The organism is Peribacillus sp. NPDC097264, from assembly GCF_050277925.1.
Lineage (GTDB): Bacteria > Bacillota > Bacilli > Bacillales > DSM-1321 > Peribacillus.
Map to the genome: position 1 here is coordinate 1 of NZ_JBNNSR010000014.1, position 57,671 is coordinate 57,671.

Below are 57,671 nucleotides of genomic sequence, written 5' to 3' on the forward strand. Positions count from 1 at the left end.
AAATGTTTGACTTGCTCATTTTGCTTTTTTATAGTGTGTGCTCACTCAAAATTTACGTTGGCGCTTTGTTTTGTTCAGTTTTCAAAGAGCAATTTGTTTGCCGCTATCTTAGCGACTTTATTATCTTAACACCTTTCAACCAACTTGTCAACAAGTTTCGAATGTTTCTTTTCTCGTTATGATGTCGTGTTTCGGTGTAGTTAATATAATATCACCAGTAGAAATACAAGTCAATTAAAATTGTGATATTTCTTTGTTTTTTTAAATCCTATCTATAGAGTACAACTTCCACTATTATACCCACTTTATCCTTTCTGCTTCAAAGACATGTCGTTAACATAAATCTATAAATAGAAGCAGGGGGCAACTTCAATAGTCACCCCCTGCTTCTATAACGCTTATTTATTAAAAGAAATAATGTTTGCTTCTTTAATATCGACTTTTCCACTCTTTTCTATCTTAACGCTTTCCCCTTCAGCGAGGTTCGTAAAGACAATCGGAGTAATAATAGAAGTCGCATTATTTTTAACATAGTCAATATCTACTTTAAGTAGTGGTTGGCCGATTTTCACCTTGTCATCTTGAGCGACGAGCGCTTCAAACCCTTTACCTTCTAATTTAACTGTATCGATTCCGACGTGAATCAGTACTTCTCGCCCTGTTTCCGAAACGATACCAATGGCGTGTTTAGTTGGAAAGAGATTGACAATCGTCCCGTCAACCGGAGAAACAACCAGACCATCCTCCGGCACAATAGCAAAGCCATCGCCCATCATTTTTTCAGCAAATACTGGATCAGGCACTTCAGTAATCGGCTTGATTTCTCCTTTAATAGGAGAAACGAATTTTTCAGAGTCAGAAGACCCTTCCGTCCGTAATGGTTTCGGAATCACATCTTCTATTTGATTTTCTACGCCTTTTTCTGGTGAGGCTTCAACCCTACTAGGTCTTTTCCCATCCATGATATCTTTCATTTGCCCTTTAATCGTTTCGGAACGTGGGCCAAAGATGGCTTGGATATTGTTACCGACTTCAAGCACTCCTGCCGCACCGAGTTTCTTCAATCTATTTTTATCAACTTCTTTAATATCATTGACCGACACACGAAGGCGCGTGATACAAGCATCTAAATGCGCGATGTTTTCTTTTCCACCCATCGCTTCCAAAATATCTCCAGGAAGATTACCTGATTTCTTGGAAGATACTCCAACTTGGTCATCATCATCTTCTTCTACCTCGCGACCAGGAGTTTTCAAGTTGAATTTCCTGATTGCAAATCGGAATCCGAAATAATAGATAAGCGCAAACACTAAACCAACCGGAATGACAATCCAAGCATTTGTTTGCGGATTGATTAACCCGAATAATGTATAGTCGATTAAACCTCCTGAGAAGGTCATCCCAATTTTCACATCAAGCAAATGCATCGTCATGAATGATAGACCTGCAAACACACAGTGAATAGCGAAAAGAATCGGCGCTACAAACAAGAATGAGAATTCAATCGGCTCTGTTATACCTGTCAAGAAAGCTGTAAGAGCAGCCGATGCCATTAAACCACCGACAATTTTCTTACGTTCTGGACGAGCTTCATGATAGATGGCCAACGCCGCTGCCGGTAACCCGAACATCATGAATGGATATTTTCCTGTCATGAACGTACCAGCCGTTAAATTCTCCACTCCATCTTTGATTTGTGCCATAAAGATTGCTTGGTCACCCCTGATAGGTTCACCCGACGAATCGATGTAGCTACCAAATTCAAACCAGAATGGTGAATAGAAGATATGATGCAAACCAAACGGAATTAACGCCCGTTCCACTACCCCAAAGACAAATGCACTAAGCGTCAAATTAGCTCCAAGCATGTTTTCTGAAAAGGCATTTAAACCAGATTGAATGGTCGGCCAAATTACAATCATGACCAGTCCCAAAACTACCGCGCTTACCGCTGTAATAATAGGTACGAAACGTTTACCCGCAAAGAACCCTAAATACGAAGGCATTTCAATTTCATAGAACTTATTATACAAAATGGCAGCCATGACCCCGACGATGATTCCGCCGAATACTCCCGTACCTAACGTAGGTATTCCAAGGACATTGCTGTAAACGGCACTATTATTCTTGATATCATTCAAATCAATTCCTAAGACCGTCCCCATCGTTACATTCATGATCAGGAATCCGATGATCGCTGCCAAACCAGCAACCCCATCTCCACCTGCCAGTCCAATCGCTACACCTACCGCAAATAATAGCGGAAGATTTCCAAAAATAATATTCCCAGCGTTTTCCATGACGGACGCTACCATTTCCACTCCGCCATTTTCTAAAAACGGAGCGATATCCAAGAGGGCAGGGTTTTGTAAAGCATTACCCAGTGCGAGTAAAATACCGGCAGCAGGCAAGATTGCTACAGGAAGCATTAAAGATTTCCCGATTTTTTGCAAGATACCAAACAACTTCTTAAACATTAGGTTTCCTCCTCATTTTGTTTTCACACTAATAAAACGGTTACATTTCATTAAACTGCTAATACACTTCTAAGCTGTTTTGTATGCAAAAAAGGCATAAGTAAAGGTAGGACCGAAAAAGAACATGTGGGTATAGATTACCCTGTTCCACTCTCAATCATTCTCCTTACTTATGCCTGATCGAATCAGTAACACGTAGGTTAATGTTTTATTTAATTTTATTTTGCAATCGTTGAATATGCATCGTTAAGTAGACAGCTTCCGCATCACAAACCGGTTTGCCTAATTTCTGTTGCATAATTTTTATTAGTTTCCAAGACAAATTGTAGCATACAGGATATTCTTCTTTCAATAGCAAAGTGATTTTTTCAGGTTCATCCACCGTTTCCCCTGCCAATACGCGATCGATCATAAACCTTAAATGACGAATCAGCCGCGAATAATCGATGCTTTCTTTATTTATCTCAACGTTCAACTGCTCTTCTATAATGGAAATCAGTTGAAAAATCAGCTGGGAATACTGATTGACGTCAGATAAATCCTTATTTGCTATGGCACTATGGATATGAAGCGTGATGAAGCCAATCTCTCCATGAGGCAGTCCTACCCCGGTCTTATCTTGAATGAGGTCAACAACCTCGACTGCGATATTATGCTCAAAAGGATAGAGGGTGATCGTCTCTTTTAAAAATGGGTTTTTTATGGTCATCCCTTGGGAAACCCGTTGAAGGGCGAATAGTAAATGATCCGTTAAACCCACATGTATATGCTCATTAAGTTTTCCAGGGACCCTTTTGTTTATCAAATGAATGGATTCAATTATGGCCGCTTGAAGATTTTGATCGATTTTCGGCAATAACTTCTTGTAGTTTTCCTGTTCCTTCTCACTTTTCAAAACAAACGTTTTCTCTGCGAGTTCCGGACTTAGTTCATCGCCTTTTTTTCGATTAAATCCCAGGCCCTTTCCAATAGAAACGACCTCACCATATGATGGGTGATTAGCAATTACAACATTATTGTTCAATACCTTTTCAACGATAAAACCGCTCATTTTTTTCCCTCTTTTTTGAAAGAATTATCCCATCCATTACAAAACATTTATATCTATACTATACACGTAAAGTCCTTCTTCTTACAACACGAGAAAAGAGGCCTATAATCGGCCTCTTTTCTCGTGTTGTTTCACTTTAAAAATATGAAGTATAGAAGGAAGACCACTCCAAGTCCCCACATGATTGGGTGAACTTCTTTCGCTCTCCCTTTCATTGTCATCGTAATGGGATAAAAGATAAATCCACAGGCAATCCCTGTTGCAATCGAATATGTCATGGGCATCATGATAACTGTGAAGAAGGCAGGCACTGCTACTTCAAATTTATGCCAGTCAATGTTTTTAAGCGATGAGGCCATTAGTACACCTACAATGACTAAAGCTGGTGCAGTTACCGCTGACGTCACGACGGAAAGTAGCGGGAAAAAGAAAAGAGATAGGACGAACAGTAAACCTGTAACCACTGCGGCAAAACCGCTACGAGCACCGGCAGCGACACCCGCTGTCGACTCCACATAAGATGTCGTCGTCGATGTACCAAGGATGGCACCTGAGACAATGGATAGAGAGTCAGCAAGCAACCCTTTTCCAACTCTCGGAAGAACATTATCCTTCATTAAACCTGCTTGTTGAGCGACAGCCACCAACGTACCGGCTGTATCGAAAAACGCTACGAACAAGAAGGTCAAAATCACGATCAGCATTTGACCAGTAAAGAGCTCACCAGGATTTCCGAAAGCATCGAACGCAACTCCGAATGTTGGTGCGATACTTGGAATCGCTCCAACGATTTTCTCCGGCACCGGCACTTGCCCAAAAATCATGCCAGCTATGGCAGTGATCACCATTCCGATGAATACACCGCTTTTCACGCCTTTGGTCATTAGAATGACGGTGACGATTATCCCGAATACCGCGAGCAATGTACTTCCGTTCGTTAAATCACCAAGTCCGACCAGTACACTATCATCATTCGTGATGATCCCTGCATTTTGAAACCCTACAAATGTTATAAATAGTCCAATACCAGCTCCGACCGCATATTTCAATTCGACTGGAATGGCATTAATGATTTTTTCCCGAATACCAGATAAGGATAGAAGGACAAATATGAGCCCTGAAATTAAAACACCGGTTAAAGCCGTTTGCCACGGGATTCCGAAACCGAGTACAACCGTAAAGGCAAAAAATGCATTCAATCCCATTCCTGGTGCAAGCGAGATTGGATACCTGGCTATGAGACCCATCAATATGGAACCAATTGCGGCAGCCAATGCCGTTGCGGCAAACACTGCTCCATAATCCATTCTCAATTCATCAGGGTAATCCTCTATGCCCTGTAACGTTAACATCACTGGATTCACAACCAGTATATAAGCCATTGAGAGGAATGTAGTTAAACCACCGAGTATTTCCCGACGATAGCTAGTACCCAGTTCATTAAAACGAAAGTAATTTTTCATAATGAGTCTCCCCTATCATAAGTTCGTATAACACAAAATGAAAATACCCCATTCGCTTCCGAACGGGGCTCAACTACTAATATGTAAAGAATGCGCGCGTGACCTACCCCACCCATTCATTCACATCGTAGTCAAGCTGTTAACGGCAGCTTGGTAGAAACTTTCGGGCCATATTCCCGATATTATACGACGATTATGTTCAATTTATTATTATAGGTATAGTGTACCAGCGCGTAAAACAGCCGTCAATATAAAAAGCGAATAATTTTAATTAAAAAATATGGAACGTTCGCCTTTTAGTTATCATTTCCATTTCACGAAGAATATCCACCCTCTATCATCCACAAATAAACCCAAAAAGATAAATACCATAAAAAAACCAGCGAAGGTAAAACCCTCACTGGTTCGATGTATATACTATTCCCACTCAATCGTTGCAGGTGGCTTGGACGTTATGTCATACACAACGCGGTTAACATGGTCCACTTCATTGACGATTCTTGTGGAGATGATTTCAAGTACTTCCCAAGGAATTCGAGCCCAGTCGGAAGTCATTCCATCAATTGATGTGACAGCACGGATACCGATTGTGTAATCATACGTACGGGCATCTCCCATTACCCCTACACTACGAATGTTAGGAAGGACTGTGAAGTATTGCCAAATTTCACGTTCTAAACCATTCTTCCTGATTTCCTCGCGTAAGATATAATCAGACTCACGGACGATTTCAAGCTTTTCATCTGAAATTTCACCTAATACACGAATTCCCAAACCAGGACCTGGGAACGGCTGACGCCAAACGATTTCATCAGGAATGCCCATTTCGCTTCCTAATGCCCGTACTTCGTCCTTGAACAAAGTATTCAATGGTTCAATCAATTTGAATTGCATATCTTCCGGTAGACCGCCGACATTATGATGTGATTTAATCGTTTGTGCCGTTGCTGTACCGCTTTCAATGATATCTGTGTAAAGCGTACCTTGTGCAAGGAAATCGATGCCTTCTAGTTTCGTTGCTTCGTCATCGAACACGTAGATGAACTCGTTACCGATGATTTTACGTTTCTGTTCCGGATCGGAAACGCCAGCAAGTTTCGATAAGAAACGTTCTTTTGCATCCACTTTAATGACGTTCATATTAAAGCCATCACTGAAAGTTTTCATAACACTTTCCGCTTCACCTTTACGAAGTAAGCCATGATCAACGAAGATACATGTTAGCTGATCGCCAATCGCTTTATGGATCAACACAGCCACTACGGATGAATCGACTCCACCGCTCAATGCGCAAAGTACTTTTTTATCGCCGACTGTTTGACGGATTTTTTCCATTTCAATTTCAACGAAATTTTCCATGGACCAGTCACCTTTACATCCACAAACTCCGAATACGAAGTTCTTCAGGATTTCATTGCCGTGTACGGAGTGACGTACTTCTGGATGGAATTGAACGGCATATAATTTACGTGACTCATCACTCATTGCCGAAATTGGACAAGACGGATTCGTTCCATCGACCGTGAAACCTTCAGGTGTTTCGACGACCAAGTCACCGTGGCTCATCCAGACGATTTGTTCTTTTGGAAGATCACTGAATAATTTAGATTCATTTTGAATCGTAAGAGTCGCTTTTCCATATTCACGGTTTTTGGCGCGTTCCACTTTTCCGCCAAAATGTTTTGTCATCAGCTGCATGCCATAACAAATTCCGAAAATTGGAAGACCTAAATCGAAAATACGCTCATCGCAGCCAAATGCACTTGCATCATATACACTGTTAGGGCCACCTGAAAAAATGATCCCTGTAGGATTCATTTCCTGTAGTTCCTCCACTGTAATGGTATGAGGATGAAGCTCACTGTACACACCGAATTCACGAATACGTCGCGTAATCAATTGATTATATTGGCTTCCGAAATCAAGTACAACAATCATTTCTTGGTTTTTCTGCAATTCTGTTTTCCCCGGCACAAACGTCACCTCTATCAATGTAATTCACCCAAAAACGGGTGATTTTTCATATAAAAAAATAGTATCATAAAAAAAGGAAAACTAAAAATCCACCCACAACGATATACGGAAAAAGTATATACGAAGGCAGATTTTCAGCTTTCCTGTAAATCTGCCTTCATAGTCAAATCATTTACGGTGATTCGGTAGAAACTTTCGATCCATATTATCGAGGATATATGAAGGACAGTATTAGTTTAAGTTATTGTATCAATATAATAAAAACATGGTCAAGAGCTAGTTTTTTTCATAAGCGTTTCCCAGTCACTGCGAAAGCGCTCCCACTCCTCTTCTTCTGGATCACCACGGTAGGTCATTACTTCGTATCGAGCTGTCATTTCCTGCATTAAATTCGTCTCATAAACCGCATCTACATAGGCTGCATATTCCCGCAAGGTTTGTCCATCAGGCCGCTCTAACCCTGCCCGGACCAACTGTTTCAATAATAATTGGTACGCCTGTATAAAGTATGGACCGGTTTTCTTTTTTAACCGAAGGATTTGTACAAAAGGAAGCCATTTCCTTCTATACAAATACCCTACGGCAAGAAGTAAAGCAATACATAAAATAATACCGGCACTCCACATTAATAAAGTATTTTGGCTTAAAAGGACACTTTTCTTAGTTGATCCAGGTTCATTTTCGGGTGTATCCGGGCGCTCTCTAGTCTGCGTCTCATCTTGCTCCACTAGTTTTTTGTCTTCCTGCTCGGTTTCCTCCGTATTTTCCGAATTCAAATCCGAATTGTAAAAATCCATTTGCCCATTGAATCCCTTCGTAGGCTCAAATGGTACCCATCCCAATCCTGAAAAATAAACCTCCACCCATGAATGGGCATTATTATTCGTCACTTTATAGGCGGATTCACCTTTATAAATTGATTTCTCCCCTTCCGTATATCCCTTTACCCATCTTGCCGGAATGTTGGCGGCACGTAATAAAATGACCATCGCCGTTGAATAATTATCGCAATACCCAATTTGGGTCTCGAACAAGAATTGATCCACATAATCCTGATTATCGCCTGGATACGGAATGTCTTCTTTAGAATAGCTGAATTCAGGACCGTCGAAGTGATTTTCTATCGCCTTTGCCTTATCGTACCAATTATCCTCATTCACCGTAAGTTCGTTGGCCAGTTCATAGATACGGGTTGGCAATCCCTCCGGAAGCTGTGTATTGCTTTCCATGAGGACATCCATCGTTTCATCCTGTTCCGTAACTTTCCGTAAGTCAGCCAGATCATAACTAGGCATTTCATAAACCAGTTCATATTCTTTCGTGGTAAGGGGCTTACTGCCTTCGTCTACTGAAATGTACTTGTCCATATTTGTATAATATTTAAACCAATCTCCGTTCTCAGCCTCTACCTTCTTCAGGTACCCTGATTGGGGATGAAGAAGGTGAGAGTAACTTTCCATCATGGTTACCCTTGTATTCATGTCTTCCGTTTTCAACACTTCAGGAATCTCAAATTCTTTTATATCCTTCAAATCCTGACCATTAGAGAAACTGATATAGTCTTCCATTCCCTCAACGGAAACCCATCCTTTTCCGGTATAGATATCTTTGTTCTCGACTTTCCAATAGTGTCCGGTATTGGCCGTATTATAAAAAATGACCGTATTGTCCGGCTCTATCGACCCACCAAGTGATGAATCATCTTCGTCGTACCCCACCCGTTTATCAACGGAGCTTTCATCACTTCCTGTCACCTTATCGGAATAAGAAACAATGAACGGTACAGGGTCCGGCCATTGTGACGCGAACTTCGGAGCAGTGAAACCAACGAGGACGCTTACTAACATCATCCCCGCTAGCATGATGGCCCATTTACTGAATGGACCTCCTGAAAACACCAATCTCTCTTGTATGGACAAGCGTAGCATGGCCAACACACCAAGCATCGAAAACCCGATGATGATGATCCTGATCATGGCCATATCCCCATCATATGGTGTGAATGTATCGAGAATCGATAGGAAAATGATCGTTAATATATAAAGTAAAAATATGTTTCGTCTCACCGTCACCCAGTAATGAATCAAGTATGTCACAAGCCAAAGAAGCACGAAAAACAACAGCGTTCTAAAGGGGTTGGAAAGCAGCTCCCACTTCCCCTCATACATATTCGAAACGTTAGCCGTTATATCCAGCAAATCACCAGTAAGCCATTTGAAGGTCAGGAAAGGATCTGACGAATACAAGAAATGGACCGCAATTAATATAAAGGCACTTACGAGGATGAAACGCACAAACCAGTGGATACCAAAATAGTGTAGGAGCAAGGAAAATAACACAAAGATAATGAAAATAAAGATATTTCCTGTATCCGTAAGCTTCTCTACGGGTCGTAACCATTCGGTAATCAATAGAAGACCAAATATATATAAGAGAACATGCATCCACCTTTCCGATTTGGTAGAATCAGCGTTCATTTGCCTTCACCTCGGTTCGTTCATTTTGAAGGTGACCCTGTTCAAAGAAGACCAGCTTTATTCCACGAGCCAACGCCACCGACTTCGCACGTATTTCCTCACCCGTGAAGTCTCCCTGACTTTTCACGCAAAATACAGTCATCGCTTTATTTCCGGTAAATGCATTCCAACCTTCTATCTTTTCCATCGTTAATTCGGACACAATGAATATTACAGAAGCGTTTGATGGTACAACTCCCTTGTTCTTCTTTCCATTCCAGACGCTTGTATGTGTGGCCCTTGATTTTGCAAAACGGTAAAAGAGTCTTCTCCTCTGTTTACTGCCTCCTTTAGCCGGTACGACCTCCATTGATCCCGTACTGGTTAACCCAACATCCATACCCTTCTTTATCAAGGCATGCACCAAAGAGGCCGCAAGTACGATAGCTTCTTCGAAGAAGGGAGAGGCGTACTCATCAAGCATAATAAATACATCGCGGTTTTTCTGCACTTCAAATTCCTTCGTCATGATTTCACTTGTTCGGGCCGTTGCCTTCCAATTTATCCAGGATAATTGATCACCCGGCTGATACTCCCTGATTCCGGACACGACCGAATGTTCCCGCTGTATTTTTTTCGTCGTACCAACTTGTCCTTGATCGAAGACATGCTCCAACTGTTTATAATTCAACTCCTGATAAGCCGGGAAAACGGTGAGTTTTAAAGGGGCATGCACTGTCGCTTCTTTTTCATAGAGTCCAAAGAAGTCCCCTATTTTGAAGCGAACCGATTGGATGACATGTTCTCCTCTTGGCAGATTCTCCAGGGTATATGTCAATTGGAAGGATTGCTTAAATCCTGGAAAAACCAATGTTTTCTTTTCCAGTTCCATCGGCAAATCCTCTTCTACCACCATATATAAAAGAGGCAGTCTGTTTTTCCGGGAGAATACCAATGTCATATCTACCGACTCTCCGGCCTGGCATTCGTGTTTACTAATTCTTCTCTCCACTTCAAAAGCCTGAAGTGGATAAAACAGCAGAATCATAGAGTACGCACCGAACGGCAAAAAGGTATAGAAAATGAACCAACTGATAAACCCGCCTTGAAACATCGCAAAACAAAAGGAAATGAGCATAAGTACTATGATCCCACAGACATTCCTGTTTTTCTTCAGTATGGTAAGCACATTCCGCATTAGGTCACGGCCCTCTTCACGGGTACCTGCGTCGTAGCCACTACCTCATGTATCACCATGTCAGCATTCACCCCCGAGTAATTCGCTTCCGGATTAAGGATTAGCCGATGGGTAAAAACGAACGGTACCAAATGCTGCACATCATCAGGTAAAACGTAATCCCTTCCCTTTAGGAGCGCATAGGCTTGGGCTGCCTTCATTAGGGCAATCGATCCACGTGGGCTCACCCCAAGATATACACTTTCATGCTTACGTGATTGATTGGCTAACTCGACGATATACGTCTTTATCGTATCATCCACGATCACGGCCTTTGCCTCTATCTGCAAATCTATCAGTTCCTCTAACGAAATCACGGATTCCAATTCTTCAATCGGAGCCGTATATTGGGCCCGATGCAACACTTCTATCTCTTCTGCCACTTCCGGATACCCCATCTTCATTTTCAATAAAAAACGATCTAGCTGTGCTTCTGGAAGTGGGTATGTGCCTTCGTAATCAATTGGATTTTGAGTGGCCATGACGAAAAACGGTTGTTCCAGTTTCCTTGTCACACCATCCACCGTCACGCTTGCCTCTTCCATTCCTTCAAGTAGGGCGGATTGCGTTTTCGGTGATGTCCGATTAATTTCATCGGCCAAAATGATATGGCCCATGATTGGCCCCGGTCTAAAGATGAACTCTTGTTCCTTCGGATTGAAAATCGATACCCCCGTTACATCGGACGGTAGCAAGTCAGGCGTGAATTGAATCCGTTTGAAATCCGCCCCGATGGACTTCGCTAGCGCCCTGACCAAGACGGTCTTCCCCACGCCCGGGACATCTTCCAATAAGACATGTCCACCAGAAAGGAGCGCCACAAGACTTAGTTCTGCTATATCTCTTTTTCCAATAATGACCTTTTCAATGTTTTCCAAAATCATATCCAGTTTCTGATTCACTTGTTTATAAACCATTCTCTACCTCCCATGATTATGTAAATCACTCATGCTTAACCCTTATTTATTCGACACCCATTTTACATTAACCTCCAATTTATCCTTACAAAGTGAGTTTACTAGAATAATACCCCTATAAAAGAGATTTCTTGAAATTTTTTCACTATTTAAGTAATTAATTATGATAGACTGGTACTAAGTGAATATAAACCTTGCAGAAAATAGGTGCTGACTTGTCAGCTTAATAGGGAATTCGGTGTAAAACCGAAGCTGTTTCCGCAACTGTAAGTGCTAATGAAATAAGAAATATGCCACTGTTTGTGAATGAATCCGCACGCACGATACCATTCATTCAATCCAAATGGGAAGGTTCTTAGAGTAAAATGATGCACGAGCCAGGAGACCTGCCTTTTTTTTATCGTATTTTGCTCTTCGGAAGTTAGGAGGATTGTACGGCAATCTTCCATCTTTTTTTCCGTTCGAGATACATAGATGATTGTTTGCCGACCAATACCTTTGGTCGGCTTTTTCTTTTGCGCCGAAAAGCAATACGAAGGTCATTCACATTATTAAAAAGGAGGAAAAATTATGGCAAAGAAGGATGCCCGCTTTTTATGCTACCCATTTATGCGCGAATCAGTTTCAAGCGTTGATTATGAAATTCGCACCGATTCATTGACGACTCAAATGGGACTGGCAGCGTCGTTCACGAAAGAGATTCCTGAAGTCTACAGGGATTTAATGGAACTGTTGCCGATGGCTTATCATTTAAATGGTTCTGCCCGGGGGAAATTGGCCATAACCGAAGACGGTCTAAACCGCCTAAGTGAAATCTATGACTATTATGTCGCGGAAGTGGAAGAACGCATCGAAACATTTGTGCTACCCCAAGGATCGACGGCAGCCTGTATTTTGCATACTTGCCGTAGTGAAGCCAAGAAATCCGTCCGTACCTTGCATAAAGTCAGTACGGAAAAAGATGTGCCCGCGATACTTTTTGATTATGCTCATTTGCTTGCCAATGTTCTATTCGTGATGGCTGTCTATGTCAATAAACAACTGGGTCGCGAAGAGATTCCCTTTATCAGCAAATCTTATCCAACCAAAACGATGAAAAAGAAAATGGAGGAATAAAACATGATAAGAACAGTAAGATCCAGTTGGATTGCCCTTCTGATGGTCGCCCTTTTCCTTACAGGATGTGCCTCGAATGATGATCAGAAATCGCTAGAGAAAAAAGATCCTGCAACAACTGAAGAAGTCAAATCCTATACCGTCACTGATGATAGCGGAAAAGAAATCACATTTGATAAGGTTCCGGAAACGGTCATTTCACTTCAACCCAGTAATACGGAGATTTTATATGCCCTTGGTGTAGGGAATAAGGTGATTGGAGCGACGGATTTCGATAACTATCCTGAGGAAGCTAAAGATGTCGAGCGTGTCTCTGATTCGATGACGATCAATTCCGAAAAAATCATCTCTTTGAAACCGGATGTTATCATTGCCTATACAATAGGCGATGAAGCAGCATTAAAGCCGCTTGAAGATGCGGGAATCCCCATTTTCATTATTAAATCAGCAGTGACCTTTGATGATGTATATAGTGATATTGATCAAATTGCCAAAGTCATGGGCGTAACGGACAAAGGGGAAGACCTAGTCAAAAACATAAAAAAACAAATCAAAGATGTTGAAGAAAAGGTGGCAAGTGTCGATTCTAAAGAAAAAACATATTTCGAAATCAGCCCTTCTCCGGAAATCTATACAGCGGGAGCTGAAACCTTCCAACAAGAGATCTTGGCGTCTGCCGGTATCGAAAATATCTTTGCCGACCAAAAGGGCTGGGCGAAAATAGCAGATGAAGAAGTCGTCAAGCGCAACCCGGATGCCATCATTACAACCGTAGGCTATGTGGACAATGCTGTGGATGAAATCAAATCTCGTAAAGGTTGGAAAGATGTCAGCGCCGTGAAGGAAGACCAAGTATATCAGCTTAACGAAGACGTCATGTCACGTCCCGGACCGCGTATCGGAGAAGCCGTAGAACTAACTGCAAAGACCATATATCCGCAATTATTCAAATAAAGACACACTCAAAAGGGGTAATTACGCCGAAATCGTATATATAATAAAAGGCGGAAACGTTGATTTAACAACATTTCTGCCTTTTATTTTGTGCATGAATCCTCTTGAAAGAGGGCTATTAGACAGCCCCTTTGATTATTAATCTTTATATTTCTCTTTCATTTCTTCTTCTTTCTTTTTAATTGATTCTTTTAAACCCTCCCCTTCATTTTTCACTGTCGTGTTCAATTCTTCATATTTTTCGTCATAATACTCTTTTATTATTTCACGGCGTTGTTTGACTAAACTGCGAGCTTCCTCCCAAGTCTCATAATTTATTTGTTTCTTATCCTTTAAATAACTCGTAGCCTCATACATGCGATTGCTTTCATCAGAGGAAAGCCTAGAAAAACTGTTTTTTTCATCAAGTAAAGACGATGTCTTCTTATTTTGTTCATCCCGAACGGTACTCCAATTTTCATTGCCCCAATTCCACCATTGGTTCCACAGATCTCTACGCTCTTCATCCCACATCTTATTGAAATCATCGGCATTATTGACCATTTCGAATTTCCCTCCGCCAGCTTCAGCAACTTCACGTAATTGTTTTTGCCCCTCACTATCCATATCGAACCCTATGATGTTAATCACTGGTTCAATATTGGAATCATGCAAGTCTTTAGCTGCTTTCACTGGATCACCGTCGCAGGTTTCAATTCCATCGCTGACGACATAAATGATATTTTGACCTTCTGAACCCGCTTTTTCAAAATCTTTCTTTGTTTCCGAAATGGTCTTGGCAATCGGTGTCCATCCTGTCGGTTTAAATTTATCTAAAGCTTTCCTGAAGTCCCCTTTATTATATGGGGCCAAACCATAAACCACTTCCGTACTATCACAGGATATCTTCTTATCTTTATCATCGTTGCTTCCTTTATGCCCATAGACACGGAGCATGACATTTGCCTCTTCCGGAAGGGAAGCTACAAATTCATTAATCGCTTTTTTCGCCAGCTCCATTTTTGTTTTCCCGCCTACTTTTTGGTTCATGCTTCCACTAGCGTCAAGCAAAATTGCAATATTCACGTCGATTCCCAATTCACCACTGCCGTCGATGGTGATTCCACCTGGCATCTCTGTTACCGCCGTTTCAATGGAAGGGTCGAATGCTTCGAAAAACTGATACTTTTCTTTGTAGTTTGCACCTTCGCCCATTAGTTTTAATAAGCTCTGATAAACTTCGAAGCTATCCTTTTCCTGAAAGTCCTGATTGTCTAATGCTCTATGTATAATGGCTTTATTGTATTTATTCCCTGTGTACTTCCCAGGGTTTTCTTTAGTCCTTTCTTCAACGGTGGTAGCAATCTCGAAATCTTCTTCCAGCTCTTCATCTTCTTCTGAACGCCCTTTTTTTTCGGTATTCTCACCACGTACTTCTTCCTTTTCTTCTCCGTTCATCTTTTCATCTTTCGTATTACAACCAGAAAGAGCAAGCAAAACGAAGAGAGTGGCCAGACATATCATCCCTAGCTTCCACTGTTTTTTCTCCACCATCGCACCTCCAATTTTACATTTTTATCCACAACATCCATTACCCTATTTTTTCATTAAAAAACCCATTCTCTTTTAACACTAAAAATCTTTTGCTTCTATCCAACTTCGGTTCTTTCCCCATACATATGCTAAAATGAATTATCACATTTTGACGATTCGAGGTAATGAATATGTATAAAAAATTCTTTATATGGGTCTTTACCATAGCCCTTCTTTTAGGTCTCCTGATCACCCTTTCAAAATAAGGAAAAAGAAAAACCCGACTCCTAAATCTGGAGTCGGGCTTCTTCATTTCTTATTTCCTTCTTGATTCAACTTACCCATTCTTGGGATAAGGATAACAAACAGACACACTACGGCAACTCCTAAAACAATCGCCAGTAACAATGATAGATCAAAGTTCAGAAAAGAGTTCTCTTCTTCCCTATCTCTCTTTCGAATGGGGACTTCTGAAGAAAACAACCCCATTTCTTCCGCTTTGGAAGCAATGATATTATTATCCTCCGTCATAGGAGAAAGAAAAAGGGATTCTTCTATCGAATCTATGACATCATACTTTCCTCTTTCAAAAGTAAGTCCTTTTACTTCTTCCGGAATTTTCTCCTTCTGTTTTAATAACACCTCATCATGAAAATATTCAGTTTGGATATTGATATCCTTTTCCTGATACACATTCGGCTCCACGATGGGTTCCTCCTCAGCTTGCCCATCAATAGGCTGGCTGAAGAGGATGAAGAAGAACACGAGAATTACCTGTTTACTCCGCTTCATGGGCCATCTCTCTTTTACCTGCAAGACGCTTCATAACATAAGGAAGGACCGCAGCAACCAGCGTGAGTATAATCAAAATGGTAGTAGCCGGGATAAAGGCCAACTGATTCCCGAATTGAATGGACATATAGACATTGGCTACCGGGTGGTCGACATTGAAGTTAGGCATGATCAGGTCTAATAATGGAATCGTAAAGAAACTGATTAAACCAATGACCAGAATCGCCCCGACAAATGGTCCTATCGCAAAGGCAAGCTGTGTGAAAGCTGAGCAGAAGAATAGAAGCAGGACAGTGAAAACGGTCCATTTAATCGCCTGCATATCGCCAAGCGGATAAATTTTCAGCCCATACATGCTAATGATCAAGCCGACGATCAAGTTCAGTAATGCGAATAAGGCTGCATGCACCAGCATCGGAACGGATGCATAATGGTGCAGGAAGAAACCAATCAATAATCCTGAGATAAGGATGATCACTAACATCACGATTGGTGGGATATTAACCTTTTCTTGTTGCAATACTTCCCCGCTGATTTGAACGGGATTCGCCAAATACTCGTACACATACCCGTTCGACTGATCATCCACTAACGTATTATTCAAAACACTGTAGACATCGGTTTTGATTTTCTTCGTGGAATCCACGTTTTGAGCCCAATTTTCATTAAGCTGATCGGCTCTTTCCTGAACGGATCCCACTTTTGCTTGAAGGTCTGATGTATCTTTCGTAACGGTATCTTGACGCTCTGCGACAGAATGGACTAGCTCCGAAATATAACCGACAGTGGTTGCCGTGGAATCCTGAAGAGATACAAACATTTCTCCGTTAAGACTTCCAACAGGGGCCTCCTCCATCTCGGGAGTCTCCATATTACCGGTCAGATTTGCCGTTACTTCTTGAGCCCTCGCTGATATCGCTGCTAATTCCTCCAGCGTGGCTGCATGTTCCACTTCAACATTTTCGTCATATTCTGATATAAAGTCGAGCATCGAGCTAGATAAAGCCCCAAAGTCTTCTTCCACTCCCAAAAGGCTTGATTGGACAAGTTTCGCCTCTTCATCGACGATACCAGAAACTCCATTTTTCATATTTTCTAATTCGTTCATATTGGCGGTAAATACTTCGTCCAAACTTTCTTTCGTTTCATTGACTCGTTGAACAAGTTCCCCGTAGGAAGAAAGCGAACCATAATAAGCTAGAAGGGCATTTGAGTCACGGCTCAGGATGGATCGATTAAAGACATCCACTAATGCCGCCCGTCTTTCTCCTCCCACTTTTTTAAGTAGCTCGTCTTCTGTTTTCTTGATTTCCGTAAGGGTCTCATTGATGGTCATACTTTGGATATCCTGTAATTTTTGAATATCCTCCTGTGATTGCTCCCATTGATTACCCAAGTCCTTATAATCTTTTCCCAGCTTTTCATAATCAGTTTGTAGTTTCTTATAATTTGTTAGTAACGTATTATATGAATCTATCAATGCATTGAATTGCACGACAACTTGATTATAGTTTTCCGTTCTTTTATTCAAGGTCCCGCTCAGACCATTGATTTCCTCTTGCAGACTGCCTGCAAGAGAGCTAATTTGATCTTTTGCCCCTTCACTGCCTTCTGCCGGCACCAAACTTTCAAGGGTCGTATTCATACCGTTAATTTTATCCAGTAACACTTGAAGTGAGATATCATCGATTGCTTCCTTTTTTGAAGGCGCTGCCTCTGAATCCCCTTTTCCTCCTGTATCAACATCTTCTATCGGTGTATCGCCTCCACCGATTTCATCTTTATCCCCCGAGCTGTTGGCCAAACTTCCACGTTGCTCCAATAAAGTTGTCTGAAGCTTGTTTAGTCCGTCCTCTTCCGATTGTTTAAATTGATCAATCGAACTTTGTTGTTCATCCTTTATTTTCGAGATTTGTTCCACCTGTTTTTCTTTCATGTTGCTGGAGAAATCCTCCAGGTTACTAGTGCTGCTCTCGATTTTTTCTTGCATCATCACCACGTTCTCATTCATGCCTTGTTCATTCAGACTAAATCCCGGTTTAGTATCCTTTTGGATATTCGGTATCGTCTGGACTCCCTCATTCAGCACCCCATCATACGCTTGGATGCTATCCATGATCAGCTGTTGATTTTGGGTGGATGTCAAAGCAAAAAGAGCACTTTGCGCTTTCTGGTATTCCTCAAACGTCACAACTTCCTCCACGAAAGAGGCCATTTGTGCTTTTGTTTTTCCCATTTCACCTAATGTTTCATTGGTGGTTTCCCCTGCACTCTTCGTGGAAGCGAAAACCCCTTTGAGCATATCCTTATGTTGCTTGATTTCCCCAGCCAGGCTTTCTGAGCTTGGGGTATAAAATTCATACATCGTGTTTTGGAAAGCGATTTCCTTCGTCAAAACTTTATCGAATTTTTTGCGGATATCTTCTACCGATTGAGATACATAGCTCCAGTATTGCGTGGAAATATGCTTATTCATTTTATTCTTGGTCTTCTCTAACTCTTTTTGGACCTTTTCCATATTTTCCGCATTTAAGCTTGTCTGGACCTTGTATTTAACCCCCGCTTTGACTGGTTGTTCTTCATTAAAGGTATAAATGTTCTTGGAAAAGTCCGATGGGAAATAAATGATCGCATCATACTTTTTATTAGCCAATCCACTTTCCGCGGCACTTCTGTTGACGACGACCCAATCATATTCAGAATCCTTGTCCAAAGTCGTGACAAGTTCTGATCCGACTTGAATCTGGTTCTTATCATATTCCGCCCCATTATCTTCATTGACAATAGCAATCTCACGAGAAGCCGTTTCTGTTTTCTTCATTGGGTTTTGACCGATATAAGAAAAAAACAAGATGGGCAGAGCAATGATCACAAGTATCTTCCCAATTAATAACAACGGCTTTATTGTCTTATTCAACGTCTTTCTCCCTCCTTCTTATTCACTTAGTGGAATCTGGATTTTACTTTCCCTGCCATTTAGAACAAAATAACCGTACCCTGGCTGAATTTCTTCTTCTTTTCTTGAATACGAGAGCGTATATAAACTCTGATCCGATTTTTTCAGAAGCAAGATTGCCTGCCTGATCTGTTTCAATTCCGTTGTCAGGGAATCATACCCCTTCGTGAAGTCATTCGCATTTCCAGCCACGAGCATGGAAAAACCTAAGTGGCTGTATTGTTTCATTAAACCGCTTATCTTGTCCTGAATTCTTCCATCAATCGCTTGCTGGAATCTTGAAATGCTGTCGATAACAAAGATGACGGATGAAAAATCAATCTGTTTCATCGGCTTCTGTTCCAAGGCCTCTAAATACTGGCGTTCACGAGCCTCAAATATTTCCGTGATGTGATCGAGCCATTCTGTAATTTGGTCTTTCGTTTCTACGTAACGTACTGTCTCCCTGCTTGCATAAGGTGATAGACCGCGATCCACTCCATCAAATATGCCAACTTCCCCGACCGTCTGGGTAAGAAGCGTTTCTAAGACCACTTTAAGCATGTTCGTTTTCCCTTTACGTGACTGACCGACAATAAGTAAGAATGGGTTGGCATGCAAATCTACCCATACAGGAGATACGCTCTCTTCTGAAAGGCCGATTGGTATGAGCCCTTTCTTGGTAGATGGTGAATAGTACGTCTTGAATGACGCCAAGTCTAGGCGATTTGGCAACATTGGAATGGCTGGCGGCTTAGCCAAATCCTTGTATCGAGTCTTGTTTTCAGCCACGACCTGTTTCATTTCTTCCAAAACGGCTACATCGTCTTCTCCATCTGCTGGCAGATACACCTGCATCAGATAGGTCTGGTCTGTCTTCACCAATGCCCGCCCAGGTACTGGTTCATTTTCATAAGGCGTCCTGCCTAAAACGGAATATTGTTCCGAACTGTCCATTAGGTAATGAACGACCTTCGTTTTTAAACTATTCATCAATGGCTGACGGATGGCATTGATTCTTGTAGCGGTCAAGATCATAAAGATTCCAAGTGATTGTCCATCACGGGCAAACTGGATGAATTGCGCTTCCTGGTCTGGCATTTCATCCTTCACCAAGTCAAAGTTGTCAATGACGATGTAAATAATCGGCAACTTATCTTCAACTAGGGCGTTATAGAGCTTGATATTGCTAAGTTCCCGTTCAGAGAAAAGCTGTTTCCGCCTTTCCATCTCCGTCCTCATGAACAACATGAATTTCTCGATTTTCCTCATCTCATCCAATCTGAAATAATCTCCTGTGTGTGGCAGCTGTCGAAGTGGCAGCAGTGCACTATTTCCAAAATCAAAAATGTAATAATGCAGTTCTTCAGGTGAAAATTGATCGATGAAATTGAATAGAAGCGTTAATACCGTCGTTGACTTGCCATAGCCGGAAGATCCGAAAATCCCGATGTTTCCATCTTCTATCCAGTTGTAAACATAATCCGTCTGGCTCTGCAATTCGGGCTCGTCTTTCATTCCTAGATAGAACTGGTTTTCCGTTTGGCTTCTTTGATCAATTCGTGATAGTCGATTTGAAAGAGGAGGCAGCCAAGGACTAGCCAGTTTGGGAATTTTCATTTCTTTCTGCGTCGCTACAATATGATCTGCCACAGCTTCAATTTCACTGATTTTCTCTTTACGTGTGCGAGAGACTTGCTCCGTTACATTGGATATCTGGACAAGCCCTAGATCCGTGACGAGTGCTACTTCATCCTCGGATCCCACTGTATCCTCCATATAAGGGGCGCCGCTCCATGCCGACTGAAACAGTTCGTACACCTCATTATTGCCTACTTGTAAATAACCACGCCCGGTGACGGTAATGTTCGCAGCATCGCTATTTTTCAAGATCTCCTTACTATCATTGGCATCCTGCACCTTTAAGGAAATCTTAAAACGGGCATTACTCCAAATCTGGTTATCAATCACACCACCTGGCTTTTGCGTGGCCAGAATCAAGTGAACACCCAAGCTCCGGCCGATCCGTGCCGTACTGACCAATTCCCGAATGAAATCAGGTTCTTCATTCTTAAGCTCGGCAAACTCATCCGAAATCAGGAATAAGTGTGGCAATGGCTTGTCGGCTTTTCCTTCTTTATATAAATCCGTGTAATCATTGATATGATTGACCTCATAGCGATCAAACAGGCGCTGGCGTTTCTTCAGCTCGCTATTGATCGAGGCAAGTGCCCGGGCACTGAAGTTCTTGCTTCCCTCAATATTCGTAATGACTCCAAGTAAATGGGGAATCTGCTTGAAAGGCTGTGCCATTCCTCCCCCTTTATAGTCAATGAGCAGAAAGGCAACTTCATGGGGATGATAGTGAACAGCCAATGAAAGAATATAGGTCTGCAACAATTCACTCTTCCCTGAACCCGTCGTACCGGCAACCAGACCGTGGGGACCATGTGCCTTTTCATGTAAGTTCAGCTCCACCCTATCTGTCTTTCCTTTCAATCCAATCGGCACCGCTAACGACTTGGAAGACTGATTCGTCAGCCAATTCTGGCTGATTGGCAGCTCCTCCACTTCACGGGCTTTTAAAAGTTCCAGGAACGAAACGGTTTCAGGGATGGAATTATTCATCCCTTTTTGATGGTCAAGCGACCGTAATAACCGGGCGTACCGCTCATTTCCTTCCTTACCGTGCTCATCTAGCCGGAAAGGCGTATGAACGGCTTTTGTTTGCTGAATCAAGATTTCTCCCTCATGATCATTGATATACTTCACTAATGTATGGACATTTTCCGATAAACTCTCCTTGGCATCGGCTGCAAAGATGGTTGATATGCCCAGCTCTTCGGTCTTCCCTTCCAAATACTCAAGAATGACATGTTCCGCAATCAATGTACGGTCGGTGACAATAAATACGAAATGAGGGGTGAATCTTACTTTTCCTTTATTCTCGTCAAGGTCCCTTTCTCTGAGTAACTGGTAAATGGAAGATAATAGTTGATCACGAGATTGTTCATTATAGATGAAGCCTTTAGCGTATGCATGTGGCAGCTGGAAATGAGGCAACCATTTCATCCATTCCCATTCCTCATAATCCTTTTCTGAGAAAATCGCCACAAACCGGACATCATGATAGCTATGGAAGAAAGACAACTGGCCAATCATCTGCTGCAGCTCGCGTTTGACGACTGTTTCCTTTCCGACTAGGCCCATGGAGCCGCTAGACAAATCAATCGTTAAGGGTAGATCGTCAAGGCTTTTGTAAACATCGACAAGTTCCTGGGACTGTTCAAGTAGATCATCAATATCCCGATTTGACATATCACTGCTGTTTACCTTGACCTCATAACTGGAGGGAATGGACGCCGTACCGACCCTGAAGTGGAGAAAGTCTTCACTTTCCATTGTGCGCTCCCATATTCGATCGCTAATCTGATTCGTCAGTTGCTTCATTTTCTCAAAAGAAGGGTAATGGTAGAGTAATACTTTCTTTTGCTGTGCCGATAACTCGCCCAACTCTTCTCGCTTTTGTTCTAGATACCTTGTATAGACGCGTAACCGTCTTTCAGCTCTTAGCTTCTGTTTCTTTTTATCTTTAAAGTACTGAACCGTGGAAGTCACCATGGTGGTGGTGAACATCACAATCGATATGAGGATGAATATTCCACGCGGCTGAACAATCATGACGACTCCCATGACGATCAACATCATTAATGGGGGCATTAGGATCAGCCATAGCCCACGATTCTGGTCTTCCGATTCCTGACTTGGGAATGAGATGGTCACTTTCTCATCCGGCAATTCATAGATCATCCGTGGAGTCCTGCGGTACTCGGGATAGCTTTTTTTCATTTCGGATATAGGCTGCATGATTTCGGATAAGGACGTTTCATAATGATCCGCACTTTTGACCATTAATATGTCGCCTTCTAGTAACCTCAGTACCATATATGGGCAACAGATCAAATCGCCATTTTCCAGTGCCGTCATTTCTTCCACCTTTTCACCATTTAAAAAAAGCCGGTCCGCTGTAGGTTCGAGCAACCATTGTCCCTGACGACGAACAAGGGAAAAGCCATTTCCACTTGGTTCCTGCTTGCATATCGTCGCTCCTGATTGGGCGGATATCGATATTTCTTTCAAACTATCTATATAATAAAGGCTTTCATTCAGTTCTCCGGGAGCATAAAAGATTTCCACAGCTTCCTGATTTTCGTGAAAAATATAGGACTGGAAAGGCTTTACCTCCCCAATCTTCTCTTCGCCCCTGAATACCATATATTCATCAAGCTCTTCATCTTTCCTCAACTCAATGTGTCCCTCGTTAAAGGGAAGCGAATAAATCGTGATTGTATCCTTTTGTGATGATCCAATCGTAATTGGGTCCAGTTGCTTCTCCCTAATCGTATAAGATTGGTATGTCTTCTTACAGAAAATCCATAGTGAACTCATTCTTTCTCACCTCCGCAAAGGGCACATACGTACTCAATCTTTGCTATTCTCTTTCTCTTTTTCTTCAGCTGATTTTCCCGAGGCTTCCTTGCTATCAGGTTCTTCTTTAGAAGCAGGTTCCTTTTTCTTTTCCTCTTCTTTTACAGCTGGTTTGGCTTCCGGTTCCACTACGCTTTCTCTATTTGGCTCTGTAGTAGGCTGCTCCTGTTCTTCCAATTGCGTGGCCTCTTCAAGCTGTTTTTGATATTCATCCATTTCCTTTTTATACTCCTTAAGCTCCGTATCCACTTCTTTCACTTGTGTCTCCTTTTCTTCACCGGACAAATCCTCATTAGATTTAATTTGTTCCTTTTGTGTCAAAAGTCCATACATAATCAATTCTCGATCTTCCATGATCCTCGCTAAGTTGATTGCATCCTCGCTTATGCCCCGGCCAATGTATATCCAATAGAGAAGATACTGACTATCGGTCTGTAGCGTAATGGCCTTTAAGATATTTTCCTTCTGAAAGTCCATCAATGACCCATGGGTAGTGACATAAGATTTAGAAAGCTCATACTGAACAACATATGGCATTTTCTCAGGATTGAAATGTTCCAATCGATCAATGACTTGGCTATATTCCTGTTTCAGGAAATTCTCCCCGCTTTCCACATAAGCCTCTTGCCTTGGTTGGGAAAAGAATAGTGTATAAATCGTAAAGAATAAGAGAGGGACTAAGATTATGCCTATTCCCCATAATGTGTAACGCTCCATTTTCCACTTTTTTTCTGGAATATGCACAAATGTTTTATGTTCTTTTTCCAGAAACTCTATTTGATTCTGGACATACAAGATCAGCCCTTCCCAAGTCTCTTCCGCTAAGATACTTTGGGTTTCTTTCGATAGTTTAAGAGTTTTATGGTAAAGAAGGTACTGATCAAATGTATACTGACTATCAACAAGAGCTGCAATCGTCGCCTTGGTTTCCTGAAACAGCTGGTTGGCGTTCTCCTCATACGGCGGCAGGCTTTCTTTTACGCCATAATGAAGAAAATAGGGAGTAAAACTTCGATCGAAAACCAGATTCTCCGGGCAGACGATTACCCGTAACCGAGTTAACTCATGTCTCCTGATCTTGTTAATCATTTGATGGGAAGCCATCCATCGATTCAAAGAACTTTTATTGCGTGCCTTGTTAAAAGCAAAAAAAGAGGTGGGCGGTACAATGCTGATCTGCACCTCATCCTCTGAAACCTCTATAGTTTTATGAAGAACCGAATCCACTTCCTGAATCAGCTGTAATTCCAAGGGATTCTGCATCAGCAATTTAGCACGTTGGAAAACGAATATATATCCATCATCATTCTTCTTCATTACCGCTTCCATTTGCTTTTCCAAATATGATGATTTTTTCTCACCCATTCTATGTACTCCTTTACCCCTGCTAAAGGGCTTTAGACTTTTTTCCTATATGTAAGACATACCTCTACCATTAAAGAATCTCGAGCCGATCCCCCGTCGTGATGCCACTATCCACTAATGTGTCATAACCGGAACAAACAAACTCCTTATTTTGAACCCGCACCCAATATCCTTCCCGTGGCACTTGTGCAATCCCCTTTACCTCCCAGACAATTTCCACAACCTTTTTGACGGAGCGGTAATTGGACACTTGGAGATCAAAGACCTCGCCCGTATATCTTTTTAAATCAATGGTTAATTGAATATAAATGCCAATCACCTCATTAAAAGAAAAAAACGCCACGATCTACAATCAGATTCACGGCGCTTTTCCCTAAAGCTTCTATCTCGTTTTTATCTAATTTATCCGCGAATTTGGCTAGCGATTTGATTATCTGTATCTTCAAGGATTTGAGCAGATTTCGTCAATTGTTGAGATACTTCATTTAATAAACGAGCCATATCATTAAATGAAGGTTTTAATTCTTCATATTGTCCAACGAAGGCTTGACTAGAAGAACCTTCCCAAATCCCTGTTAAGTGATCCCTCATTTTATCCAAACGGCCAATAATATCAACGACCTGCTGGCTTTCATTATCATATTGTCTAGCTACATCCTTAAGTTCCGATGGGGTTACGCGAATTTGTGACATAACAATTCCTCCTTTAATGTGTTTAGTTACATTTTAATAGAACTATACAAATTCTGCCATAAAAATTAACAAACGGGTCATAAAATGGTAAATTATGATTATATAAATAATCCTAAATCTACCATCATAGAAGTCTAAGTACCTGTTTCCATACATTTCTAAACCACTTTGGGCGAAATATATATCATTTTTTTCCATATTTTCAAACAAACCGCTCTATATACCTACTATTTTTTCCTTTAATAGGATTAATTCGTCCTTTCCATTATAAAAGGTGACTTTTGCACCCCCATCATTGTTTTAATCAATCGTTTGATTAAAGACTTTAGGTCCGGCCCACACTAACTTGGGAGGAAATGTAATATACTTCTTTGAACGATGTTCACTATAAACAACCCGGATATCATGATCATGGTTGTAAGCTTCTGCTCACAAATAGACCAAAGGACTTCAAACTTACGAATATCCCATTCCTTTCTACCTATTTTTTGAAAACATTTGATGATATCAGAAGTAACATTTCCCATTATGATAGAATTATTTACATTAGTTGGGTAATGTGTAAAAAACGAGTATAAGCGGAATGCAAAATAGATGATTGGATATTCAAATCGTACAGCATCTTTGAAGGGGGGATATTTAAATGAAGGGCAAAAAAGTCATGGCGCTAGGAATAGGTGTAACCGTATTGCTGGGAGGATGCTTAAATATGAATCTTTCAAAAGATAAAGAAGTAGAAAAGGAAATAGTCGCCACGAGTGGTGAAAGAAATGCTTATGAAAAAGATCACTTTGTACGAATTCAAGACTATCATGGGGCTGGGTACACCCTACGCAATAGTCGAAAGGAAATCCGTCACCTCGCTGCAAGTCACCGGGAAGAGATTCAAAAGGCAGTAAAGGCATTCTTCCTCGATACATATAAGACGGAAGTTATGGTCCATAACATAATCGGTGCGGTTGATGGGGCATCTGTTTTTGTTGAGTCAATCGGCGAACCTCATTTTTATACCTTTGCCATCGTCCCCATTGATCTCGATAGGAAAAAAGTAAAAACAGATGAAGTTTGGTCTCAAGAGGGACAAGTGGAAAACGCCCTTTCTGGTGCACTATACGCCATGGCTTTTGATGAGGATTTCACAAACTTAGATCGCTACTTAAAAGAAACCACAGCCAGTTACCCTATAGTGGGAACACCAATAAAGGCCATTGAAAAAGTAGGCGCTAAAGGATACGCAACCTCTCACTACTATGTAAATCCAGTAGGAGATACATTTGATTCCCTCTATAAAATGTATCTAAAAAACCCGGATATCAGTAAGGATGAATTGAGGGATTTTCTTCAGAAAGACGCATTTGGACCAGAGGATATCATTTTCACCATTTATTTATACATGAAAGACAAAGATAAGGCCCCTGATGAAGCCATTTTCAATAAAATCGTCTCTGATATCGAAAAGATGGAAGGCATCCCACGTGGTTCATATTCCATCATATTGAATGATAACTTAATCGACCGAAGACGAGCAATTGGGACGAAGGAAAACTCGTTAAAAAGAACAGCACCAAATGAAATCATGAAAGATTAGGGAGGATCTTCTATGGCTGTTGTTAATACCCTATCAAGCCACGCCACCGATGATAATGATTTAGTCGAGCTTGCCGGATACCATTCTTATGTTCACTATGATATAGATGAAGTGTTCAAGGTGAATGAAAAGAAATTCAGGGTGATAGATACCATCTATAACACGGATACCGGTCTTGATGCACTTACTGTTCAAAATGTTAAAACAAGAGAGCTGACCGTGGTATTCGTTGGCAGTGAGCAAATGGATACGGATTGGATTGGAACGAATACAAAACTGCTTAGCGATGCCCCCCCTGCTCAGGTCCGAGAAGCCGTAGCCTATTTTGAGCATATAAATGATGAAGTGGGAGAGGTATCTTCCGTCTCTGGAAATTCCCTTGCTGGTGCTTTAACCAATGCGGTCGGAATCGATAATCCAGGAGTAAAAGCCGTTACCCTAAATCCAGCGATTCTTCCTGCTGGTATGGTTGATCCGGATAAAGAATATGCTAATATTACAAATTACTATAGTAAATTTGACTTTCTGACGGGGACGGAAGAGACCATTAAGATGGGCGACCGCATTCCTGGTAAGAAGTACGGAATAAATAATGGCGTCCCCTCCTTTTCCATGCTTGGCTCCAACCATACTGGATATATCAAGCAAGATGCAAATGGAGAATTTACATTAGAGATAGGAATAGAAGGAGAACCAGGTCACGGCTTTGTCCATATTGGAGCTGACGATCATATCGTCACAAGTCTCTGGACAGGCGCCCCTTTATATGGGGGCCAGAATGAGAGAATCGAAATGAACCAAGAAAACATGATGCTACTGTCCCATGGAATACGTGATAATGTGAAAGGTCGTCTTGGCAAGGTCAGCGAATATGTCGGTAACTCAGTCCGTATCGTCCATACCGAAAATGAAAAATTCCATCAACGGGTAACAGCACTTCAGGATGCCTTTCAACAAAAGTTCGAGGAAACTGCCGGGGAACCTGTCTTTATGGGTATCACCACAACGGGGTTTGTCATGAAGGCATGCATAGACGAACTAATTAGGCTCCTCGATAAGGCAGAAGACAAATGCAGGATTCTAAATAATGTCCTGAACTCTAAACCTGTTGAGATAGTCGAATATATCACATCCGTGAATCTAAGCGTCGAGACTCTTTTCGATGCTCCAAAAGAGTACTTGGAGCAATTGAAAGCGGATATCGATGACTTAGTGGCAAGTGTAGGGACTATTATTTCGAATGAAATCCCGGAGTTATTTAAAGGCGGAAAAGACCTTTTTGTAGATGCAGTTGTAGGAGAACTTGACGCGCACTATGACATACTCGAAAGAAATAAGGAAAGCGTCTATAAACAATTACAGGATTACGAGCGCCAAGTTCAGGACATTGCCGATACGTTTCACGATAAGGACGCCAGTATAGCAGAAGCCATACAAACCAGCGTATCCCCGACAGATGGAATAGGCTCTGTCCAGAAAACAGCTCTTATCACTTTAGAGCCCTCCCCCTACCTAAAGGTCGGCATGAAAATCAAAGAGATTCAAGTCCAAATGGCACATAATCAAATCAACACTTTAGGGATGACGGTATTAATGCCGATCCTCATAAGCGTAAAAACAGTACTGACACTGATCGAGGCAGCATTAGACGCCATCATTCTAGCTGTTAATGCCGTTTTGACAGTAGGAATTTACGGTAATCCTGTGAGCTTGCTTATAAGTTTATTTACGGATTATGAACAGAAAATAAAGAACGCCGTCCAAGAAGTATTGGAACCTATCATAGAAATGGAAACATCCATAGAAGGCATTCGTCTAGGAATGGACCGTATGATCATCAATCTTCCTGAAATGCTTAGTAATTTTAAACCATATATCGATACAGCGATTTTCGAACCTGGAAAATTTAGTGATGTTCGTCTATACAATGTTTCTGCTCTAGCCGTTCTGGATGACATGGAAGTTTTATTCGAGGATATTACCTTTCAACTATCAGGTCAAAAAGCAATGGCAATTGAAGCCACCTTGGAAATATCGAAGAACGTATTAGGAAACATTCAGCTCTTAAAAGAACAAGTCAATCGGGGAACACTATAATCCATGAGATTGACAAGGATACAATCCCACTGCCTCTACTACTCTATCATTCAACGGTTGGGATTGCTTACTCCTCATTCGAGTTTTATCCACGTTTTGCATTTTCCCCTATTTTAAAGAAGGAAATCTCTTTATAATGAAAGCATCCTGTTCTCCATCCTAATAATGACCATTCAACAACAGCCAAGGTGGAAAAAAGATGAAAATGTATAAGTTAACGGAAGACTTTTCCTCACTTTATAAAAAAGGAGCAAGATTCTTCGTCGTTTCCGATTCGGAGTTTATCGGTGTCAAAAGCTATGTATTGCTATCCGAAGACTTGAGGGGCAAAATTGAAGTAACGGACGATGAGTTGAAGAATAAATTTGTTTCCATTAAAGGGAAGCCTCACTAGTTTATAAAACAAAAAAAAGAGGGATTTTCATCAATGAAAATCCCTCTTTCCTTTATTTCAAGTCTTCAACAGAATCAATATCGACGTAATCTGGCACAACCAATCCATTCTTCGTTCCTTTAAGGTTTGGTCCTAAATCGATGATATCTTCTTTATATTTATTGTAATATTCAAGATGCGTTCCTGGAAGCCATGCCGCAACAAATGCATCCGCACTTCCATTTGCAACGCCAGCAAACATTGGTCCCACTTCAACTTGGCTTAGTGTTACATCATAGCCATTCTTTTCGAGAACCTTGCCAATCACATTTGTACTGGCTATTTCCGTATCCCAGGCCACATACACAAGATTGATACTTTCACCATTTCCTGCTTTTGCACCTTTTGTCCATTCAGACACTTTATCAGGATTTGCACTGATCCATTTTTCCGCTGCTTCAGATGGAGACTTGCCCCCAGCAACTTCGACCATCACATCTTCCATATCACCCGTTTCCCAGAAGAATTGATCTAGGATTTTATACGCCCCAGGCGCATCCTTTTCGAGTCCTTGTCGAGCAATGGTATTAATGTTTTCAGCACCGCCAAAGGATTCATTCGGATCGTCAAGATACTTCAAATCGTATGTTGAGAACATCCAATGCGGTGACCAACCCGTAACGATAATCGGTTCTTTCTTATCAATCGCTTTCTTCAATTCCGCAACCATCGCGGCTGAAGAACCTTCGACAAGATTCCAGTTGTCCAAATCGTAATCTTCGATAGCCGTTTTGGTTAATTTCATCAAACCGGCTCCCGGCTCGATACCGATGATTTCATAATTGGTCTGTTCACCAAAGTTATTTGTACCGCCTTGCATGACTTCTTCTTTTTTCAAGATTGTAAATAACGCCGTACCGACCACAAGGATCGCTAGAACTGAGAAAAATACTTTCTTGCTAAGAAGCTTGCCATACGCTGGTTTACGCAGGTTTTGCGTGATGCGATCGAGAATGATGGCAATGATAACAATCGACAAGCCCGCTTCAAAGCCTTGTCCGACGTTAATTTGGCTTACTGCCCGGTAAACATCTGCCCCAAGGCCAGGTGCACCGACCAAGGAAGCCGTAACGACCATAGAAAGGGCAAGCATGATGCTTTGGTTAACTCCCGCCATAATCGTTGGCATCGCCAATGGCAATTGTACCTTGAATAGCTTTTGGCTACTCGTTGAACCGAAAGCATCCGTTGCTTCAATCAAATCATTGGGCACTTCCTGAATGCCAAGACTCGTCATTCGAATCGTTGGTGCGATGGCAAAAATGAACGACGCGATGATCCCTGGCACGACCCCTATTCCAAAAAATAGGATGGCCGGAATCAAGTAAACGAATGCAGGCATCGTTTGCATGAAATCCAGAACGGGTGTCACGATTCTTCTTACCGTCTTACTCTGTGCACTCCAGATACCGACTGGGATCCCTATCAGAATGGTGAGGAACCCTGATAATAAAACGATAGCAATCGTTTGTATGCTTGAGTCCCAATATCCTAGATTATCAATTAATAATAAGCTAACGAACGTAAATATTCCTAACGGCCATTTGCTTGTATAGGCAACTAAAAGAGTTAAAACAATAATCAATACGATGGAAGGTCCAACACTCATCACATCTACTAAGAGGTTCAATAACCCTTCGATCGCATTCGTTATAAGAGTAAATAATCCGGCAAATGCAATCGTTATCCAGTCCACTAAAGAGTCGACCCAAGCGCCTAATGGGATTTTTGGTATATTCATTGAACTTCACTCTCCATTTCTATCAGTTCATTCAATGAATCTTTATTACCTGCCAATGCCCCAATGACGGCACCACGGACAATGATTCCTTTTATTCTTCTCTTATCATCAATGACCGAAATCGGCAGACTGGAAGTTGCCATCACGTCCATAAGGTTTACAAGTAATTCTTCCTCAGGAACCGTCGGGATATCCGTTGACATCACCTCAGAAATAGATTGGTCATTTCTCAATGCCTGGCGTGCTTGCTCTGCCGACAAAGCCCCTAATAAGACTTGCTTACGATCTACGACGAATATGCTGGAATAACCTTGTTTGCGCATGATCTCAAGGGCAACCCTTGGACCACGGTCCACTGCGATTTTCTCAGGCCGCTTCATCACGTGAGATGCGGTAAGCACCTTGGATAAGTCCACATCTTCAACAAACTTCTCAACAAACTCATTAGCCGGGTTCATCATGATTTGTTCTGGTGTTCCCAGTTGGATGACGCTTCCGTCTTTCATAAGCGCAATCCTATCCCCGATTCTTAATGCCTCATCAAGATCATGGGTAATGAAAATGATCGTCTTTTTGTATTGCTCTTGAATTTCTAGCAATTCATCCTGCATGTCTTTACGGATCAACGGATCAAGCGCACTAAAGGCCTCATCCATCAACAAGACATCCGTATCGCTTGCAAGCGCACGTGCAAGACCGACCCTTTGTTGCATCCCGCCGCTAAGTTGTGAAGGCATCTGTTCTTCATATCCCTTTAACCCAACCGCTTCAAGCGCACTCATGGCTTTTTCACGTCGGATTTTCACATCCACCTTTTGAATTTCCAGCCCGTACTCGGCATTTTCCAGTATCGTTTTATGAGGGAATAAAGCAAAGTTTTGAAAAACCATGCTAATTTTCTGTTGCCTTACTTTTCTTAAGCGGGCCGCATTCATCTTTACAATATCTTCATTTTCGATTAGGATTTCGCCTAAAGTTGGATCAATCAATCGATTGAACATACGGATCAAAGTCGATTTTCCGCTTCCGGATAACCCCATGATCACGAAAATTTCACCGGGATAAATTTCAAAATTGACGTTATTCACACCAACCGTTTGACCCGTTTCTTTCAAAATTTCCTTCTTTGACTTGCCTTGCTTCAATAAATCCGTAGCTGCTTTTGGGGATTTCCCAAAAATTTTCGAAACATTTCTGACCTCTACATATGGCTTCATTCAGTCACCTCGTTAGTTTGTTGACCATATGATGTTCAGTTCTGCTGTTTTCCTCATCTTGTGATGAGTCATCATGATTGTATAATTCTACTCTCTTAAGCTAGTCCAACCTGCACTTTCACACGAACGTCAAAAGGGGGAATGACGTAACATAATGGGTAAAACGTTACACTGTATACCAAAACGAACGCACTGAAAAATACTTAACATTCACATAATTAGTCCTGGTCATATGTGTAAAATAATTGAGTTTTTTTAGTAGAAAAAAGAGGTGCGATAGTAGAATACATGGATATCATTTAGAGTTTTCCTTAGACCACAATCAAGTATGTGTCCCTAATAAAGACAGAAGTGGCCAAATTAAGCGGTGGTTGTCCTAAACCACAACCCATTAAGAAAAACACGTTTACAATGACCATGATTCATCGCTTGATCATTTACGTGTGATTATTTGAGCATTTCAAGTAGAAAAAAAAGGAGTAATCACAACTGAGGATAGTTGCAGAAACGGTGTATACCGACTGACATTTAAATGGTTTTTTACTTGGATTTTTTTGTTCGTCCCATCCCTAGGACTAAACGTTTATCCCTAAAGTACTTAATAACCTTAACAAAGATTGAAATAAGATTCAAATGAAGCGGAGTGTAAACCGTGATGATACCTGGCTTAATTGCATGATAAGATCCCACTATTCTCACGCGGATAATTTGCTTCGATTACCCTCGGTTAACTTTGACGTACCAACGGTGTAAGCCCTTACCGAAAAACCGCGTAATTGGTTCCGTACCGAAGACGTAAAAAGTTTTTTTAAAAAAATGAAATTGTTTCACATTTTTGGGTAAATCCTACGGGTTGATTTGGATAAAATTAGTAGGCAATTAGATGGATTCTACAACCCATCTAACCAGGTTTTTCAAACAAAAACGTTTAAGGCATTCCATGATTTCTATTTCACTGGTTTTCTGGCAGAAAGAATAAACTCTTCCTTTTAAAAAATGTTAGAATAGTATTAATATTCAATTAGAAGGGATGAGATAGAATGATTAAGGAAGTCTTTTTGAACAAATTGTCTGACTCCTACATACACGTAAAGGCATTGAAAAAGGACGTTTTTTCATCACATATCAGTTTGGAAGAAGCCTATCGAATTCAACATGCTTTCACTGCCGCAAAAAGAGCAAATGATGAATGCCTGAAAGGGTATAAAATCAGTATGACTAGTCCCGAAACACAAGCCTTGTTTAACGCCAAGGAACCGTTGTATGGACAGTTAACCGATAAACAAATAACCAATAAGATCTCTTTAAGTAAGCAAATGCTAAGTCCGCTGATCGAACTGGAGTTAGTCTTTATTGTCAAAGAGCCCTTGACTGCCGCTTCTACTGAAGAAGAAATAATCAACAAAACACAAATTGCTCCAGGATTAGAAGTTCCTGATTCCCGCTTTGAGGATTGGTTTCCTAAAATGCCAAAAGAACAGGTTTGCGCAGATGGGGCAGTTGGCGGAAAAGTAACCATCGGGGAAGCAAAAGACTACACCTACACTGATATAGACAATATCAATGGCAAGTTGCTCTTCAATGGACAAACCATTGATGAAGGTACATCTTCGGTTGTAATGGGGCATCCGCTCAAGGCCATCATGTGGCTACTTGAAAAACTCGGGCAACATAATTTAACACTCGAACCAGGCATGTTCGTATCATCTGGCACATTCATCCTACCAAAAACACTAGAAATCGGGATGTATACTGGTCAATTTGAAGGAATCGGCTCCGTTACGTTATCGGTTACGGAATAAATAAGGACCGCAATGTCTCAGTGAAAAAGGGAAAGGCCTCAAAAGCCTCTCCCCTCTCCATGCATCTCATTCGAAAACGCCTCTCCCATATTTTTTCTCAACATACCCCTATCCAGCAATTTGATTGAACCCGTTCAATAACTCTCGTAAGATCACTTTCGAAGTGCTTAAGACTACTACCCTATCATCCAAAACTTCTCGTTTACTAGACTCTACTGAAAATTGAAAGAAAATTACGATAATAGTATACTGATTTTGAGATTCAGTGGTAATAAAATCCATACTACAAAAGGAAGTGTCAATATGAAAGCGCTCAGATGGCATAATACTAAAGATTTAAGATTAGACAATATCGAAGAGCCACATGCAAAAAAAGGCGAAGTTAAACTTAAAGTCGAGTGGTGTGGAATTTGTGGGAGTGACTTGCATGAGTATACGGCAGGACCCATATTCATCCCAGCGGAAGAACCACATCCTTTAAGCGGGGATAAAGCTCCGATTGTTATGGGGCATGAGTTCTCTGGAAAAGTCATTGAAATTGGTGAAGGCGTCACTAAAGTAAAGGCCGGGGATCGCGTTGTTGTGGAACCCATCTATTCATGCGGTGAATGTGATGCATGCAAACAAGGGAAATACAACCTTTGCAACAAAATGGGGTTCTACGGACTTGCTGGAGGCGGAGGCGGATTTTCCGAATACACTTCTGTTCCAGAACATATGTTACATAAACTTCCTGAAACTGTTTCATATGAGCAAGGAGCACTTGTCGAGCCCTCAGCTGTGGCTCTTCATGCTGTAAAACAAAGCAAACTACAAGTTGGCGATAAAGCTGCCGTCTTTGGAACTGGCCCAATCGGTTTATTGGTTATTGAAGCCCTTAAAGCAGCCGGAGCGGCGGAAATCTATGCGGTTGAGTTATCGGAACAACGTAGACAGAAAGCAGAAGAACTTGGAGCCATCGCAATTGACCCAAATAACGGAGATGTTGTAGAACAAATTCAAAACCTTTCAAATGGTGGAGTGGATGTTTCTTATGAAGTCACAGGAATCCCACCAGTCTTAACACAAGCCATCAACTCCACTACATTCAATGGTGAGACGATGATTGTAAGTATTTTTGAAAAAGAGGCCCCCATTCATCCTCAAAATATCGTTCTGAAAGAACGTACAGTAACGGGTATCATTGGCTATCGTGATGTATTTCCAGCTGTCATAAGCTTAATGGCACAAGGATACTTCCCGGCCGACAAACTAGTAACTAAGCGTATCACGCTTGATAATGTAATCGAAGATGGCTTCGAAGGTCTATTAAAAGAAAGAAATCAAATAAAAATATTAGTACAAGCTAAATGAGATGAAAATCCGTTAAAGAATGTTCGGATAGATGAACTGGATAGTCTAACGACTATCCAGCAACATGATCTTTAGCATTCCTTCCTGTTTTATTTATATGTAATGGCTTGCCTTCTTCGTTATGGATCACTTCGCTAAGTGATGATGGACCAAAAGAGCTAAATGCTAATCTTCTTCATTCAATACCAATACTTCATCTTCTATAAATTAAAACCCGCTTTAGCTTGGTCCTTTTTAATAATATCTTCTAGCTATCGTTAATTTAAATGGCTGGAATAAGTTGTTTTAAATTAACGAGATACACCTAAGTAACAATATGATGGAGGACATTCAATGAATCAGACACTTAGAAGAGCTATTGTTGAATCCCAAGAATACAACCTTTCCACGAAAAGCGCTTGGAACCTTTACCAAGAAAAAGGACAGTATCCTGATAAAAGCATCCGGGCTGAGATTTTCGATTCATGGGAAAATTCCAAGAAACTAGGCATCAGCCCATTCCAGAATAAAATTAATGAGATCATTAGCCCAAACACTTTGAAGACTCGGCTCGATAAAAACCAGCAATTGCTTTCATTCGCTACCCCGAAAATAAACAGTTTGTCAGATATCCTACATGACTCTAAAACAATGCTTTCCATTACGGATAAACATGGTACTATTCTGCACTCCTCCGGTGAAAAGGGTGTATTGGAAAATGCTGAGCGGATAAGTATTTTCACGGGGGGCACATGGAGTGAAACATCTGCAGGAACAAACGCGGTAGGAATGGTGTTGAAGACGAAACAACCTTCTCGAGTTTTGTTTTCTGAACACTTCTGTGAAAAAAATCATGATTGGTATTGTGTCGCCTCCCCCATTTTGGATCCTTTTACAAACGAGCTAATAGGAATCATCAATATTGCAGGTTGCTCTAATCAAGTGCACCAACACACGATTGGGCTCGTCATTTCAGAAGTGAACAATATATCGAAATCTATTGATCGGCAATATCATGAGTATATTCTGCGTAATAATTTATTTTTGAATACAGCACTAGAAGGTGTGGAAGATGCCGTATTTGTAGTGAATACTGGAAAAAGCATTATAGAAAAAAATAGAGTGGCCAAATCGCATTCCATCCTAAAAGATGTTCAATCAATCAAGCATCTCCCTGAATTAGATAGACTTGTTGATTCTGTCTTACTCTACGGACTGAGAATAAGAGAAGAAAAAGTAAGTCATGATGAAAACAAGCAAAAATTCATTTGCTCCATCTATCCCGTTACTTTCCAAGACGAACGGCTAGGTGCAGTCATATTTCTAAGAGAGAATTCAGCCTATCCATCTTCCATCGGACATACGCCTTCATCAGGCCGTTCCTTACATACTAAATCTACACGCTATAACTTTGATGATATGGTCGGTTCCTCCAACGATTTTGTAGATGTCGTGAAAAAGGCGCGAAAGGCATCGTTAATCGATGCCACACTTTTCCTAACAGGAGAAACCGGGACGGGAAAAGAAGTTTTCGCGCAGGCAATCCATCAGGCAAGCAACCGCCGTGATCAGCCTTTCGTAGCGATAAACTGTGGTGCCATCCCTCATGGATTATTTGAAAGTGAACTATTCGGTTATGAATCTGGGGCCTTTACCGGAGCTAAGGCGAAAGGCAATCCCGGGAAGTTCGAGCTGGCCCAAAAAGGCACAATCTTTCTTGATGAAATTGGAGATATGCCGCTTGATTTACAAGTTCATTTACTTCGAATACTCGAAGAGAGAGTCGTCACAAGAATTGGCGGAGATAAACCAATACCTCTCGATGTTCGTGTCATCGCTGCTACTCATAAAAATTTAGCGGAAGCGGTCAAAAAAGGAGAGTTCCGCGAGGATTTATATTATCGACTTTGCGTAATCCAAATGAGAATTCCTTCTTTGCGGGAAAGAATCGACGATGTTCCTGAGTTAGTCACCCAATTCATGGAGACCATGGGTGGTCAATTCGGGAAACAAGACATCCGGATACACCCAGATACCATGGACTGCCTGACACAATACACATGGCCAGGAAACATAAGAGAATTAAAAAATGTTATCCAGCAAGCCCTATTCAATACGGAAGGAAATATAGTATTCCCATTCGACCTTCCTCCTGAATTGGTTAAAAATATAGGGGAAAACGAGAAAGAAGCGCTTATTGAAGCCATGATCAGAGAAAACGGAAACATTACCAACGTTGCAAAGACCCTTTGCATTTCCCGCTCTACCATCTATCGAAAAATCAAGCAGTATCAACTGAAACCAGAAGATTGGCTTGGATAATTAAATAACATGCAACGATAAAAGCCCAAACTTATCCACTCACTGATAGAGTGATACAGTTTGGGCTTTTTCTGTGAGACATTGATACATTTACTTGTTTCATTGGAACAGTTCTATATAGGAGATGATGATCAAAATAATGGGTGATAACCATTGATATTCATGGAGATGAACGAAATTCCACCCCCCTGCTCTATATTGGCACGCCACTTGCATAATGTATTAGTGTAGGAAAAATTCCACTTCAAGATGAAAGCCAGGTGATGTAAAGATGAAGGAATTTGACGTGATTATAATTGGCGCAGGTCCTGGAGGATATGTTTCTGCCATTCGGGCTGCACAGTTAGGAAAAAAAGTCGCCATCATCGAAAAAAAGAAAATTGGCGGGGCCTGTCTTAATGTTGGCTGTATCCCTTCCAAGACACTTTTAAAGCATGGAGAAATGATTGAAGAAATAAAAAAGGCAAACAGCTGGGGAATTGAAACGGGTGAATTATCCATTAATTTCTCAAAACTGATGAAGCGTAAAGATCAAGTAGTGCAATCATTGACGAGTGGTGTGGAACATTTGTTAAAGACAAATAAAATCACTTTATTTCAAGGAGACGCATCCATAACGGAGAACTTAATCGTTTCAATCGGTGATGACAAAATAAAAGGCCAAGATATTTTATTGGCAACCGGAAGCAAGCCCTTCATCCCTCCAATCAAAGGGCTGGATCAAGTGGATTACCTTACTACCGATTCATTTTTTGACCTGAAGGAATTGCCGAAAGCCATGGTGATCATTGGTGGTGGAGTCATTTCGGTAGAACTGGCTTTTGCCATGGCGCCATTGGGAACGAAAGTGACAATTGTCGAAGTTGCTCCTGACATTCTATTGACCGAAGATGTGGACGCACGAAAAATCATCAAAAAGGAATTGAAAAGGAAAAACATCCAAACCATCGTTAAGGCCGATATCCGGGAAGTGAAAAAAGATCAGGTTATATTAGCAGACCAAGAAATCTCCTATGATACCCTGCTAGTCGCAACCGGTAGAACCCCTAATATTGAGTTGGTACAAGACCTAAAAATAAAAATGGATGATACCAACAAGTTTGTGGCTGTCAATGAATACTATGAAACTAGTAAGAAACATGTTTATGCAGTAGGAGATTTAATCGGAGGCTATCAGTTGGCTCATGCGGCAAGTGCAGAAGGTCTAGTTGCAGTACATGCAATGAATGGCGAAGCTCCCCAACCCATAGATCAGACTGAAATCCCTAGATGCGTATATACTCATCCCGAAATTGCTTCATTTGGGCTAAGTGAAGAGCAAGCCAAGAATGACAATTATGATGTAAGCGTCACCACCTCTCCCCTTTCTGGAAATGGAAAAGCCATTGCCATGGGAGAAACAGAAGGTTTTGTTAAAATCATCTCCGATCGTACATATCAGGAAATTTTGGGGGCGGTTATTGTCGGTGCCCACGCAACCGAGTTAATCGGGGAAATTTTGGCTGTGAAACACTCAGAAGGAACGATGAATGAGCTTGCAAGCCTTATACATGCACATCCTGCAGTGGCTGAAGCAATTGGAGAAAGCGCAAATGCATTATTCAAACAAGCGATTCATATGTAAACACCAAACAAGGAGGAATTACGAATGGAAAAGAATGAAGCACTTTGGATTTATCAAAAGATGAATGAAATTAGATTTTTTGAAGATGATGTACACCGCACCTTTGGAAAAGGTTTAATACCAGGATTTGTCCATTTATACGCGGGTGAAGAAGCCGTTGCAACCGGAGTGATGAGTTTATTGGATGACGAGGATTATATTACAAGTACTCACCGTGGACATGGACATGCCATTGCAAAAGGTTGCGATATCAATGGCATGATGGCTGAAATCATGGGAAAAAAAGATGGCCTGGGTGGAGGAAAAGGCGGCTCCATGCATGTTGCCGACGTTGATAAAGGAATGCTAGGCGCCAACGGGATTGTTGGTGGTGGGTTTGGACTAGCTGCAGGTGCAGCTCTTAGCATTAAAACGTTAGGTCGGGACAATGTAGCTGTTTGCTTCTTCGGCGATGGTGCTTCAAATGAGGGTACGTTCCACGAAGGGCTAAATCTTGCTTCCATCTTAGATCTACCTGTTATCTTTGTGTGTGAAAATAACCAATTCGGCGAAGGCACACCTTTCCGATATGCAAGTGCCTCTAAAACAGTGGTCGAAAGGGCTCCAGCTTATAATATGCCCGGTGTACGTGTGGATGGCATGGATGTCGAAGCCGTATACAACGCAACAAAAGAAGCGATTGAACGGGCCAAATCCGGTAAAGGTCCTACATTAATTGAATGCGACACATACCGGCAATATGGTCACTTTGAAGGGGACGAACAAAAATACAAGACGGATGAAGATCCCAATAAAGACCGTGATCCCATTCCTGAATTCCGTGAAAAAGCGATTAAAAATGGTTGGATGACTGCAGAAGAAGCGGATTCCATTGAAGCAGCGGCAGAAAAAACAATCAAAGAGGCAGCTGCTTTTGCGGAAGCGAGTCCATTACCGGATGAATCCACTCTATATACGGATATATTTGCATAAGAATAGGAGGAATTATAATGACGAATAGACAAATTACTTTTATGTCCGCTATTACAGAAGCGATGGCACAAGCGATGCGAAAAGATGAAACGGTTATATTAATCGGTACTGACGTTGCCGGGGGTGCTAAAGTAGACCACTTAGTTCAAGATGATGGTCGTCATGATGATGCATTTGGCGGTGTTTTCGGTTTATCTAAAGGACTGGTTTCAGAGTTCGGCCGTGGACGTATCATTGACACGCCTATTGCGGAACATGGTTATTTTAGTGCAGCGGTCGGTGCTGCCGCTACAGGTTTGCGCCCTATTTCTGAATTGATGTTTAACGACTTTATCGGGTTTGCTTTGGATCCCATTCTAAACCAGGGTGCCAAGATGCGGTATATGTTTGGCGGAAAGGCAAAAATCCCGCTTACTGTCCGGACCGTACACGGCGCGGGAGCAGGTGCTGCGGCTCAACACTCCCAAACATTATATGGAATGTTCGGTTCTATTCCAGGCGTTAAAGTGGTCGTTCCTTCCAATCCCTATGATGCCAAGGGTTTGATGTTAGCAGCAATTGAAGAAGATAATTTAGTCATTTTCTCAGAAGATAAATTGCTATATGGCATGAAAGGCGATGTGCCTGAAGAATACTACACGATTGAAATTGGTAAAGCGAATGTGACTAGAGAAGGAACGGACCTTACCATTGTAGCCATCGGCAAAATGGTTCAGGTAGCTCTTGAAGTTGCAGAAACATTAAATAAAGACAGAATCTCAGTTGAAGTAATTGATTTAAGAACGGTGGCACCATGGGATCAGGAGACCGTTTTGAAGTCTGTCAAAAAAACGGGACGGCTCATTGTCATTGATGAATCCAATCCACATAACAACACGGCTACGGATATTGCCTCGGTAGTTGCAGATAAAGCTTTCGATTATCTTGATGGCCCAATCAAAACCGTTTGTGCACCAAATACACCAGTTCCATTTGCTTCTAACCTAGAGAAAGCCTACATTCCAGATGCAAAAAAAGTGTTAACAGTTGCCGAAGAATTAATAGCTGATTTGAAAAAATACGTAACGAACTAGGAGGTGAACCTACTATGAGTGAAGCAATCGTAATGCCTAAATTAGGAATGACCATGACAGAAGGTACAATTGTGGAATGGTATAAAGAAGTGGGAGACTCCGTTAATAAAGGCGAACCCATTTTAATGATCAGTTCGGAAAAATTAAACCAAGACGTTGAAGCCCCGATAACGGGCGTTTTGTTAACAAAGAATGGTGAAGTAGAAGATGAACTGGAAGTCGGTGCCACGATCGCCGTGATCGGAGACGAGGGAGAAACAATTGTAACGAATGATTTACAGGCCGTTCAATCGGATTCCCCTGCTATCCCTGAAAGTTCGGAGGCTAGTGGGAATACAGCCGATATAGCGAATACCAAAGAAAAGAAAAGTAAAGGTGACCGGACTTTCATTACTCCACTAGCTAAAAAGATGGCCAAGGCTGAAGATTTGGATATTGATTTAATTAAAGGTACCGGTGGCAATGGTAGAATTACCAAACGGGATATTCAGCATGCATTAGCAAGCAGAGTGGACGATACTCCCCCTGCCCCACCTTCACCTACACCGGCAATTGCGGAAAATGTAGGAGAAGGACTTCCTCCAATGCGAAAAGCAATTGCTCGGAATATGCGGAGAAGTTTGGCACAGACGGCACAATTGACTTTACATCGTAAAGCCAATGCAGATCACTTAATCGATTTCCAGAAAGTGTTGAGGAAAGAAATTGAGTCAAGTGAATTAGATGTCAAACTCACTTTAACCGTGTTAATTGCAAGAGCAACCGTACTTGCTTTACAAGAGTTGAAGAAAATGAACTCTCTCTATCATGATGGTCAATTGACAGAGTTCGATGAGGTTCACCTTGGAATCGCCACTTCGCTAAAAGATGGCTTGTTAGTCCCTGTTATTAAGGATGCCCATCAAAAAACAATCGGCAGCCTAGCGAAAGAAATAAAGGATTTATCGGAGAAAGCTAAAAATGGAGAAGCGGGCGGAGACTTGCTTTCCGGCTCTACATTCACCATTACCAACTTAGGAGCCAGTGGAATCGAATACTTTACACCAATTTTGAATTCGCCAGAAACAGGCATTCTAGGGGTAGGAGCTTTTCAGGATGAACTGACCCTAACAGAAAATGGCACAGTCAAATCGGTTAAGAAAATTCCATTCAGTATAACCTTTGACCATCAAATTCTAGACGGTGCAAGCGCCGCAGAATTCTTAACGATTTTAATTAAATATATCGAATCTCCTTATCTATTAGTTCTTTAAGTTTTAAAAACATACAAAAATGTTTTCCAATTTCATCTTATCCCCTTCCATTTACCATATGGACCGGTGATGAAGCATAAAGAGAAGCTGACCAAAAAAGGTCAGCTTCTTGTACTTTTAGTGAATCGTCTTTAATAGATCTTTCATTACTAAAAGTTGTTTTTGTTGAGTCGTGATAATGTTTTGGAGAAGGGTTTTGAGTTCGGCATTTTGCGTATATTTCAAGATATTTTGGGACATTTTGATGGCACCTTCATGATGCGGAATCATTTCCTCCAGGAAATCTTGATCGATATTACCCGTTGGTTTGGCATCTTCCATTGAGGCAATCATCGTTTTATAGATTGTTTGATAAGCTTTTAAGTAGGATGCTTCTGCCTTCTGGTTTACTTGCGGATTCATTTTCATTTTATTTCTAAGAGCTTCCATCTTTCCTATACCGGCAAGCTGGTCTCTTATAATTTTTGAAGCTATCAGCTTGACCTGTTCATCATGGCCATATTTCAAGACATTTTCAGCCATCGATATCGCCGCTTCGTGATGGGGAATCATTTCATATAAAAAATCAAGACTAGGGTCACCTGTCTTAGGTGCTTCCTCCATTCCTTTTTTCATGACTTGCAGGATCCGTTGATAATTATCATAATACGCTTTTTCCTCTAAACCTACCTCTGCATGTGCCTGAATACTAAACATGCAGAGTATCAGTGTAAGAAAACCTATAGTGGCTGTTCGAGTACATACCCTCATGATTGTCCCCTCCTATATGTATGCATATTTTTATTTTGCAAAATGGGGGCTTATTTTATTCAAGGTAGAATGACTTCTTCCATTCAGTCAGGGTCGGCTAAACGCTGGCTCTAGAGTAAATATGGTGTCTAAACTGGACCGAAGAAAAAATAAAGAGGCAGAAATGTCGTTATAACAACATTTCTGCCTCTCACTTCTTAAACGGATTGCTTATGACGGAACTACTTGTTCCTGAACGATAGGGCCGTCTTCCATATAATTAGATTCCCGGTTTAGACGAACTTTTAGGGATTTTTTCATAGTCTGTTGGATTAAGAGTATGAACCGATCCATCTGTCACACCAGAGATTATTCCCATAAGGCCTGTTTCAACCGTTTTCACTAACTGACCTTTCTGTTTTTGCCCAAAGTTTTGTGTTTGTCCACTCACTTCAAATAGAACCGTACCACTTCCATTTAACGCAAACGCTCCTAAAGCAGTACCTGGCAGATCAACGGTTTGATCGTACAGTGAAATATTCGTAAACACAGAATTTCCTTTTGTTTGTAATGCATTATAGGCAGTAAGAGTTAACTGACGGGAGAAATCATATTTAAAGTTATCTGCATACTCTTTATACTTAGCCCCTGCAGGTGTGCTAGGATCGTTGACGAATTTTCCCGATATAGACATCGTCACGCGGTCATCCGTTCCTTCGATATACGGGAACCCTTGGTGATGAAGATCGATAAAAACATCCACTTTACCGAATTTCGATTGTAACCCTTTATATATGTCACGTACCGTTTGTGATTCAGGTGTAATGAACCAGCCTGGCTTTTCAGATGCCCCTGGGAAGTCTTGAGGCTGTGGCACATAGTTTAAGTTTGGATTAAAGTCACGATTCACATCAAATCCCGGTTTGCTAGCATAGTCGTCTCCGGATCTTGGAGTCGTGTAATAATTCCAAGTTGGTTTAGCATTCGAGAGTTGTGGGAATTTCCCTACCACCTCTGACCATGTCATCTCATTTCCACGACGATCAAGCTCTGATCCATCTACGTTCATCATTGGTATAGCAACGATTGTTAGTTCATCAAGCATTTTTTTCACATCAGGTGAATTACTTTTACCTAGGTTTTCAAGAATGTTTAATAACGCAACCGTTCCTGTTTTTTCATTTCCATGAATTTCACTTTGGATAAGAACAACTTTTTTACCATGCCCTACCGTCACTTTGTGAATGGAACGACCTTGATTTGTTTGTCCAGCCACTTCCACTTTCACTTTCCCCTTACTCACTTGCTCAAGCTTATTTAACTTTTTTACAAGCTCATCATAATTAAGGAATGCTTCGATAGAAAGATTCGTTCCACCGGTCGGATTTGGTCCTCGTTCAGCGAAGCCGACATTCGGGCCAAGTAATGCTGCAGCTACTACTGTTGAACTTAAAACCTTTAAAAATTTCTTTTTCACATCCATTCTCCTATTCTGAAAAATATTTATTATTGAATATATTCTAGTCCTCCCTTCTTTTTCCTTTTAAACTATAATAAACACCTAAAAAGGCCTGCTAATTTTAATACCACCTATATCCTTTATCACAGAAATCAAAGCTACTCAGATCATTTTTCCCCTTTTTATTCATTAAAGAGACTTTAATCGTAAAGCCTAGAAATAAGAAATTATCGGCATAATTAGGAATTTAATTTTCAACAACTCCGCTCCATACAGGATGGAATTTGATTACTATTCAACAACAATATAGAAAAAAAGGCCTCCCTTCAATTCAGTAAACTGATAGGCGACCTTCTACTATAATATAAAACTTTTAATCCCAACTTGCTAAATGGATTTTGGGTTACACCTTGTATATGATGACTTATAATATTTCTTAGTCCTCCCATAATCAATCCCTTTTCTTGAATAAATTAATTAGCTGGGTATTGTGGAAGATAGAAGAATATTAAACCCTCAGTATACTACTTTATTAAACATTAGCATCTACTTCTACTCTTCAATAAGCACATACGAATTAACGAATTCTAGCCTTGCGATACCCACTGAATACATTTATTGCCGAAGATATAATATATATACTTATTAAGCCGCCAACTATCCATGTTTCGAATTGATTAGCCGTTGTGTTAAATAAAGTACTCATATACGAAATAAATTCTTGGTTCATTAAATTCGGATTGCTTACTATGACAATACATACAACGGTTCCGCTAAGTTCAAGAACAGTATTAAAGATTACCATCTTTTTCGTCCATTGCCCTTTGATTAATTTATAGAGAGCTAAACTAATTTCTAGTGCAATGATAACAAGGACGAATGGCCAATAACGAAGTAAAATATCCTGATTTAATGCCGGAATCACGAATTCAAGCCCAGCACCGCCGGATTCATATACACCTACAAGTTGATTTGCATAAAAATAAAGGGTTGCCCAAATCGCTGTCCACATTAAACTTCCAAATACTTCGAACTTTTTAATAGCTTTTTCCTTAGGAATAAAAGAGACGTTTTTCAAATCATCCGGTGTCCATTTTTTAAGACTTGCTGTTAATGGTTGCTGATCTTTTCCTTTATCTGTTCTTTCGATAATGGCGAAAATGAGTGTTAACCAGAAAAAGACCTGTATCCCCACTTCGATGATACTCCCTATTCCTACACCCATAATGTTGAGAACAACATTTAGAATAGCTTCATCTCCACTATAACCAATAAAATATTCGGCAATCATAGCAATTAATGAGATTACAGCAGCAATTGGTACAATCATTTTTAATAACGAGACATATACATCAAAATATCGTGGACCTATTAGATGCATTGGCTGATCTCGATAACCACTCGCTAATGTCGCTGGATTCCCTAATTTTCCCAGCACCTCCTTAATATCTTTCTCGCTGTAATTATCAGGTAGCATATCCTCAATGGTTGAACGTAGCTCGAGGGCAATATCCGCACGACCTTTTTCAGGCACCCTGCGAGTGACTTCATGAATATAAACCTCAATTAAATTCATCTTCCTCATCCCCTTTTAATAAACCATAAAGTTCTTTCGAGTTTTTAATCCATTCTTTCTTTAACTTCAAATAGATTTCCAGACCGTATTCACTTAAAACATAATACTTACGGGGTCTGCTCTCAGATTTATCCCAGCTGCTGGTTACCAACTCCTGTTTTTCTAAACGGCGAAGCAATGGATATAAGGTACTCTGATCAATGGAAATTCCCGATTCCTCCAACAACTGAACAAGTGAATATCCATACTGGGGTGTTCGCAGTTGACTTAACACGGCTAATGTCAAAGCTCCTCTCCTAAGCTCTGTCGTTAATGTATTCAGTAAATTACTCATTCACTCACCTCAATTTTATATACTATATGACATACACTATATGGTTTATACTATGTACTATACACTATAATCGTTACAATTATTACCTTTTTAGAAAATAACAAGTGTACCTTTTGGAATTTTAATAAAGAATACATCACAAACCGGTATTTTACGATAAATAAAAAAGAATCCATTTTGTGTAAAGATTGATCAAAATGGATTCTTATCTATTTTAGTTGCAATTTATTAAAGGGTTCTTTTCTACCCGTTTGCCTTACAATCGAAAGAAACAAAAAAAGAAGCTTCCCATAAGTTCAGTTAATTTATGAGAAGCCTCTTAATCCTCAATGTTACCAAAATGTTAGCATTCCACTCTAATCTTACTCCAAAACCCAGTCATATCAAGGGTCCTAAGACGTGATTACATCATGCCGCACTCGAAGGATATTTTGAACGAATATACTAGGAGGATTCATACGTTTCAGCACAAACAAGCGAGAAGGGCCTCTCAAAAATAATTGAAGACTTTTGAGAGGCCCCACTGGTTAACTTATACACTTACATCCACAAACGTAAATAAATCAACATCAAACAATCCTTGATTAGTAAGCTTTAACGAAGGAATAACTGGCAAGGCCAAAAAGGATAATGTCAGTAAAGGAGAGAATTCATCCGTAATGCCAAGTGATGACAGTGCAATCAGCAATTGGCTGTATTGATTATTCAATTCTTCAGGTGAGTTGGTTGTCATCAATCCTGCCACAGGCAATGATAATGAAGCGATGGTCCTTCCAGCACAAGCAATAGAGATACCTCCGCCTATCTTCTCAAGCTCCCTGATGGCAAGATCCATATCTTCATCATTCTTTCCGATGCAGATAATATTATGCGAATCATGAGCAATTGTTGTAGCAATCGCTCCTTTTTGCAGACGGAAGCCCTTTACAATGCCAACCCCTACACTTCCTGTACCTTTATGTCTTTCGACCACAGCCATTTTCACGAAATCCTCTTCTTCACTTGGCACAAACAGGCCATTGTCAACCGGTACCTTGTATTGCGCTTTTTTCGTCACGATCGAATTAGGAATGATTTCAATAACCCTAGCTATCTCAGAAGTCAAAGGCAGACGTAAAAGTTCTTTAGAGTAGTTTCTCAATATAACGGTATTTTCAAAAGACTCTTCTTTCGCTTGCTCTTTTTCTTCTTCGTAACGGATGCCGTTTAGCCAAACAGAATGTATATCAAATTCTTCTATTCCATTCAATAAAATAAAATCAGCATCATAGCCAGGCGCAATGGCACCTTTCCCTTTTAAATGATAGCATTGGGCAGCATTAAGAGAAGCCATTCTCATAATAGAATAGATATCGATTCCAGCCTTCAAGCATTCACGCACATGATAATCGATGCTTCCCTCTTCCATTAGATTATCGATATGCTTATCGTCTGTACAAAACATTAAACGATGCGAAAGCTCTTTCCTATAGCCGGCTAACAAATCATGAAGATTGCGGGCAGCAGAGCCTTCGCGAAGCATCACATACATACCTCTTCTGACACGTTCCACCATTTCCTCTGGTTTTACACATTCATGATCCGTTGTAATACCCGCTGTCAAATATGCATTAATATCTTTTCCGCTTAAACTGGCACCATGTCCGTCAATCGGAGCATTGTTGATCATTGCATCTGACAGCTTGGCAAGTATATCTTCCTGGCCTGATAATACTGCAGGGAAATCCATCACTTCCGCCAAGCCAAGCACAAGCTTATGATGATAAAGAGGCGCAAGATCCGAAGCCACAAGAGTCGCTCCATTGTCCTCAAAGGAAGTTGCCGGGACACAGGAAGGCAGTTGATAGCGATAATTCAATAGACAGTTTTCACTGTCCTTCAACATCCATTCTATTCCTTTTAACCCTTGGACATTTGCGATTTCATGAGGATCTGTGATAATGGTTGTAATTCCTCGCGGTAAAACAGCTTTTTGAAATTGGGAAGGAGAAAGCATACTAGATTCGATGTGAACGTGTGAATCAATTAAACCTGGAACCATTGTATATGGAGTGCCATCGATTTCTTTTTTACCATGATACTGGCCGATACCTACGAACTTACCATTATGAATGGCAACGTCCGCACGCTCCATTTCATCCGTAAATACATTTACTATTTGAACATTTTTAATAACTAGCTCCGGTAAAATGACATTCCTTGCTGCTAGTATTTGAGATTTAATCTGTTGTGGGGTCTTCATCTTATTCCTCCTCATTTTGTTTGAAAGGAAAAATAAGCAAGGAAGAACGGAGATAAACAAAATATAGCTGTTTACCTACACATTCTGTACTTATATATTCCCGTAGCCGAACTAATTAAAGTGGTTAGTTTGTAGAAACTCTTGGACCATATTTCCAAGATTATACGAGTTAATTTTAATGTTATATTGCTTTTATGCGTAAACCTTTTTATGCATTCTAACAACGCATATAATGTTAGTCAATGATAATCTTTTACATTTATCTGTACGTAACTAAACAAATGAAAAAAAGAGGCCTCCCACGAGTTCGCTGAACTCATGAAAAGTAAAAAACCTTGAAAGGCATTTAGCCAATCAAGGTAATAGGATTCATAGAAACAAAAATATCACAATTGTGTTCTACAAAACACTGTAATAAAAAGTTCAATTAGCTGTTGCTATCTCTTTCTTCTATGAATTCTAAAAAGGAATCTTGTAGTTCTCCTTCTGTATCAATAGAATCAAGCAGTAATTTAGGTTCGAACGAACAATCTTTTAAAGTTGAACCTCCATCAATTACTCCTAGCATGTTTGAAATAGTATTAATCATGGTTTGTTCAATTATCTTAATTAATATATCTTTATTTTCGTCTGTTAAACTATCGTAAAAACTAATAGCTTTTTTCCAATACTCATCTGTTTTAGGAGTAACATTTGTTGTTTCATACAAGTTCTTGTATAGTTTAAGATTCTCTTTAACTATTGAATCATAAAGTGATTTGACAAAAATCTCATTCATTTAATTTCCTCATTTCTGGATACATTTTTTTGTTTAATTCAATAAGACTCTTTAATTTAGCATTTGGTATATCATCATAGACTCTTCTTAGTTCGATAATATCCCTTGCCAATAGCTGTCTAGGATTCTCTATTCCTTTGGTACTTCTCGAAATTATACCATTAGGGCCTTTTATTGTATGACCGACCTTTGGAACATTTATTGCGGGAGCAGTATATGGATCGTAATTATCCACTAATTTCTTCATTACTGCCTTCTGGCCTGCATGATGGGCATCTAGTCCTTCTACTCCTTTAATATCCTTATATGCTACAACTTGATATTTACCCGTACCCTTACCATTAATTTCAGATTCTACTCTCGCTATTGAAATTAGCTGTTCTTTTAACCCATTACTATTAACCGTATTATAAGGGACGCCTCCAGCCAATTCTAGTTGGTTTCTAGGATTGTAAGGCAAAAGATTAGCAATAGAACTAGATAATTCTTTCGCCTTCACAGTTCCTTTCACTGCAGCCGTTTTGGTGGTTGCTACCCCGGTTTTAGTGACGGCGCCTGCGCCTTTAGTTCCTACTATTGAAGTCGCGGTTGTTCCTAGTGCATAGGATACCCATTGAGCCCGAGAATTGGCATTACCATTTACCATGTCTCGTTCGTAGGAGTCCTTGATAGATTTAGAAATATACTTATAGGTTTGAACAGGGTGGACGATAGAATTAGCCGTACCTTTAAGACTCTCTCCAGGATTCGTGACAAAATCCCATGTTCCGACTACAAAGTCTTTTCCTGCATCATAAAGGCCTTCTCCCACTCCTTTTGCAATCTCTGTCGTTTGTCTATTTATCTCTAATTGTAAAGCATATTGCTGATGACTAGGCTCTAAGTTTTCATACCCAATCTTATTAGCTATTTTGAAAAACTCATCTGGATCTGTAACGGAATCAAGCTGTGCTTTCAAGTCTTTCATCAGTCGTTTTTCTGCTTCCTCTTTCTTCACTTTCAGATATTCTTCATTCTCTTTTTTTCTTACTTCTACATTTTTAAAAGCTCCGCTATTTTTATAAGAGGTCGAATTAAAATATAAAGGAGATGTCTCCCCACCCCTTGTACTAGATTCCTTCAACTGTTGCATGAGAGCAACTATCGAATCCAGATCCTCTTCGGATTCAGCATATTCTGTCGTCCATTTATGGTCTAGTTTATGAACCTTATTGATCGTTTTGGTCCTTTTCTTTTCCGCCTTCTCCATATTTTCTAAAAAACCTTCATCGGAAAAGGGCTCTAATTGAATGATATCATGAATCCCTTCCAAGATTTTCTTCAAGTCCGTTTTCTGAGCGCGGACCATTTCCTTAGCATTATGACTAGCCGTAACTAACTCTTCTTCTAAAAAAGGGACTGTAACAATACTTTCATTGAGGTCTGCCTCAATAATATCTCCTGGAATGCCACTAAAAAATGCGATGTGACGGTCAATCAAACCCATCCATGCATTTACTACATCCACTTGCGCTTTATAAAAACCTTTAATGGCAGCCGCACCTTGGCCCTGAAATTCGTCATCCAGGTTCACGATACCATTAAATTTCTACTTTTTTTCAATAAGTGATTGCTTAGAACATGCCCATTGTTACTAATTTCACTTGAGCCTCTAACTACTAATAAGCCCTAACGCTAGAGTACAATGGTAGCTCTTTGTTAATATAATAAATAGTGGCGAACAAGTCCTTTAACGACATACCGCAAATATGTGCCCGCCGAATAATAAATTTGTTCAAGAGGTTTTATACTCTTTGGTAAAATCCACATCAGACCAACAAGTTCTCCTCTTCTAATTCCTGTTCCAAGTAATTATGCTATAGTCCCTCCTAAGGAGTTTCGTATTAAGCGTTCCTGCTTTATTCCCTTTATCCTGACACATCATTAAATACGATTTCACCTGCATAGGTGTAAGACCCTCTAAATTCACCACTTCTTGTTTAATACAATAATCTATAAATTGTCCTAGCAACATTTTGTAATTTTTAATATTTGCTTCTGTAGTATTTTTGAATTGCCTATCTTCTAAGAAATCTTGGTACGCAAATTTTAACAACAAAAAAGACTACCTCCCCTTTTTAGAGGAAGTAGTCTATATTTTACTTATTAATAGTTAGCAAAACTGCTTCTCATTTTGGACGAAAAATGGGGTTAACCAGTTCTCAAAAATGAGTTATTACATCATGCCGCCCATTCCGCCCATATCAGGCATTCCCATTCCGCCGCCAGCAGCGCCAGCAGGTTCTGGTTTGTCAGCAACAACTGCTTCTGTTGTTAAGAACATAGCAGCCACGGATCCAGCGTTTTGTAGAGCTGAACGAGTTACTTTAGTAGGATCGACGATACCAGCTTCGATCATGTTCACCCATTCTCCAGTAGCGGCATTGAAGCCAGTACCAATTGATTCGCCTTTAAGGCGCTCAACGATTACAGATCCTTCAAGTCCAGCGTTGTGAGCGATTTGGCGAATTGGCTCTTCGATTGCACGAAGAACGATTTTCACGCCTGTTGCTACGTCGCCTTCCGCTTCGATTTCTGCAACTTTATTGTATACGTTAAGAAGAGCTGTACCACCACCGGCTACGATACCTTCTTCAACAGCAGCACGAGTAGAGTTCAATGCATCTTCAATACGAAGTTTACGTTCTTTAAGTTCTGTTTCAGTAGCTGCTCCGACTTTGATTACGGCTACACCACCAGCTAATTTAGCAAGGCGTTCTTGTAGTTTTTCGCGGTCGAATTCAGAAGTTGTTTCTTCTAATTGAACACGGATTTGGTTTACACGAGCTTGAATTTGAGCTGTGTCTCCAGCACCTTCAACGATTGTTGTGTTCTCTTTTGTAACAACGACTTTAGAAGCGCGTCCTAAAGAATCGATTGTTGCAGATTTAAGGTCAAGGCCGATTTCTTCCGTGATCAATTCGCCGCCTGTTAGAGCTGCGATGTCTTCAAGCATAGCTTTACGACGGTCACCGAATCCAGGAGCTTTAACTGCCACTGCATTGAATGTTCCACGAAGTTTGTTCACAACAAGAGTTGCAAGTGCTTCGCCTTCCACGTCTTCAGAAATCAACAATAGTGGTTTTCCTTGTTGTACAACTTGCTCAAGTACAGGAAGGATTTCTTGAAGGTTCGTAATTTTTTTATCGGTAATTAAGATGTATGGATTTTCAAGAATCGCTTCCATTTTATCTGAATCAGTAACCATGTAAGGAGACGCATATCCGCGATCGAATTGCATACCTTCTACAACGTCCAATTCAGTTGTGAAACCTTTAGATTCTTCGATTGTGATAACGCCGTCGTTACCTACACGTTCCATAGCTTCTGCAATCAATTGTCCTACTTCTTCATCGGCTGAAGAGATAGCGGCAACTTGTGCAATCGATTCTTTGTTTTCAACAGGTTGAGAAATGGCTTTTAATTCTGCAATAGCAGTATTAACCGCTTTTTCCATCCCTTTACGGATACCCATTGGGTTAGCACCAGCTGTTACGTTCTTAAGACCTTCACGGATCATTGCTTGCGCAAGAACCGTTGCAGTAGTCGTTCCGTCACCAGCTACGTCATTTGTTTTGCTTGCTACTTCAGCAACCAATTTCGCACCCATGTTTTCGAAAGCATCTTCTAATTCGATTTCTTTAGCGATTGTTACACCGTCATTGGTAATAAGCGGTGAACCGAATTTTTTCTCCAGAACCACGTTACGTCCTTTTGGTCCAAGCGTTACTTTTACTGCATCTGCAAGAGCGTCAACGCCACGAAGCATTGAACGGCGAGCTTCTTCACTAAATTTAATTTCTTTAGCCATGTATAAGTACCTCCCTAATCATTTTAAGAAAAATTTTCGTTCAGTTAAGTATGATGTATAATTAGCCAATGATAGCTAAGATATCGCTTTCACGTAAGATTAAGTATTCATTATTTTCGTATTTAACTTCAGTACCAGCATATTTTGAGAAGATAATTAGATCGCCTTGGGCAACCTCTAAAGCAACACGTTCGCCATTTTCAAGGACACGGCCTGTACCAACCGCTACGACTTTACCTTCTTGTGGCTTTTCTTTTGCAGTATCAGGAAGAACAATACCGCTTGCCGTTTTTTCTTCAGATTGAACTAATTCAATAATAACGCGATCACCTAATGGTTTTAACAAGTGAAACAACCTCCTCATTTTCTCTTAAATCAATTGCCTGATTTATTAGCACTCATCAACACCGAGTGCTAACACATTTATAATATTAAATAAATCGAGCCCTTTTTGCAAGTATCTTGTTGAATTTTTTTTATTAATTTCTGATAAATTTCGGGTATACTACTCTAGGATAATGATTCCTAAAATGTTTTTTGGAAATGTTCTCTTTTTATATACCTATAAGTGGTGTTATGGGCTGTTTTTTGATACCCTTTTTATATACGTTTATAGATTGTCCCCATGTCAGGACTCTAAAAAAATGGCGGACTTAATTAAAGGAGTTTTCATTTTTGAAAAAAGAATATTGGTTCGTCATCATTACTTACATTGCCATGCAATTATCGGGTATTGTCGGAATGCCGATTTTCACGGTGATCGGGTCTGCACTGGGCATACCAAGTGATGAGCTCGAAGTTAAATCGGCCGCTTACTGGATCGTCTTCAGTTTTCTTGCAGCACTAATAGTGATTCTATTCTTGTTGCGAAAAGATATGAAGGAAAATACTGAGCTTACACAGACTTCGGTTCCCGTGTCCTTCCTATGGGCAATAGCGGGTGTCTTCCTAGCCTTTTTCGCTCAAAATATTGCTGGGAACATCGAACAGATGCTTGGGGTGGAGACTGAATCTGAAAATACTCAAAATCTGGTTTCACTCATTTATAAAGTTCCGATGGTCATATTTGTTACCTCTGTGATTGGTCCTATTTTGGAAGAAATCATTTTCAGGAAAATTATTTTCGGATCGCTTTATAAACGCTTTAATTTCTTCATTTCGGCTTTACTCAGCTCGGTTATTTTCGGCTTGGCACACGGTGAACTCGAACATCTTCTTTTATATGCAGCAATGGGCTTCACTTTTGCCTTCCTATATGCCAAAACGGGCCGTATTCTCGTATCCATAGCCGCACATGTCGCTATGAATACCCTTGTTGTCATTATTCAGGTGGTATATAGAGAAGATATCGAGAAATTGTCAGATACTGCACAAGCCTTTATCGGAGGTTTATTATGAAACGTCAGTCACCTTTATTCATCGGAATCGTATACGCAGGCTTGGGCATTCTCTTTACAACGATTGCCGTCCAGACAGTCAATTCTTCCGGATGGGGATTTTTCGCCTATATCCTTGTATTGATTGCGACTCTTGACTTGGGATCTGGGATCCGTATGATTCTCATCCACTTTAAAATTAAGTCCATACAAAAGAATAACAAGAAATAAAAAACACGCTGCATAATCGCAGCGTGTTTTTATTCTTCTAGAACAGCTTCTTCTACTACAGGATAGTGCTTTAAAAAGTAAATCAGCGATTGAAGCTCAACCGCCAGATCAATATGATGAACCCTTATGGATGGGGGTACAGTCAGCCTGGCTGGAGTGAAATTCAGTATCCCTTTTATATCGGCCTGAACCAAACGATCGGTTATCGTCTGGGCCTCTTGGGCAGGGACCGTCAAAATCGCTACCGTAATATTGTTTTCCTGCAAAAGTGTGTCTATTTCGTTCATATGATAGATCGGCACATCAGCGATGGTCTTTCCGACCTTGTCTTCAGAAACTTCAAATGCCATTTCAATTTTTGTATTATTGTTTTTCATGAAATTGTAATTTAAAAAGGCAGTCCCTAAATTCCCCACTCCAATTAAGGCTACTTTTGTCAGTTCATCTTGATCCAATGTTTTTCTGAAGAAAGACAATAAATAATTGACATTATAGCCGTAGCCCTTCTTTCCAAGTGCTCCAAAGTAGGAAAAATCGCGGCGGATCGTTGCTGAATCTACCTTTACAGCTTCACTCAGCTCAGCTGAGGAAACTCTTTGTTTACCTGAGGAATGTAAGTTTTTTAAAAATCGATAATACAAGGGCAACCTTTTAGCCGTTGCTTGCGGTATCTTTGGGTCATGGTTCATTGTTCTTCCCCGCCTTTATACATGCTTTTAAAACGATTACATTTGATTTAGCTGCCTTTTGTAATCACTGCTGGACACGCCACCTGTTTTCTCCACTAAAAATGTAGGCCCGATAATCATTCCTTTATCCAGTGCCTTACACATGTCGTAAACCGTTAATGCGGTTGCAGATGCTGCTGTTAACGCTTCCATTTCAACACCTGTACTACCCTTCGTTTTCACCTGTGTTTCAATTTTAAGCCGGTATCCTTTTTCTTCTTTTTCCCACTCAAAAGCAATATTGACCCCTTGTAAGGAAATGGGGTGACACATCGGAATGATATTGGATGTATTTTTGCTGGCCATGATGCCTGCAACCTGTGCTACCGCCAATACATCACCTTTTTTCATTTGTTGATTCGTGATTTTTTCATATATTTCTTCGTTCAATAAGATGCTGGATTGAGCTGTTGCCGTCCGGATTGTCTCCGGCTTCGTGCTCACATCAACCATTTTGGCTCTGCCTTGTTCATTAAAATGCGTTAAATCGCTCATAAAATTACCCCTCCTAAATCATACACTATTATCCTACATTATGTAACAGCTTGTTTTTCACCTTTAAAACCAAAGCTGTTGCCGTTAAATACTATAATACGTTACACTAACAATAATCAATTGAGGTGAAATCCATGATTCTATTACAAATCAATCAACTATCTAAATATTATGGTGCTGAGCTAATCTTATCAAATATGAAGCTTGAAGTTCAAAATAAAGACCGGATTGCCCTAGTCGGTCGAAATGGAGCAGGAAAGTCGACCTTGCTAAAAATTATAGCCGGTCAAATTTCTCATGATGGTGGCGAAATCATCAAGCCAAAAGACATTACAATCGGTTATATGGCCCAGGATACTGGATTGGAATCCGAACTATCCATTTGGGACGAAATGCTGACTGTATTCGAAAAACTGATTGGACAAGAAAAAGAACTACGGCGACTCGAGGCTGCCATGGCCGATCCCGCAACATTTGAAAATGAAATACGTTACCAAAAGGTGTTAAGTGAATATGATGCCCTCCAGGTAACATTCAAAGAACAGGGCGGGTATCAATATGAAGCTGATATCCGCTCTGTCTTACATGGTCTCCAATTTGGAGATTTTGATCATTCCACTTTAATTTCCACATTGAGCGGTGGTCAAAAGACACGCCTTGCCTTGGGGAAATTACTTTTAAAGAAACCTGATATTTTAATACTGGATGAGCCTACAAACCATCTGGATATCGAGACACTCTCTTGGCTTGAACAATATTTGCAAAGCTATCAGGGTGCAGTACTTATTGTGTCCCATGATCGCTATTTTCTTGATAAAGTTGTCAATCAGGTCTATGAAATTTCAAGGAATAACATGAAAAAGTACTATGGAAATTACAGCTCCTACTTAGAAAGAAGAGCAGAAGACTATGAACGTGAAATGAAACAATTCGAGAAACAGCAAGGGGAAATAGAAAAACTGCGAGATTTTGTCCAACGTAATATAACG

43 protein-coding genes and 4 riboswitches (1 of these 47 running past the window's edge) are annotated in these 57,671 nt (G+C 40.6%); of the genes, 15 read left to right on the top strand and 28 right to left on the bottom strand.

Annotated features, from left to right (window positions below):
• Nucleotides 1-398 precede the first annotated feature (398 nt).
• From ptsG to ACQKL0_RS18240, 7 genes are all read right to left on the bottom strand, one after another.
• Nucleotides 399-2,477, bottom strand: coding sequence for a glucose-specific PTS transporter subunit IIBC (gene ptsG, locus ACQKL0_RS18210; protein WP_427688996.1), 2,079 nt, complete (start codon nt 2,475-2,477; stop codon nt 399-401).
• A 208-nt stretch (nt 2,478-2,685) separates the two neighbouring features.
• Nucleotides 2,686-3,528, bottom strand: coding sequence for a glucose PTS transporter transcription antiterminator GlcT (gene glcT, locus ACQKL0_RS18215; protein ID WP_427688998.1), 843 nt, complete (start codon nt 3,526-3,528; stop codon nt 2,686-2,688).
• Between the two features lie 131 nt (nt 3,529-3,659).
• Nucleotides 3,660-4,991 (bottom strand): NCS2 family permease, encoded by a 1,332-nt coding sequence (locus ACQKL0_RS18220; RefSeq protein ID WP_402875544.1) that lies wholly within the window; start codon nt 4,989-4,991, stop codon nt 3,660-3,662.
• A gap of 108 nt (nt 4,992-5,099) precedes the next feature.
• Nucleotides 5,100-5,201: riboswitch (purine riboswitch) on the bottom strand.
• Nucleotides 5,202-5,408: 207 nt separating this feature from the next.
• Complete coding sequence (gene guaA, locus ACQKL0_RS18225) at nt 5,409-6,965, bottom strand: glutamine-hydrolyzing GMP synthase (RefSeq protein WP_402875551.1); 1,557 nt, start codon at nt 6,963-6,965, stop codon at nt 5,409-5,411.
• 140 nt (nt 6,966-7,105) lie between these two features.
• Nucleotides 7,106-7,207, bottom strand: a riboswitch (purine riboswitch).
• A 27-nt stretch (nt 7,208-7,234) separates the two neighbouring features.
• Entirely contained in the window at nt 7,235-9,442 is a 2,208-nt protein-coding gene (locus tag ACQKL0_RS18230) for a DUF4129 domain-containing transglutaminase family protein (RefSeq protein WP_427689000.1), read from the bottom strand.
• Entirely contained in the window at nt 9,432-10,619 is a 1,188-nt protein-coding gene (locus ACQKL0_RS18235; protein WP_427689002.1) for a DUF58 domain-containing protein, read from the bottom strand. Before ACQKL0_RS18235 ends, ACQKL0_RS18230 begins: the two co-directional genes overlap by 11 nt.
• The gene (locus ACQKL0_RS18240; protein WP_402875538.1) at nt 10,619-11,575 is read right to left on the bottom strand and encodes an AAA family ATPase; all 957 of its coding nucleotides are present in this window, start codon (nt 11,573-11,575) and stop codon (nt 10,619-10,621) included. The genes ACQKL0_RS18235 and ACQKL0_RS18240 overlap by 1 nt, the downstream gene beginning before the upstream one ends.
• 188 nt (nt 11,576-11,763) lie before the next feature.
• Nucleotides 11,764-11,983, top strand: a riboswitch (cobalamin riboswitch).
• 162 nt (nt 11,984-12,145) lie between these two features.
• Between ACQKL0_RS18240 and ACQKL0_RS18245 the strand changes: the two genes are divergently transcribed.
• Nucleotides 12,146-12,691, top strand: a complete 546-nt coding sequence (locus ACQKL0_RS18245) for a hypothetical protein (RefSeq protein ID WP_427689004.1) — start codon at nt 12,146-12,148, stop codon at nt 12,689-12,691.
• A 3-nt stretch (nt 12,692-12,694) separates the two neighbouring features.
• Complete coding sequence (locus ACQKL0_RS18250; protein WP_427689006.1) at nt 12,695-13,645, top strand: ABC transporter substrate-binding protein; 951 nt, start codon at nt 12,695-12,697, stop codon at nt 13,643-13,645.
• Nucleotides 13,646-13,783: 138 nt separating this feature from the next.
• Here ACQKL0_RS18250 and ACQKL0_RS18255 read toward each other — a convergent pair whose 3' ends face one another.
• The 7 genes from ACQKL0_RS18255 to ACQKL0_RS18285 all read right to left on the bottom strand — a co-directional run bounded on the left by ACQKL0_RS18255 (nt 13,784) and on the right by ACQKL0_RS18285 (nt 25,430).
• The gene (locus tag ACQKL0_RS18255; RefSeq protein WP_427689008.1) at nt 13,784-15,178 is read right to left on the bottom strand and encodes a VWA domain-containing protein; all 1,395 of its coding nucleotides are present in this window, start codon (nt 15,176-15,178) and stop codon (nt 13,784-13,786) included.
• A gap of 288 nt (nt 15,179-15,466) precedes the next feature.
• The gene (gene essA / locus ACQKL0_RS18260; protein ID WP_402875530.1) at nt 15,467-15,949 is read right to left on the bottom strand and encodes a type VII secretion protein EssA; all 483 of its coding nucleotides are present in this window, start codon (nt 15,947-15,949) and stop codon (nt 15,467-15,469) included.
• Nucleotides 15,936-18,866 carry a type VII secretion protein EsaA gene (esaA, locus tag ACQKL0_RS18265; RefSeq protein WP_402875529.1) on the bottom strand — a complete coding sequence of 977 codons (2,931 nt, stop codon included), beginning with the start codon at nt 18,864-18,866 and terminating at the stop codon, nt 15,936-15,938. Before esaA ends, essA begins: the two co-directional genes overlap by 14 nt.
• Before the next feature lie 18 nt (nt 18,867-18,884).
• Nucleotides 18,885-23,333 carry a type VII secretion protein EssC gene (gene essC, locus ACQKL0_RS18270; RefSeq protein WP_427689010.1) on the bottom strand — a complete coding sequence of 1,483 codons (4,449 nt, stop codon included), beginning with the start codon at nt 23,331-23,333 and terminating at the stop codon, nt 18,885-18,887.
• Nucleotides 23,334-23,366: 33 nt separating this feature from the next.
• Nucleotides 23,367-24,737, bottom strand: coding sequence for a type VII secretion protein EssB (gene essB, locus ACQKL0_RS18275; protein WP_402991621.1), 1,371 nt, complete (start codon nt 24,735-24,737; stop codon nt 23,367-23,369).
• 70 nt (nt 24,738-24,807) lie between these two features.
• The gene (locus ACQKL0_RS18280; protein WP_402875549.1) at nt 24,808-25,047 is read right to left on the bottom strand and encodes an EsaB/YukD family protein; all 240 of its coding nucleotides are present in this window, start codon (nt 25,045-25,047) and stop codon (nt 24,808-24,810) included.
• Nucleotides 25,048-25,139: 92 nt separating this feature from the next.
• The gene (locus ACQKL0_RS18285; protein WP_402875524.1) at nt 25,140-25,430 is read right to left on the bottom strand and encodes a WXG100 family type VII secretion target; all 291 of its coding nucleotides are present in this window, start codon (nt 25,428-25,430) and stop codon (nt 25,140-25,142) included.
• Nucleotides 25,431-26,073: 643 nt separating this feature from the next.
• On the opposite strand from ACQKL0_RS18285, the gene ACQKL0_RS18290 reads away from it, so the two are divergent.
• The 3 genes from ACQKL0_RS18290 to ACQKL0_RS18300 all read left to right on the top strand — a co-directional run bounded on the left by ACQKL0_RS18290 (nt 26,074) and on the right by ACQKL0_RS18300 (nt 29,509).
• Nucleotides 26,074-27,018 (top strand): DUF1672 family protein, encoded by a 945-nt coding sequence (locus ACQKL0_RS18290; protein WP_427689012.1) that lies wholly within the window; start codon nt 26,074-26,076, stop codon nt 27,016-27,018.
• Nucleotides 27,019-27,030: 12 nt separating this feature from the next.
• On the top strand, nt 27,031-29,115 hold the full coding sequence (locus ACQKL0_RS18295; RefSeq protein WP_427689014.1) for an SA1320 family protein: 2,085 nt from the start codon (nt 27,031-27,033) through the stop codon (nt 29,113-29,115).
• 199 nt (nt 29,116-29,314) lie between these two features.
• On the top strand, nt 29,315-29,509 hold the full coding sequence (locus ACQKL0_RS18300) for a hypothetical protein (protein ID WP_402875518.1): 195 nt from the start codon (nt 29,315-29,317) through the stop codon (nt 29,507-29,509).
• A gap of 52 nt (nt 29,510-29,561) precedes the next feature.
• Here ACQKL0_RS18300 and ACQKL0_RS18305 read toward each other — a convergent pair whose 3' ends face one another.
• Nucleotides 29,562-31,289: a glycine betaine ABC transporter substrate-binding protein gene (locus ACQKL0_RS18305; RefSeq protein WP_402875517.1), complete on the bottom strand. Its 1,728-nt coding sequence runs from the start codon at nt 31,287-31,289 to the stop codon at nt 29,562-29,564.
• Nucleotides 31,286-32,506, bottom strand: a complete 1,221-nt coding sequence (locus tag ACQKL0_RS18310; protein ID WP_402875515.1) for a quaternary amine ABC transporter ATP-binding protein — start codon at nt 32,504-32,506, stop codon at nt 31,286-31,288. The genes ACQKL0_RS18305 and ACQKL0_RS18310 overlap by 4 nt, the downstream gene beginning before the upstream one ends.
• 1,040 nt (nt 32,507-33,546) lie before the next feature.
• On the opposite strand from ACQKL0_RS18310, the gene ACQKL0_RS18315 reads away from it, so the two are divergent.
• From ACQKL0_RS18315 to ACQKL0_RS18345, 7 genes are all read left to right on the top strand, one after another.
• Nucleotides 33,547-34,308 carry a 2-keto-4-pentenoate hydratase gene (locus ACQKL0_RS18315; protein ID WP_402959466.1) on the top strand — a complete coding sequence of 254 codons (762 nt, stop codon included), beginning with the start codon at nt 33,547-33,549 and terminating at the stop codon, nt 34,306-34,308.
• A 303-nt stretch (nt 34,309-34,611) separates the two neighbouring features.
• A complete protein-coding gene (locus tag ACQKL0_RS18320) occupies nt 34,612-35,661 on the top strand; it encodes a 2,3-butanediol dehydrogenase (protein ID WP_402991610.1) in 1,050 nt (349 codons plus the stop codon).
• A gap of 333 nt (nt 35,662-35,994) precedes the next feature.
• Nucleotides 35,995-37,962 (top strand): sigma-54-dependent Fis family transcriptional regulator, encoded by a 1,968-nt coding sequence (locus ACQKL0_RS18325; RefSeq protein WP_427689016.1) that lies wholly within the window; start codon nt 35,995-35,997, stop codon nt 37,960-37,962.
• Nucleotides 37,963-38,233: 271 nt separating this feature from the next.
• Nucleotides 38,234-39,586 (top strand): dihydrolipoyl dehydrogenase, encoded by a 1,353-nt coding sequence (lpdA, locus tag ACQKL0_RS18330; protein WP_427689018.1) that lies wholly within the window; start codon nt 38,234-38,236, stop codon nt 39,584-39,586.
• Between the two features lie 24 nt (nt 39,587-39,610).
• Complete coding sequence (locus ACQKL0_RS18335; protein WP_402875505.1) at nt 39,611-40,558, top strand: thiamine pyrophosphate-dependent dehydrogenase E1 component subunit alpha; 948 nt, start codon at nt 39,611-39,613, stop codon at nt 40,556-40,558.
• A 17-nt stretch (nt 40,559-40,575) separates the two neighbouring features.
• Nucleotides 40,576-41,631, top strand: a complete 1,056-nt coding sequence (locus tag ACQKL0_RS18340; protein ID WP_402875503.1) for an alpha-ketoacid dehydrogenase subunit beta — start codon at nt 40,576-40,578, stop codon at nt 41,629-41,631.
• Between the two features lie 14 nt (nt 41,632-41,645).
• Entirely contained in the window at nt 41,646-42,884 is a 1,239-nt protein-coding gene (locus ACQKL0_RS18345) for a dihydrolipoamide acetyltransferase family protein (RefSeq protein ID WP_427689020.1), read from the top strand.
• Nucleotides 42,885-43,001: 117 nt separating this feature from the next.
• On the opposite strand, the gene ACQKL0_RS18350 is transcribed toward ACQKL0_RS18345, so the two are convergent.
• The 10 genes from ACQKL0_RS18350 to groES form a co-directional block, all read right to left on the bottom strand.
• Complete coding sequence (locus tag ACQKL0_RS18350) at nt 43,002-43,634, bottom strand: DUF305 domain-containing protein (RefSeq protein WP_427689022.1); 633 nt, start codon at nt 43,632-43,634, stop codon at nt 43,002-43,004.
• Nucleotides 43,635-43,893: 259 nt separating this feature from the next.
• Complete coding sequence (locus ACQKL0_RS18355; RefSeq protein ID WP_427689024.1) at nt 43,894-45,090, bottom strand: M14 family zinc carboxypeptidase; 1,197 nt, start codon at nt 45,088-45,090, stop codon at nt 43,894-43,896.
• A 559-nt stretch (nt 45,091-45,649) separates the two neighbouring features.
• Nucleotides 45,650-46,648, bottom strand: coding sequence for an HAAS signaling domain-containing protein (locus ACQKL0_RS18360; protein ID WP_427689026.1), 999 nt, complete (start codon nt 46,646-46,648; stop codon nt 45,650-45,652).
• Nucleotides 46,635-46,982, bottom strand: a complete 348-nt coding sequence (locus ACQKL0_RS18365; protein ID WP_427689028.1) for a PadR family transcriptional regulator — start codon at nt 46,980-46,982, stop codon at nt 46,635-46,637. The genes ACQKL0_RS18360 and ACQKL0_RS18365 overlap by 14 nt, the downstream gene beginning before the upstream one ends.
• Before the next feature lie 532 nt (nt 46,983-47,514).
• The gene (ade, locus tag ACQKL0_RS18370; protein ID WP_427689030.1) at nt 47,515-49,224 is read right to left on the bottom strand and encodes an adenine deaminase; all 1,710 of its coding nucleotides are present in this window, start codon (nt 49,222-49,224) and stop codon (nt 47,515-47,517) included.
• A gap of 83 nt (nt 49,225-49,307) precedes the next feature.
• A riboswitch (purine riboswitch) is annotated at nt 49,308-49,412 on the bottom strand.
• Nucleotides 49,413-49,651: 239 nt separating this feature from the next.
• Nucleotides 49,652-50,002 (bottom strand): transposase, encoded by a 351-nt coding sequence (locus tag ACQKL0_RS18375; protein WP_427689032.1) that lies wholly within the window; start codon nt 50,000-50,002, stop codon nt 49,652-49,654.
• Complete coding sequence (locus ACQKL0_RS18380) at nt 49,995-51,575, bottom strand: T7SS effector LXG polymorphic toxin (protein WP_427689034.1); 1,581 nt, start codon at nt 51,573-51,575, stop codon at nt 49,995-49,997. The genes ACQKL0_RS18375 and ACQKL0_RS18380 overlap by 8 nt, the downstream gene beginning before the upstream one ends.
• A gap of 258 nt (nt 51,576-51,833) precedes the next feature.
• Nucleotides 51,834-52,097, bottom strand: a complete 264-nt coding sequence (locus ACQKL0_RS18385) for a hypothetical protein (RefSeq protein WP_427689036.1) — start codon at nt 52,095-52,097, stop codon at nt 51,834-51,836.
• Nucleotides 52,098-52,217: 120 nt separating this feature from the next.
• On the bottom strand, nt 52,218-53,852 hold the full coding sequence (gene groL, locus ACQKL0_RS18390) for a chaperonin GroEL (protein ID WP_427689038.1): 1,635 nt from the start codon (nt 53,850-53,852) through the stop codon (nt 52,218-52,220).
• Nucleotides 53,853-53,913: 61 nt separating this feature from the next.
• Complete coding sequence (groES, locus tag ACQKL0_RS18395; protein WP_402875451.1) at nt 53,914-54,198, bottom strand: co-chaperone GroES; 285 nt, start codon at nt 54,196-54,198, stop codon at nt 53,914-53,916.
• A gap of 329 nt (nt 54,199-54,527) precedes the next feature.
• On the opposite strand from groES, the gene ACQKL0_RS18400 reads away from it, so the two are divergent.
• On the top strand, nt 54,528-55,250 hold the full coding sequence (locus ACQKL0_RS18400; protein ID WP_402991579.1) for a CPBP family intramembrane glutamic endopeptidase: 723 nt from the start codon (nt 54,528-54,530) through the stop codon (nt 55,248-55,250).
• A complete protein-coding gene (locus tag ACQKL0_RS18405; protein ID WP_402875447.1) occupies nt 55,247-55,459 on the top strand; it encodes a YdiK family protein in 213 nt (70 codons plus the stop codon). The genes ACQKL0_RS18400 and ACQKL0_RS18405 overlap by 4 nt, the downstream gene beginning before the upstream one ends.
• A 29-nt stretch (nt 55,460-55,488) precedes the next feature.
• Here the strand turns inward: ACQKL0_RS18405 and ACQKL0_RS18410 are convergent, their stop codons facing one another.
• Together ACQKL0_RS18410 and moaC are read right to left on the bottom strand one after the other, a co-directional pair.
• Nucleotides 55,489-56,148 (bottom strand): redox-sensing transcriptional repressor Rex, encoded by a 660-nt coding sequence (locus tag ACQKL0_RS18410; RefSeq protein WP_402875445.1) that lies wholly within the window; start codon nt 56,146-56,148, stop codon nt 55,489-55,491.
• Nucleotides 56,149-56,184: 36 nt separating this feature from the next.
• Nucleotides 56,185-56,682 carry a cyclic pyranopterin monophosphate synthase MoaC gene (gene moaC / locus ACQKL0_RS18415; protein WP_427689040.1) on the bottom strand — a complete coding sequence of 166 codons (498 nt, stop codon included), beginning with the start codon at nt 56,680-56,682 and terminating at the stop codon, nt 56,185-56,187.
• 134 nt (nt 56,683-56,816) lie between these two features.
• On the opposite strand from moaC, the gene ACQKL0_RS18420 reads away from it, so the two are divergent.
• Nucleotides 56,817-57,671 carry the start of an ABC-F family ATP-binding cassette domain-containing protein gene (locus ACQKL0_RS18420; RefSeq protein ID WP_427689042.1) on the top strand. 1,065 nt of this gene lie beyond the right edge of the window, so 855 of the gene's 1,920 nt are visible here — the first part of the coding sequence; it begins with the start codon at nt 56,817-56,819; its stop codon lies beyond the right edge, outside the window.

Excerpts from the sequence above, each read along its gene's own strand:
- ACQKL0_RS18250 (WP_427689006.1), top strand. The coding sequence starts at position 12,695 with ATGATAAGAACAGTAAGATCCAGTTGGATTGCCCTTCTGATGGTCGCC.
- ACQKL0_RS18335 (WP_402875505.1), top strand. The coding sequence starts at position 39,611 with ATGGAAAAGAATGAAGCACTTTGGATTTATCAAAAGATGAATGAAATT.
- essC (WP_427689010.1), bottom strand. The coding sequence starts at position 23,333 with ATGAGTTCACTATGGATTTTCTGTAAGAAGACATACCAATCTTATACG.
- ACQKL0_RS18285 (WP_402875524.1), bottom strand. The coding sequence starts at position 25,430 with ATGTCACAAATTCGCGTAACCCCATCGGAACTTAAGGATGTAGCTAGA.
- ACQKL0_RS18340 (WP_402875503.1), top strand. The coding sequence starts at position 40,576 with ATGACGAATAGACAAATTACTTTTATGTCCGCTATTACAGAAGCGATG.
- ACQKL0_RS18295 (WP_427689014.1), top strand. The coding sequence starts at position 27,031 with ATGGCTGTTGTTAATACCCTATCAAGCCACGCCACCGATGATAATGAT.
- ptsG (WP_427688996.1), bottom strand. The coding sequence starts at position 2,477 with ATGTTTAAGAAGTTGTTTGGTATCTTGCAAAAAATCGGGAAATCTTTA.
- ACQKL0_RS18230 (WP_427689000.1), bottom strand. The coding sequence starts at position 9,442 with ATGAACGCTGATTCTACCAAATCGGAAAGGTGGATGCATGTTCTCTTA.
- essA (WP_402875530.1), bottom strand. The coding sequence starts at position 15,949 with ATGAAGCGGAGTAAACAGGTAATTCTCGTGTTCTTCTTCATCCTCTTC.
- groL (WP_427689038.1), bottom strand. The coding sequence starts at position 53,852 with ATGGCTAAAGAAATTAAATTTAGTGAAGAAGCTCGCCGTTCAATGCTT.
- ACQKL0_RS18320 (WP_402991610.1), top strand. The coding sequence starts at position 34,612 with ATGAAAGCGCTCAGATGGCATAATACTAAAGATTTAAGATTAGACAAT.
- ACQKL0_RS18255 (WP_427689008.1), bottom strand. The coding sequence starts at position 15,178 with ATGGTGGAGAAAAAACAGTGGAAGCTAGGGATGATATGTCTGGCCACT.
- ACQKL0_RS18365 (WP_427689028.1), bottom strand. The coding sequence starts at position 46,982 with ATGAGTAATTTACTGAATACATTAACGACAGAGCTTAGGAGAGGAGCT.
- ACQKL0_RS18310 (WP_402875515.1), bottom strand. The coding sequence starts at position 32,506 with ATGAAGCCATATGTAGAGGTCAGAAATGTTTCGAAAATTTTTGGGAAA.
- ACQKL0_RS18240 (WP_402875538.1), bottom strand. The coding sequence starts at position 11,575 with ATGGTTTATAAACAAGTGAATCAGAAACTGGATATGATTTTGGAAAAC.
- ACQKL0_RS18315 (WP_402959466.1), top strand. The coding sequence starts at position 33,547 with ATGATTAAGGAAGTCTTTTTGAACAAATTGTCTGACTCCTACATACAC.
- ACQKL0_RS18305 (WP_402875517.1), bottom strand. The coding sequence starts at position 31,289 with ATGAATATACCAAAAATCCCATTAGGCGCTTGGGTCGACTCTTTAGTG.
- ade (WP_427689030.1), bottom strand. The coding sequence starts at position 49,224 with ATGAAGACCCCACAACAGATTAAATCTCAAATACTAGCAGCAAGGAAT.
- ACQKL0_RS18375 (WP_427689032.1), bottom strand. The coding sequence starts at position 50,002 with ATGAATGAGATTTTTGTCAAATCACTTTATGATTCAATAGTTAAAGAG.
- moaC (WP_427689040.1), bottom strand. The coding sequence starts at position 56,682 with ATGAGCGATTTAACGCATTTTAATGAACAAGGCAGAGCCAAAATGGTT.
- ACQKL0_RS18220 (WP_402875544.1), bottom strand. The coding sequence starts at position 4,991 with ATGAAAAATTACTTTCGTTTTAATGAACTGGGTACTAGCTATCGTCGG.
- ACQKL0_RS18235 (WP_427689002.1), bottom strand. The coding sequence starts at position 10,619 with ATGCGGAATGTGCTTACCATACTGAAGAAAAACAGGAATGTCTGTGGG.
- essB (WP_402991621.1), bottom strand. The coding sequence starts at position 24,737 with ATGGGTGAGAAAAAATCATCATATTTGGAAAAGCAAATGGAAGCGGTA.
- ACQKL0_RS18405 (WP_402875447.1), top strand. The coding sequence starts at position 55,247 with ATGAAACGTCAGTCACCTTTATTCATCGGAATCGTATACGCAGGCTTG.
- ACQKL0_RS18245 (WP_427689004.1), top strand. The coding sequence starts at position 12,146 with ATGGCAAAGAAGGATGCCCGCTTTTTATGCTACCCATTTATGCGCGAA.
- glcT (WP_427688998.1), bottom strand. The coding sequence starts at position 3,528 with ATGAGCGGTTTTATCGTTGAAAAGGTATTGAACAATAATGTTGTAATT.
- ACQKL0_RS18360 (WP_427689026.1), bottom strand. The coding sequence starts at position 46,648 with ATGAATTTAATTGAGGTTTATATTCATGAAGTCACTCGCAGGGTGCCT.
- lpdA (WP_427689018.1), top strand. The coding sequence starts at position 38,234 with ATGAAGGAATTTGACGTGATTATAATTGGCGCAGGTCCTGGAGGATAT.
- ACQKL0_RS18350 (WP_427689022.1), bottom strand. The coding sequence starts at position 43,634 with ATGAGGGTATGTACTCGAACAGCCACTATAGGTTTTCTTACACTGATA.
- ACQKL0_RS18325 (WP_427689016.1), top strand. The coding sequence starts at position 35,995 with ATGAATCAGACACTTAGAAGAGCTATTGTTGAATCCCAAGAATACAAC.
- ACQKL0_RS18300 (WP_402875518.1), top strand. The coding sequence starts at position 29,315 with ATGAAAATGTATAAGTTAACGGAAGACTTTTCCTCACTTTATAAAAAA.
- ACQKL0_RS18345 (WP_427689020.1), top strand. The coding sequence starts at position 41,646 with ATGAGTGAAGCAATCGTAATGCCTAAATTAGGAATGACCATGACAGAA.
- ACQKL0_RS18290 (WP_427689012.1), top strand. The coding sequence starts at position 26,074 with ATGAAGGGCAAAAAAGTCATGGCGCTAGGAATAGGTGTAACCGTATTG.
- ACQKL0_RS18410 (WP_402875445.1), bottom strand. The coding sequence starts at position 56,148 with ATGAACCATGACCCAAAGATACCGCAAGCAACGGCTAAAAGGTTGCCC.